This is a genomic window from Rhabdaerophilum sp. (assembly GCF_046092605.1).
GTDB lineage: Bacteria > Pseudomonadota > Alphaproteobacteria > Rhizobiales > Beijerinckiaceae > Rhabdaerophilum.
On the sequence record NZ_JBJTDY010000045.1, the window covers coordinates 1 to 42,177 of the forward strand.

Consider the following 42,177-nt stretch of genomic DNA (forward strand, 5'->3'; position numbering starts at 1 on the left):
CCCGCCCCGCTGATCGAGCGGCAGATCTTCGAGGTCAGCCGGGAACTGAACCGCACCGACGGGATGACCATCTTCCTCGTAGAGAATGCCCTGAAGATCCATCACTCAGTTTCCTTTTCGCATTCGCGGGCGGTCAGGATCGGCGTGGATCCCCGGATCGAGCCCGGGGACAAGCTGTTGCTGCTCATGCTCTTTTCTCTTCTTCGCATTCGCGGGCGCAAAACCGGGGACCACTTTTGCTGCTCATGCTCAATGATGCCCCCCTTCCAGATAGGCCGCCTTCACCTGCGGGTTGGCGAGCAGCTCCTTGCCCGTGCCGCTCATGGTGATGAGGCCGTTGACCATCACATAGGCCCGGTGGGCGAGTTTGAGCGCGTGGTAGGCATTCTGCTCGACGAGGAAGATGGTCATCCCGTCGGTGCGGTTCACTTCCCGGATGACCTCGAAGATCTGCCGCACGATCAGCGGGGCGAGGCCCAGCGAGGGTTCATCCAGCAGCAGCAGCTTCGGCCGCGCCATCAGCGCGCGGGCAATGGCGAGCATCTGCTGCTCGCCGCCGGAGAGCGTGCCGCCACGCTGCTGAAGCCGTTCCCTGAGGCGGGGGAAGATGGTGCAGACCTTCTCCAGATCCTGATCGAAATAGGCCAGGTTGTTCACCGTCGCGCCCATCTGCAGGTTTTCGAGCACGGTCATCCGCGGGAAGATGCGACGCCCCTCGGGCGATTGCGCAATGCCGAGCCGCGCGATCTCATGCGTCGGCATGCGGGTGATGTCGCGGCCCTCGTAGATCACCTGGCCCTCGCGGGCCTGCGGCTTGCCGAAGATGGTCATCATCAGCGTCGACTTGCCGGCGCCGTTGGCGCCGATCAGCGTGACGATCTCGCCCTGCTTCACGTCGATGTCGACGCCCTTCAGCGCGATGATGTTGCCATAATAGGTCTTCACGCCACGCACGGCGAGCAGCGATTCCGCCGGGGCTGCGGCGGCGGCCGGACTGGTCGTTGTCATGCGCCCACCTCCGCTTCCACCGCTTCCACCTCGTCATCGGGCACGCCGAGATAGGCGGCGATGACCTTGGGATCGGCCTTCACATCGGCCGGCGGACCATCGGCGATCTTGGTGCCATAGTCGAGAACCACCACGTGGTCGGAAATCTGCATCACCACGCTCATATCGTGTTCGATGAGCAGCAACGACGTGCCGTGATCCGCACGGATCGATTGCAGCAGCGCGTTCAGCTCGAGGCTTTCCTTCGGGTTCAGCCCCGCGGCCGGCTCGTCGAGACAAAGCAGAACCGGGTCCGTGCACATCGCCCGCGCGATCTCGAGCCGGCGCTGGTCGCCGTAAGGCAGGTCGCCGGCGGGATCCTCCGCGCGTTCAATGAGCCTGGTTTTCTCCAGCCAGTACTTCGCCTTCTCGATCGCACCCTTTTCCGAGCGGCGGAAGCCCGACAGCCCGAGAAGGCCACCGATCGTCCAGTTCGAGGCGACCATCAGCGGGTTGTGCTGCGCGACCATCAGGTTTTCCAGCACTGTCATCCCCGAAAAGAGCCGGATGTTCTGGAAGGTGCGCGCAACACGCGCCTTCGCCGAGATTTCGAAATCCGCCATGCGCTCGAGCAGGTAGAGCGCTCCGCCCGGCCCCTCGAAGGTGGGGGAGGAACTGTCCGTCAGCGTCTCCACATGGCCCTCGAAGGGGATGGTCCCTTGCCGGAGCGCGATGCGGCCCACGGTCGGTTTGTAGAAGCCCGTGATGCAGTTGAAAACGGTCGTCTTGCCGGCGCCGTTCGGGCCGATCAGCGCGGTGATGTCGCCGCGCCCCGCGGAGAAGGAGAGATTGTTGACGGCGACAAGGCCGCCGAACCGCATCGTCAGGTTCTCGACCTTGAGAACCGGGTCCTGGATCCAGCGTGCCATATCAGTTCATGTCCTTTCGGATGATCTTGTCCGAAAACCGGAAGCCACTTTTCGCCTTCGCGGACCGATGGTTCGGGATCATCCGTGCCCCTCTTTCACATGATCGGAGGACACGGCCTTCTTCTCTTTCAGGAACACGGAAGGCTCGCGCACGGAAATCAAGCCACGGGGCTTCCAGAGCATCATCAGCACCATGCAGAAGCCGAAGACGAGCATGCGATACTGCGCCGGGTCGAAGTTGGGCCCGAAGATCACCTTCAGCGCATCAAGCTCGCGCAGGAGTTCCACGCCGCCCACGAGCATGATCGCGGCGATCACGACACCGAGAAGGCTGCCCATCCCGCCGAGCACGACGATCGCAAGGATCTGCGCGCTCTCGTGGAAGACGAAGCTTTCCGGCGAGATGAAGCCCTGGCGTGCCGCGAAGAAGGCGCCCGCGAAGCCGCCGAACATCGCTCCGATCGCGAAGGCCGTCAGCTTGGTGTTGACCGTGTTGATGCCGAGCGAGCGGCAGGCGATCTCGTCTTCGCGCAGGGCTTCCCAGGCGCGGCCCACCGGCAGTTTCCGGAGCCGCGAGGAGACGGCCGCCGTGATCAGCGCCAGCACCAGGATGACGTAAAACAGGAAGATCGTGCGGTAGATCGGCGAGAATTCCAGCCCGAACCGGGCCGCGAAGCCACTCTCGGAGGCATTGAAGGGTATCCCGAAGAAACTGGGCCGCGGGATGGAGGAGATGCCCGCATAGCCGCCCGAGAATTCCACCCAGTTGATGAGCACGAGGCGGATGATCTCGCCGAAGGCGAGCGTCACGATGGCAAGGTAGTCGCCACGCAGACGCAGAACCGGAAAGCCCAGCAGCACGCCCCAGAAAGCCGCGAGGATGCCGGCGACCGGCAGGCAGATCCAGAAGGCCCAGAGCGGCCAGAAGGTCGGGCCGATCAGGTCGGCCATGAACGCCTTCACTGGCTCGCTGGTTGCGAAGAGGGCGTAGGAATAGGCTCCCACCGCATAGAAGGCGACGTAGCCGAGATCGAGCAGCCCCGCGAGGCCCACCACGATGTTCAGGCCCCAGCCCAGCATGATGTAGATCAGGATCTGGATGCCGAAATTGTCGATCCACTTGATCGCGCCCGAGGGGCCGGCCGTCGCCAGCACCATCAGCGGATAGGCGAAGAGGAAGCCCACGAAAACCGGCAGGCCGTACTTCTCGAGCTTCAGGGCGAGATCGCCCTTCGCCTTCTTCGGCTTGGCCGGGCCAAGCGCATCGCGCCGGGCAAGATAGACCCCGATGGCCAGCCTCCCGACGAAAACGGCCGCGCAGACCAGCGCCAGCATGCCGGGGCGCAAGACCAGGACCATCTGGTTGTTGAGCGATTGGTCGGTCTTCACGCCGATCAGCAGGGCGAAGAGCCCGAAGGCGACAAGGCTCGCGAGAACCGCGTCGCGCAGGATCTGGCCGTAATCGATCTTCGGTACAGAGCCGGGAGGAGAATACGCGTTCGACATCTTACACCTTCTCGACTTCCGGCTTGCCGAGCAGGCCCTGCGGCATGAAGATCAGCACGATCGCGAGGATCGAGAAGGCCGCCACATCCTTGTAGTCGATCGAGAAATAGGCTGACCACAGCGTCTCGATCAGGCCGATCAAGAGGCCGCCGAGCACCGCGCCAGGCAAGGAGCCGATGCCGCCGAGGACCGCTGCCGTGAAGGCCTTCACGCCCGGCACGAAACCGTCGGAGAACACCACAACGCCGTAATAGTTGAGGAAAAGCGTGCCCGCGACCGCCGCCAAAGCCGCCCCCATCACGAAAGTGATCGAGATGGTGCGGTTGACATTGATGCCGAGCAGTTCGGCCATCTTCTGGTCCTGCTCGCAGGCGCGCTGGGCGCGGCCCAGCGGCGTCTTCTGGACAATATACCAGAAGACCGAGAGCAGCACGACCGTGGTCACCATGATCAGTATCTGCTTGTAGGAGATCGCCACCGCAAACCCGTCCTTCTGCATCAGGACGATGGAATCACGCATCACCGGCGGGATGGGCTTGTTGCGCGGTCCCTGAGCAACCTGCACGAAATTCATCAGCAGGATCGACATGCCGATCGCCGAGATCAGCGGCGCAAGGCGGAAGGAACCGCGCAGCTTGCGGTAGGCGACCCGCTCGATGGTCCAGCCATAAAGGGCTGTGACCGCCATCGAAACCAGCAGGGCGAGCACGAGCGCCAAGAATACCATGCCGCCGGCCAGCCCCAGAACGGTGGTCACGGCCATGAAGACAATCAGCGCCACGAAGGCGGAGATCATGAACACATCACCGTGGGAGAAGTTGACCATGCCGATGATGCCGAAAACCATCGTATATCCGATGGCGATGAGGCCATAGACCGCACCCAGCGACAGCCCGTTGATGACTTGCTGCAGAAAGACTTCCATTCCCCTCACGCCTCTCCCGGATGCACGCCCCGTCTTTGGTGCGGAGACCCGTCAAGCGGATTTCGTGCCAACCCTGCCGGCCGCTCCCGAGACCGGCAGAGAACTCGACGCTACCAGTGGATGATATCCGCTGCAATCCGAGCCACCCAAGAAGTGGAGCAAGCCGGGCATGGCATCAATCCCGCAAACGGGCTTTGCGGCAGAGGATTCCGCCAAAGATTGCCACTTTGGCGGCGAGTTTCACAAACCGGGGAGTGGGCGCTCAGTCTTGCTGGCGATCCGCCAGGACAAAACCATGGCGGAAGGGATCGTGGTCATCGACGAAGATCGTGTTCAATCCGGTCATCACCGCCCAGCCCTCGATGGAGGGAATGATGGCCGGAAAGCCGCCAACCGTCGTCTCGCCCTCGACCCGCGCCTTGAACAGCGAGCCGATGATGCTCTCATGTACGAAGGTCTCGCCGGGCTGGATGCGCCCCTTCGCCGCCCATTGCGCCAGGCGCGCGGAGGTGCCGGTGCCGCAGGGGCTGCGGTCGATGGCCTTGTCGCCGTAGAACACCGCATTGCGCGCGGTTGCCCCCGGCACGGTCGGCGCCCCGGTCCAGAGCACATGCCGGCAGCCGCGGATGGCGGGATTTTCCGGGTGCACGCATTCGATGGTGCGGTTCACGGCTTCGCGCACCCGCGGGCTCAGCCGCAGGATATCCGAGGGGTTGAGGTCGGCCATGTCGCGGAAGGCGGGCTGGGAATCGACGATGGCGTAGAAATTCCCGCCATAGGAGAGATCGACCACCAGCTTGCCGAAACCCGCCACATCCAGTTCCACATCGGACTTGTAGAGGAAGGAGGGGATGTTGATGAGCTTCACGCTCGTCACGCGCCCGCCTTCCTCGGTGTAATGCGCCTCGACAACGCCAGCCGGCGTATCAAGCCGCAGGATGCCCGGGGTTTTCGGCTTCACCTGGCCCTGTTCCAGCGCGAAGGTCACGGTGCCGATGGTGCCGTGCCCGCACATCGGCAGGCAGCCCGAGGTCTCGATGAAGAGGATCGCGATGTCGCAATCCGGCCGCGTCGCGGGGTAGAGGATCGAGCCGGACATCATGTCATGCCCGCGTGGCTCGAACATCAGGGCGGTGCGGATCCAGTCGTGGCGGGCGAGGAAATCGTCGCGCCTGTCGCTCATGGTCGCGCCGTTCAGCACCGGGCCTCCGCCCACGACCATGCGCACGGGATTGCCGCAGGTATGGCCATCCACGCAGAAAAAGGTATGCCTTGCCATCGTCTTGTCCGTTCGTGTTCTCTTATGGAAACCGGATCTCGCCATCCGCGAGAACGGTGACCCGCCCGGCGGGCAACTGCGCCTGCCGGGCCTCGTCGAGGCGGAAGGCGGGCGGCGGCTTCCAGCCCATCTCGCGCCCGACCACGCAGCCGATGAGCAGGATCGCATCCGGCGCGGCGAGCAACAACGCGGCGGGCGCAATGTCGAGGCGGATCAGTTCCAGCAGCACGGCGGAGGAGGAGGATGAGCCGATCGTGCCAGGCAGCGCCAGCACCGTTCCTGCGATGCTCTGCCCGCATTGCGGATGCCGAACCTGGATGATGCGCCCCGTCGACGGGTCAACCCCGCCCCAGAAGGAGAGGGGAGCCGTCAGCGCCAGCACGGGGCCCTCGACCGTGCCCTTGTGATCGGGAAAGAGCGGTTCGGCGCGCATCATGACCAGGCCCCCGTCTCGTTGGCCAGATGGCCGGAAACGGCCGCTTCGACACATTCCGCGAGGCTCGCATAGCGCACCGCATAGCCCGTGTTTCCGGGCGCGTAATGCGCGAATTTCCCGGAATTGGTGGCGAGCACGCCCGCGATCTCGGCGAGCATGGGGGTCACCACGATGCAGGTATCGGCCACCAGCGTCACTCCGGCATCGATCAGCGCCTGGCGCTCGGGCCGGGCGAGGCCAAGCAGAGCATGCCGCCCCGTGCAGGCATAGAAGGGCCGCGCGACCTTGCGCCCGGATAGCCGCTGGATTACCTCGCGCAACTCCTCCGCCGAGCAATGCGGCGAGCCGATCGCCACGGCATCGATCGCGCTGGATCGCGTGGTGGAAAGTCCGCCGCGTGCCTTCGCGAGCCGTTCGGGCGTGACAGGGATCACGGGCAGGCCCTGCGCGCCGCCGGTCACGGTTTCCATGTCCGGCGCTTCCGGCGTCACGCCGAGAATGTGGAAGAGCCCCACCGCGCCGGCGGAGGCCGCGGCCGCGCCGAACGCCTTCAGGCGATCCTCGGTGGCAAAGCCGGCAAGGCCGGTCACGACACCCACGGCCGTCCCCGCCTCTTGCCCGTAAAGCGTGCCGATCACCGGCCAGAGCACGTCGGAACCGCGCAAAGCGGCGCTGAGGCCGGAGCAATCGAGCACGAAGATCGCGCGGCGGTTCTCCGGCTTGTGCAGCCCGTAGAAGGGCGCGCACCCGGAAATGGCGCAGGCGATGTCGAGGAAATCGCCGTAGCGGTTGGTGCGTGCGCCGAGCACGGAATTGCAGAAAGCCACCGCGTTCGATTCCCCCCAGGCGACATCACTCCCCAGGGCCGGCCGATGCCCCGCCTGATAGGGCGCGCAGGTCCAGGAAGCTTCGCAACCCATGGCCTCATAGGCCATCATCAGCCGATGCGCCATGTCATGCTGGTGTGGAGGCAGCCGGGTCTTCGCCCCGCAGGCGAGGTCAAGCCCTCCCACATTGAGCGTGGCGGGAACGGCGACCTTCGCCCCCAGTTCCACGAGCCTCTCTGCGAAGAGCGTGCCGGAATCGCCGTGGTAGAGCGCGCCATCGATATGGGCGGAGGCGACCGGAATGAGCCTTTCGGCCCCCATGAGTCGGGCGGTTTCCGCCACGATGCCGAGGGCCAGCGCCTGCGCCTCGCCGGATTGGCCAGCAAGAATGGTGCGTTCTTCCGAAGTGAGGGTCAGGGTCATCGTCTGCCGGTTCTGGTTCTTGTCTCGTGCAATTCATCGCGTGCAATTCATCGCGTGCAAGGGATCATGGGCAAGGGATCATGGGCAAGGGATCATAGGCAGGATCTGGGAAGTCGCTTCACGCGGCACGATAGCTCCCCCTGCTTGTAGCACGTGCCGGATTGCGCGAATTCCCGGCGGGCTGGCAAGCGCCTTACCGCTGCAAGGCCCTTGCAGTTTCCGGAGAAAGGTTCACATGAGGGGGCTCATCGAGAAAGCGATATCTGCGTGAATTCCCATCCCCATCCTCATCCCGATCCGCCCGTTGCCGGGCGTGGTCCTGAAGCGTTTCGGGAGGCGATGAGCCGCGTCGCCGGCGCGGTGCATGTCGTGGCGACCGATGGTCCGGCGGGTCGCGCGGGCTTGACGGCGACGGCGGTGACCTCGGTGTCCGACAGTCCGCCGAGCCTGATCGTCTGCTTGAATGCCGCGAGCCGCACGGCGGGCATCCTTGAGGCGAACGGGGCCTTCTCGGTCAACACGCTCGCGGCCGGCCATGTCGCTGTGGCGCGGCATTTTTCCCGCTCCGGCCTCTCGATGGATGAACGTTTCGCCCATGGCGAATGGCGGCAGGGGCCGGGCGGCGCGCCGCTGCTGGTCGGGGCTCTCGCGCGCTTCGCCCTCAAGGTGCAGGACCTGCGGCAGGTCGGCAGCCATTTCGTGGTGGTGGGGGAGGTGCTCGCGGCGGAGGCGGGAGCAGATGCCGAGCCGCTGGTCTATCACCGCCGCGGTTATCGCGTGCTGCATGATACGGAGCACACCTGACGGACGGTTGCCGCCACCTCGCCGAAGGCGTGATTTCGCGGAAATCCCCCGCGGAAACGATGCGCCTCGCCGGAAGCGAAGGCGCGGGGGATATTCGGAAGAGCCGCCGCGGGTGCCGAAGGGTCTTGTCACGGCAGGTCAAGGCTCGTGTCCCGATCCGGAAGGACAGGGCCGGGATGGCGAGCCATGGGAAACCCTCCGCCGAGCCGGGGCGGGAAAGCCGGTCAGCACCCGAGGAATTCAGCCACGGCCGCGTTATACGCGTCGGGAATTTCGCAATTCGAGATATGCGCTGCAGGAATTACAACCTTCTTCGCGCCCGGAATGTTCCGCGCCATGAGGTCGCCCATCGCGGGCGTCGTGGCGGGGTCCTCGCCGCCGATCAGCACGAGCACCTCGTTGGTGATGCCCCTGATGCTCTCGCGCTGGTCCATGTCGCGGATCGCCGCCGCGCAGCCGGCATAGCCCGAGGGGGAGGCCTTGCGCACCATGTCGGTCACGCGGGTCACTTCCGCCGGGTTCGCCTCGTTGAAGCTTTTCGTGAACCAGCGGAGCTTCATCGCTTCGGCGATGGGGTCCATGCCCTTCGAATGCGCCATACGGATGCGCGCGTTCCAGTCGGTCGCGGGCGGGCCCATCCAGGCGGCGGTATTGCCAAGCACGGCCTTGCCGATGCGCTCGCGATGGTGCGTCAGCAGCCACTGGCCCACCATGCCGCCCATGGAACAGCCGACCCAATGGGCCTTGTGGATATGCAGCGCATCCAGAATGCGCAGGGCATCCTGCGCGAGTTGCGCCAGCGAATAGGGGCCGGGCGTCGCGCCGGTCTCGCCATGGCCGCGCACATCATACCGGATCACCCGGTGCGTCCTGGCGAAGAGGGCGGCCTGCGCGTCCCACATCTCCAGCGCCGCGCCGAGCGAATTCGAGAACAGGATCGGATCGGCCCCTTTCGGCCCCTCGCAGGTCACGCGGAAGATGATGTCGTCGAAAGCGAGACGGATCGTTTCGGATGGCATGGCGCTTCAACCCGGTTGGCGGCAATGGGCCGCATTTTTCCGGCAATCAACTTTCGTTGGCAAGCGCCGGATGCGGCTTGACCATGGAGTTGGAATAAGTTCACATGATCAAAATCGGGATGGAATTTGCGCGCCAACAGCGAAGCAGCCCGGAGGAAAGGTCCAAAACTGCAACAGTTTTGTCCCATCGGCGGAAAGAGGAGAGGTCATGCCCAGAGTCAGTATGAATGTGAACGGCAGGGCGGTGAGCGGGGAGGTGGATGCCCGCACGTTGCTCGTGGCGTTCCTGCGCGACCATCAGCGTCTCACGGGCACGCATGTCGGCTGCGATACCAGCCAGTGCGGCGCCTGCGTGGTGCATGTGAACGGCAAGGCCATGAAGTCCTGCACGTTGCTGGCCTTGTCCTGCGACGGCGCGGATGTCGTGACCATCGAGGGCCTTGCGAGCGGTGCGGACCTCCACCCGATGCAGGCGGCCTTCCGCGAGCATCATGGCCTGCAATGCGGCTTCTGCACCCCCGGCATGATCATGGCCGCGATCGACATGGTGAACCGCCTCGGCCCGAACCTTTCGGAAGAGACCATCCGCCATGAGCTCGAAGGCAATATCTGCCGCTGCACGGGCTACCACAATATCGTGAAGGCCATTCAGGCCGGCGCCGCCGCCATGGGCGGCATGAAGGTCGCCGCCGAATAAGGCTGACATCTCGGGGTCGGGCGCGGCCCGGCCGGATATGACGGGTTTGATACATCAAGCCGCGAAACCGGGCCAGGCCCGGCCGAAGGCGGCGAGCTCGGGAGGAGCATCATGTCTGCCACTGGAATTGGCGCACGCGTTCCGCGCAAGGAAGATTTCCGATTCATCACCGGCAAGGGCAACTACACGGACGATATCAACCGTCCGGGGCAGGCCCATGCCTATTTCCTGCGGTCGCCGCATGCCCATGCGAATATCAGGAAGATCGACACGAAGAAGGCCGCTTCCATGCCCGGCGTGCTGGCGATCCTCACCGGCGATGACATCGCGAAGGACAAGATCGGCGGCCTGATCTGCGGCTGGATGATCCACAACAAGGATGGTTCGCCGATGAAGGCGGGCGCGCATCCGGCCCTGGCACAGGGCAAGGTGCGCTATGTGGGCGACCATGTGGCCGTGGTCGTCGCCGAAACCCTCGAACAGGCCAGAGATGCGGCGGAAGCGATCCAGGTCGATTACGAGAAGCTCGCCCCGGTCGTCGATCTTGCGAGCGCCACGAAGAAGGGCCAGCCGGCGATCCATGATGTCGCGCCGGACAACCAGGTCTTCGACTGGCATCTCGGCGACAAGGCGGCGGTGGATGCGGCTTTCAAGAAGGCCAAGCACGTCACCCGGCTTGACCTTGCGAATAACCGCCTCGTGCCGAACGCCATGGAGCCTCGCGCGGCGATTGGCGATTACGATCCCGGCAACGAGGCCTTCACGCTCTACACCACCTCGCAGAACCCCCATGTGGCCCGCCTCGTGCTCTCGGCTTTCATCGGCATCGCGCCGGAGCACAAGCTCCGCGTCATCGCGCCGGATGTCGGCGGCGGCTTCGGTTCGAAGATCTTCATCTACGCGGAGGAGACCGTCTGCGTCTGGGCCGCGAAGAAGGTGGGCCGCCCGGTGAAATGGGTGGCGGACCGCACGGAGGAGTTCCTCTGCGTGGCCCATGGCCGCGACCATCTCACCCATGCCGAGATGGCCATCGGCGAGGATGGCAAGATCCTCGGCCTGCGCGTGAAGACCCGCGCCAATCTCGGCGCTTATCTTTCGACCTTTGCCTCCTCGGTGCCGACTTATCTTTACGCCCCGCTGCTTTCCGGCCAGTATGATATCCCGGCGATCTATGCGGAGGTCGAGGCTGTCTACACCAACACCGCGCCGGTCGATGCCTATCGCGGCGCCGGTCGGCCGGAGGCGACCTTCGTCATCGAGCGCATGGTGGAAGTTGCGGCGCGCGAACTGGGGGAGGACCCGGCGAATTTCCGCCGCAAGAACTTCATCCGGAAGTTCCCGCACCAGACCCCGGTCATCATGTGCTATGATGCGGGCGATTATAACGCTTCGCTCGCCAAGGCCCTGGCGATGCATGACGTCAAGGGCTTTGCGAAGCGCAAGCGCGACAGCGCGAAGCGGGGCATGCTGCGCGGCATCGGCTATTCCGCCTATATCGAGGCCTGCGGCATCGCGCCTTCAGCGGCGGTAGGCTCGCTCGGCGCGGGCGTCGGCCTGTGGGAATCGGCGGAAGTCCGCGTGAACCCGATCGGCACCGTGGAAATCCTCACTGGATCGCACAGCCACGGGCAGGGCCACGAGACCACCTTTGCGCAGCTTGTCTCGGATCGTCTGGGCATTCCGATCGACAACGTGTCCATCGTCCATGGCGACACCGACAAGGTGCAGATGGGCATGGGCACCTATGGCTCCCGCTCCGGCGCGGTGGGCATGAGCGCGATCGCCAGGGCGCTCGACAAGATCGAGGCCAAGGCGAAGAAGGTCGCATCCTTCGTGCTCGAGGCCAGCGAGGCCGATATCGAGTTCAAGGATGGCAAGTTCTCGGTGAAGGGCACGGATAAATCGATCGATTTCGGCTCCGTGGCGCTTCAGGCCTACATCGCCCACAAGTTCACGGGCCAGCAGCTGGAGCCGGGGCTGAAGGAGGGGGCGTTCTACGATCCCACCAACTTCACCTTCCCCTCTGGCGTGCATATCTGCGAGGTCGAGATCGACCCGCAGACCGGCGTGACTTCGATCGAGAAATGGACTGCCGTCGACGATTTCGGCAACATCATCAATCCGATGATTGTCGAGGGCCAGGTGCATGGCGGCATCGCGCAGGGCGTGGGCCAGGCTTTGCTCGAAGGCGCGATCTACGATCAGAACGGCCAGCTCCTCACCGCGAGCTACATGGATTATGCCATGCCGCGCGCGGCGGATCTGCCGAGCTTCGCGATCGGCACGACGCTGACGCCCTGCCCCTCGAACCCGCTGGGCATCAAGGGTTGCGGCGAGGCCGGAGCGATCGCGGCCCCGGCGGCGGTGATGAACGCCATCACCGATGCTCTGGGGCACGAGAACATCGCGATGCCGGCCACGCCTCAGGCGGTTTGGAAGGCGGCGCAGGCGACCCTCGCCAAGGCAGCGGAATAACGGGCGAAAAGGAATCAGGACCATGTACGCTTTCGATTTTCACCGTCCCACCAGCCTGCGGCAGGCCGCGAACCTCATCGCGAAGAACGGCGATGCGAAGCTTCTCGCGGGGGGGCACACGCTCATCCCCACGCTGAAGCAGCGCCTCGCCAGCCCTTCGGCGCTCATTGATCTCACGGGGATTCCCGAACTCTCGGGCATCACTGAGAAGGGCCGCACGCTGGTGATCGGCGCCACGACCTCGCATGCGGAAGTCGCGGGCTCGGCGCTCGTGCAGGCCCGCCTGCCGGGCCTTGCGGCCCTCGCGGGCGGCATCGGCGATCCGCATGTGCGCCACAAGGGCACGATCGGCGGCTCGATCGCCAACAACGATCCTGCGGCGGATTATCCCGCCGCGATGCTCGCTCTCGGGGCCACCATCGTGACCAACAAGCGGCGGATGGCCGCTGACGCGTTCTTCACCGGCATGTTCTCGACCGCACTCGACGAGGGCGAGATCATCACGAAGGTCATCGTGCCGACAGGCGGGAAATTCGCTTACGCGAAGTTCCGAAACCCGGCCTCGCTCTATGCGATGGTCGGTGTCGCGGTGGGCAAGAAGGGTGGTGTGGTCCGCGTCGCGGTCACGGGTGCCGGCTCGGATGGCGTGTTCCGCTGGGAAGCGGCGGAGGCGGCGCTGAAGGCGCGCTTCAACTCCAGGGCCCTCGATGGCGTGAAGACGCCGGCGGCGAAGGACCTCAACTCCGATATCCACGCTTCGGCGGAATATCGCAGCCACCTGATCGGGGTGATGGCGAAGCGCGCGGTGGATGCCGCCAACGCGAAGTGAAACAGAAATGGGGAGGGCGCGGCCTGAACCGCGCCCTGCCGCCTCAGCCCATCAAAGGGTAGAAGAACCGCTCTTCGCTGATCTTGCCGTCGCGCACGCTGTAGAGCGCCCATTCCTTGCTCTGCAGGCGCTGACCGGTTGCCTTGATCGTGAAATCCATGTCGAATTCCACGAGGAACTGGTTGCCGTTGACGAACGGGCCTTCGGTGGTGACCTCGTGCATCTCATGATTGGCGTAAAACCATTCTCCCTTGGCCTGGACTTCTGCTGCGCCCTTGCAGACGGCCATGGGGCTTTCCTTCGCCTCAAGGCTGACGATGTTCTCGGCATTGAACTTCCGGGCGGCGCCTTCATGGTCGCCGGCCTTGAGAAGAGCGGTGAAGGCTTCGGCGGTTTCTTTCGTGTTCATCGTGGGTGTCCTGGTCAGATGGCGTGAAACTGTGCTGGTCAAACGAACAGCCCTGTCGCCCTACCGTTTCCATGCTGACATGATGTGTCAGTATCCCTTCCTGCCGAAAGCATTTTGATGATCGCTCTTCCCGCCTCCATCGCCGAGACGAAAGCCCTGCTCGCAAGGCAGAACTACGTGGGCGACACGGCGCTCGCGACGGTGATTTTCCTTGCGCTGCGCATGGGCCGTCCGCTCTTCCTTGAGGGCGAGGCCGGCGTGGGCAAGACCGAGATCGCGAAGGTGCTCTCGGCGGGGCTCGGCCGCAAGCTCATCCGCCTGCAATGCTACGAGGGGCTCGATGCGGCTTCCGCGCTGTATGAATGGAACTATGCCGGGCAGATGATGGCGATCCGCCTCGGCGAAGCGGCTGGCGAGACGGATCGCGATCGCCTCGCGGCGGATGTATTCTCGAACCGCTTCCTGCTGCGCCGCCCGCTGCTGCAGGCTTTGGAGCCCGATCCCGCGGGGCCGCCCGTGCTGCTGATCGACGAACTCGACCGCACGGATGCCGCCTTCGAGGCTTTTCTCCTGGAAATCCTCTCGGATTTTCAGGCGACCATCCCCGAGATCGGCACGGTGAAGGCGGAAAAGCCGCCCATCGTCATCCTCACCTCCAACCGCACGCGCGAGGTGCATGATGCGCTCAAGCGTCGCTGCCTCTACCATTGGGTCGATTACCCCGATGCCAGCCGCGAACTCGCCATCCTCGCGGCGAAGGTGCCGGGCGTGCCGGCGCGGCTCTCGAAGCAGATCATCGCCTTCGTGCAGGCGATCCGGCGGGAGGAGCTTTTCAAGGCGCCCGGCGTCGCCGAGACGCTCGACTGGGCGACCGCTCTGGTGGAGCTTGATGCCGTCGCACTCGATCCCGAAATCGTTTCCGATACGCTCGGCGCGCTGCTGAAAGTGCAGGACGATATCCTGCGCATGCAGACGGGGCTCGCCAAGCAGATCCTCGATGAGATCAAGGCCGTGAAATGACCGAAAGACTTTCAAACAGAAAGGCTGGTAATATTTGGGCCGGTTGGTTGTTGGCAAGCTTGGCAGAGTCGTGGCCACTTAGTAAAAATATTGAATATCATGAGATAATTTCTGAAACAGGCGTTTCCATTGAAAACAAAAAAGCGAATATTCTGCAGTTTTGAACCTGATTGAATGGTTATATAGGGAGGGATATATTTTTTACCATGAAATGCATTATAGTTCAGGGGAGATTACAAGGATAACAATTACAAAAAAATGTATGGAAATTTTATCAATTAATATTGAATCTCTTGATGGAAAAAATCTCGGCGATGCGATGATCGATGCTGCAAAAGATATTGGAAGAGATGCAACAAAAGACGTAGCAAAAGGACAGTTGGCTAACTTTTTTGGCCAATTAATTGGTGGAATTATAAAGAACGCTTCAGGTGGTTAAATATGCAGTTGGATCGCTCCTGTGGAACCTGCACGCTCTGCTGCAAGCTGTTTCCCGTGCCGCCGCTCGAAAAGCCGGCGGGGAAGTGGTGCCCGCATGTGGTGCAGGGAAGGGGCTGCGGCATCCACGAGACGCGGCCTCAGCTATGCCGCGCCTTCGATTGCCAATGGCTCGAAAACCCCGATCTCGGGCCGGAATGGAAGCCGGAAATCTCGAAATTCGTGCTTTCCATCTATCCTGGCACGAATTCCCTCGCGGTGACGGTCGATCCCGGCTTTCCCGGCAACTGGCGGCAGGAGCCTTACTTGCGCAACCTGCGCCGCTGGGCCGAGGCCGCGCTCCGGCAGGGTGATCAGGTGATCGTGTTCACCGGCGGCAAGGCGACCGCCATCCTGCCGGATCGCGAGGAGGATCTCGGCGAGATTGGCCCGGGCGATTCCATCGTCTCGCTGAAGAGCCCGCGCGGTTACGCGGTCGAGGTGCGTCGTGGCGCCCGCGCCTGAAACCGCGATCGGCGGGAACCTTGCAAAAAACATTGTGTTTTTTGCCAGAACATTGCGCGCGGCCGGCATGAAGGTGGGGCCGGGCGCGGCGCTGGATGCCGTCTCCGCCGTCGAGGCCATCGGTCTGGGGCATCGCGAGGAATTCCGCGCCGCGCTCGAAAGCGTTTTCGTGAAGCGCCGGCCCGATGCCGAGCTTTTCGATCAGGCCTTCCGGCTGTTCTGGCGCAGGCGGGCGCTGGTCGAGAAGATGATGTCGGTTCTGATGCCCATCGCGCCGACCAACCCGGAGGACAAGCGCAGGAACACTTTGCGCCGCCTCGCGGATGCGATGTATGAGAGCCGCGAGCCGCCGGCGGATGCCAAGCCCAGGGAAGAGCTCGACCTCGATTCCCGCCTCACCGTTTCCGACATCGAAATGTTCCGCCAGCGTGATTTCGAGGGGATGACCACGGCCGAAATCGCCGAGGCGAAGCGCCAGATCGCGCGGCTCACGCTGCCGCTTCACACCGTGAAAACGCGGCGCTTCATCGCGCATCCGCGCGGGGCTTCGCTCGATATGCGGGCGAGCCTGCGCGCCTCGATGCGCGGCGGCGGGGCGGGGCTCTCGCTGGAGCGCCGGCAGCGCCGCGAGGAGATGCCGCCGCTCGTGGCGATTTGCGACATTTCCGGCTCCATGAGCCAGTATTCGCGGATTTTCCTGCATTTCCTGCACGCTCTGGCCGAAAGTGGCCGGCGCGTGCATGCCTTCACTTTCGCGACCGAACTCACCAACATCACCCGTGCCCTGCGCACCACGCGTGATCCGGAGCTGGCGCTCGCCGGTGCCTCGAAGATGGTGCGCGACTGGGATGGCGGCACGCGGATCGGGCAGGCCTTGCACGAATTCAATCGCCTTCACGCGCGCCGGGTGATGGCCGGTGGTCCGATCGTTCTGCTCATCACCGATGGCCTCGAACGCGAGGGCACGGACGAACTCGCGCGTGAAATGGGCCGCCTGCATCGTCTGTCGCGCCGGCTCATCTGGCTCAACCCGCTTTTGCGGTTTGATGGCTTCGAGGCGAAAGCGGCGGGCATCCGCGCCATGCTGCCGGCGGTTGACGAGTTCCGCACGCTCCATAATCTCGCCGCGATGGGCGATCTCTGTGAGGCGCTCTCCGCCTCGCGCAGCGCAGACGCGGACCCGCGACGTTTTCTGAAGAGAGGTGCGGCATGACCCTCAAGGATCTGACCCTGAACGATTCCGAATTGCTGGCGCGTGCCGAGGCTTGGGCCAAGGCGGGGCGGGGGGTTGCCATCGCCACGGTCATCGAGACCTGGGGCTCCGCGCCGCGGCCCGTGGGCTCGCATCTTGTCATTGATTCAGAGGGGAATTTTGAAGGCTCCGTCTCCGGCGGCTGCGTCGAGGGCGCGGTGGTGGCGGAAGCGCTGGAGGTGATCGAGAGCGGCGAGCCGCGCAATCTCGAATTCGGCGTGGCCGACGAGACCGCCTGGCGGGTTGGCCTCTCCTGCGGCGGCAAGATCGCCGTGCGGGTGGAGCCGATAACATGAACCTCGACGATCTCGTTGAACTCAACCGGCGGATTGCCAATCGCGAGCCAGTGGCCGTTGTTACTGCGCTTGAAGTTGGTCTTGAGCCGGGCGATCGAGTGGTGATCGTCTCGCCGGATGAGGTCAGCACGCAGTACTATGCGGAGCCGCTGCGGGAGGCGTTCCGAACCGGCAAGAGCGGCTTGGTCGAGGTTGAGGGGCACCGGTTCTTCCTCAACATCCACCTGCCGCCCGTGAAGTTGATCGTGACGGGCGCGGTGCACATTTCGCAGGCGCTGGCCGAAATGGCGCGTCTCACGGGGCTCGATTGCACGATCATCGATCCGCGCACGGCCTTCGCGACGCCCGAGCGCTTCCCCAACGTGACGCTTCTCGCGGAATGGCCGGATCAGGCTTTAATGCGCGTGAAGCCGGATCGGTTCACGGCCTTTGTCGCGCTCACGCATGATCCGAAGATCGACGATCCGGGTTTGATCGCGGCGCTTCGCGCGGGCTGCTTCTATATCGGCGCGCTCGGCAGCCGGAAGACCCATGCGAAACGTGTGGAACGACTGCAATCGCAAGGCTTTACGGCGGAGGAGATTGCGCGCATCCATGCGCCGATCGGCCTCGATATCGGGGCTGTCAGCCCGCCGGAAATCGCGGTCTCCATTCTGGCCGAGATCATCTCGACCATGCGCGCGAAGCGCCGGGCCGCCTGATGTTTTTCGGCACGGTCCCCGTTGCTGAAGCTGCGGGCGGCGTGCTCGCCCACAGGGTCAGAGCTGCGGAAAAGGTGCTTGCGAAGGGCCATGCGCTGAGTGCGGAGGATTGCGCGAGCCTCGCCATGGCGGGCGTGGCCGAGGTCACCATCGCGCGGCTCTCGCCCGGCGACATGCCGGAAGACGAGGCCGCGCGGCGGCTCGCGCGCCAAGCAGCCGGGCCAGGAATCCGATGTGCCGAGGCCTTCACGGGCCGCGTGAACCTTTTCGCCGAAGCCGATGGCGTGCTGGTGCTCGACGAGGCCGCCATCCACGCTTTCAACGCGCTCGATGAAGGCATGACTTTGGCGACCCTGTCGCCGTTCCGGCGCGTGAAGGCCAACGAGATGGTCGGAACGGTCAAGATCATCCCCTTCGCGTTGCCTGGCACAGTGGTGAAGGCCGGGTGCCAGACGCTTTCCGCACCGCCCATCCGCGTGGCGGCGTTCCGGCCGAAGCGGGTGGGTCTGATCCTGCTCGCCACGTCGGAGATGAAGCCGTCAGTGCTGAACAAGACGGCCCGCGTCACAGCCGAACGGGTAGCTTCCCTGGGCGGCGCAATCGCCTTCGAGCGGCGCCTTCCGCATCGGAAGGAGGCTCTGGCCGAGGCGTTGCAAGCGCTTGATCCGAAAGCACTGGACATCCTCATCGTCTTTGGTGCCGCCGCGATCTCCGACCGGCGCGACGTCATCCCCGCCGCGATTGAGGCGATCGGCGGGCGCGTGATCCATTTGGGCATGCCCGTCGATCCCGGCAACCTGCTGCTCCTCGCGGAATGGGCGGGCAAGCCCGTGCTCGGTGCGCCGGGCTGTGCGCGCTCGCCGGCGGAGAACGGTTTCGATTGGGTTCTGGAGCGGCTTTTCGCCGATCTGCCGGTGACGGCGCGGGATATCCGCGCCATGGGCGTCGGCGGGCTCCTCATGGAGATCATCTCGCGGCCGCAACCGCGCGCGGGAGAGGAGATGTGAGGCTCGGCGCGATCATTCTTGCGGCCGGTCAATCCTCCCGTTTCGAGGATGGGCACAAGCTTCTCACGGTTTTCAGGGGCAGGCCGATTCTCGGGCATGTGCTTGAATTGGCGCGGGATTGCCCGTTTGCGGATCGCCTGGTTGTCACGGGGTCCGAGCGCGGAAGGGTTGAAGCGCTCGCGCATGCGGCGGGTATCCGCACTGCGCATAACCCGGATTTCGCAGATGGCCTTTCGACCTCGCTGAAGGCGGGAATCGCAGCGCTTCCACCAGGGATCGACGGCGCGTTCATCCTGCTGGGTGACATGCCGCTGATTACCCGCGACACGCTTCAGGCTCTCGAGAAAGCCGCGCAAGCCGCACCGGAAATGGCTGCTTTCGTGCCGGTTTTCGGCCGGGATTGGGCGCATCCGGTGCTTCTGATGCGCAAGGTCTTCCCGGAACTCGCGAGCCTCTCCGGCGATCAGGGCGCGCGAAAACTCCTGCAGGCGCGGGGTGATGTCGCGCTCGTGCCGGTCGATGATCCCGGCAGCCTTGCCGATATCGATACCCGCGCCGATCTCGCGCGCGTCGCTGGTCCGAATGCGCCTCCCCGCACGTAAGGGAGGGGCGGGCGAAATGGCCCGGTGATGGGCGGTATCTTTATGACCAGAACAGCGATCATCCATGGCGGCGCGGGCGGTATTGGCGCAGCAACAGCGAAGCAGCTTTCCGCGCAAGGCTTTCGCCTTCATCTCGTGGGACGCGATGCGGACAAGCTCGCGGGCGTCGCGGGACCGCTGGGCGCGACCTTCACGGCCGGCGACGTGACGGATGCCAGCCTTTTCGCCCGCGTGATGGCCGAGAGCGGATTTTCGAGCCTCGATGCCCTGGTCTATGCGGTTGGCACCATCAACCTGAAACCCTTGCAGCGCCTCACGGAAGCGGATTTCTTCCGGGATTTCCAGGTGAACGCGCTGGGCGCCGCTCTTGCGGTGCAGGCGGCCTTGCCGGCGCTGAAGGCGGCCGAAGCCACGAGTTCCGTCGTGCTGTTTTCCACGGTCGCCGTGGCGCAGGGCTTCACGGCGCATGCCTCGGTTTCCATGGCGAAGGGCGCGGTGGAGGGCCTCGTGAAGGCCTTGGGCGCGGAGCTTGCCCCCAAGGTGCGCGTGAATGCCATCGCGCCCTCGCTGACGAAGACGCCGCTTGCCAAGGCGCTGACCGGCAACGAGGCCATGGCGAAGGCCATCGGCGAGATGCATGCGCTGCAGCGTCTGGGCGAGGCGGAGGATGTCGCCGGCCTCGCCGCCTTCCTCGCAGGCGGCCAGTCCAGCTGGATCACGGGGCAGGTCTTCGCGGTCGATGGCGGCCGCTCGACGCTGCGCACGAAGGGCTGAATGGTGAGGAGGCTCTCTTGCCGCGCGGCGTGAAGAAGCAGAACCTGCCCGAAAAGCCCTGTCTCGCCTGCGGCCGCCCGTTCACCTGGCGGAAAAAGTGGGAAAAGCTGTGGCATGAGGTGAAATTCTGCTCCGACCGCTGCCGCATGGACGCAAGAAAGCGGAAAGCCTCATGAAGACCCTGCGCCTCGTGCTCGGCGACCAGCTTACCCGGTCGATCTCGAGCCTTGCCGATCTCGAACCGGCGCGTGATGTGGTGCTGATGGTCGAGGTCGCCGCCGAAGCGACTTACGTTCGCCATCACAAGCAGAAGATCGCGCTGATCTTCTCGGCCATGCGGCATTTTGCGGAAGGCTTGCGCGGCGAGGGGATCACGGTCGATTACGTGGCGCTGGAGGATCAGGGCAATACCGGCTCCTTCGAGGGCGAGTTGCGCCGGGCGCTTCTGCGCCACGAGCCGGATCGGGTCATCGTCACCGAGCCCGGCGAATGGCGTGTGTGGCAGATGATGCTCGAATGGCGCGAAACCATGCCGGTGCCCGTGGAGATCCGCGCGGATGATCGCTTCGTCGCCTCGCGTGACGAATTCGCGGCTTGGGCGAAAGGCCGGAAAACCTACCGGATGGAGTTCTTCTATCGCGAGATGCGGCGCAAGACCGGGCTTCTGATGAAAGGTGATGTTCCCGTGGGCGGGCAATGGAATTTCGACGCGGAGAACAGAAAGAGCCTGCCCGCAGGCTACCATCCGCCCCAGCGTTTGCGCTTCGAGCCCGATGCCGTCACGCGCGAGGTTCTGGCGTTGGTAGAGCGGCATTTCCCCGATCATTTCGGCGATCTCGCGCCGTTCGGCTGGCCGGTGACGCGGGCCGATGCGCTCAAGGCGCTGGATCATTTCATCGCGGTGGCACTCGAAGGCTTCGGCGATTTCCAGGATGCGATGAAGCGGGGCGAGGATTTCCTGCACCATGCTTTGCTCTCGCCCGCGCTGAATATCGGGCTCCTCACGCCCATGGAGCTCTGCCGCGCGGCGGAGCGGGCCTATCTCGAAGGGCGTGCGCCGCTCAATGCCGTCGAGGGTTTCATCCGGCAGGTGATCGGCTGGCGGGAATTTGTGCGCGGCCTCTACTGGAACGAGATGCCGGGCTATGCGGAAACCAACGCGCTTTCCGCGAGGCGCGCCCTGCCGGATTTCTACTGGACCGGCGAAACCGATCTCGCCTGCCTGAAGGAATGCATCACGGCGACCCGGCGCAATGCCTATGCGCATCACATCCAGCGGCTGATGGTCACGGGGAATTTTGCCCTGCTCGCCGGGGTGGCGCCGCGCGAAATCGAGCAATGGTATCTGCTGGTCTATGCCGATGCCTTCGAATGGGTGGAACTGCCCAATGTGCACGGCATGGTGATGTTCGCCGATGGCGGGTTGCTCGCTTCGAAGCCCTATGCCGCCTCGGGGGCCTATATCGACCGGATGTCGGATTACTGCGCGGGCTGCCGTTACGATCCGGCAGTGAAATCCGGCCCCGGCGCCTGCCCGTTCAACCCACTCTACTGGAACTTCCTGATCGAGAACGAAGACAAGCTCGGCAACAATCCGCGCATGGCCATGCCCTATCGCAATCTCCGGCGCTTCTCGGCCGAGAGGCGCGCGGAGATCACGCGGGAAGCCGCGGCTTTTCTCGATGAAGTCGCACCGCGACAGGGCTAGAGCATCCGCCCGCCAAGTGGATACCGGTTGGCGGAAAAAGCGGATGCGAAAACAAGAAGATAGAGCGCCAGATCTGATTCAATCAGATCGGTTTGCGCTCTAGAGCATCCCACCGCCAAGTGGATACCGGTTGGCTGAAAATGCTCTAGTAGTAGTAAAGCGCGGTGATCTCGGCATAAGCCGAGGAGCGCTCCCTCCGGCGCCATTCGTAGCCCGCCGAGCCGTTGAGCCCGAAACTCCCGAAACTCAGCCCGTTGGCATGGAGGCCCATGCGCATCTTGAGCCAGGAATCGCGACCGATCACGCCGCCCACGCTGCGTTGCCTGCCGGCAGAGAAGGAAACCTCCGGCCCGATCGCGGTATTGCGCCACCCGGTCGAAAATCCGTGGCGCAGGCGCAGGAACCCGCTGGCTTCCGCGGCATCCACCAGCAATGTGCCGCTGGTGAAGCCATCGCGCAGGGTGGGGTGATTGTTCCAGCTCTGCCAGAACTCGATCATGGCGGCTGCTCCGAGGCGTCCCTTGTAGCGCGTCACCGCGCGCTCCCGCGGCGAGTGGAGGCTGAGGCTGGGCCCGGCATAGGCCGAGATCGACAGCGCGCCGATCTGCCATTCATGGCCGAGAAAGATGCGCCCGCCCGCGAAGCGGTTGAACCGGCCGATGACCAGCGGGTCCCGCTCGCGGAACTTCGTGCCGAGGCTGTAGAGAAGGCGGAAACCCGGCTTGTCGAGGCCCGAGAAGGGCGCGAGCTTGGCGCCACTGGAAAGATAGAAGGCCCAATCGGAGGCGCTGGTGCTGATGAAGGCCACGCCAAGGTGCCTGGCCTTGGGGGGCGCATCGAAGAAACCCAGCTCTTCCGCTTGTGAATCCAAAGGGATGCCGGTTTTCACCAGCAGCGCCAGAAGACCTGCCATCCGAACTCGATCTTGCCCCATCCCGGCTCTAGGACGCATCAGCCCGAGGCAATCGTCAAGCCTGTTCCGGCACCCCGCCCGCAATTTCCCGAATTCGCCGCCGCGCCTGCCGGTGGAATGCGGGGCTTGCAACGCCTGAAACCCCCGCTACAAGCAAATTGGCCGGGCATGTCAGGGGGCAGGGGCGGTTCTTGCGTATCCACGAAATTCTAGCCAACCTGCTGCAGCCGAGGGGTGATGCCAGCCATCTGGGCGAGCAACCCAGTGTCGAGGATATCATTTCCGCGCTGGGTCCGCGCAGCTTTGGCATCGTGCTGGTGCTGTTCGGCCTGCCCAATCTGCTGCCGGTTCCCGGCTTGCCCATCCTCTGCGGTTTCATCATCGGCATCATCGCCTTCCAGATGGTCATCGGAAAGGATCATCTGCTGCTGCCCCCCTGGGTGGGGCGGCGGCGGCTGAAGCGGGGCGATCTTGCGCGCGTGGTCGGACGGGCCACGCCCACGCTTCGCACCGTGGAAAGCGCGATGCGCCCAAGGTGGCTGGCGCTGACATCGCCGGCCCTCTCGCGGGTGATCGGCGTGCTCCTGCTCATCCTCGCGACGGCCTTGATGGCGCCGATCCCCTTCTTCGGAGGCATCGCACCGGGTTTTGCCGTCATCCTGCTGGGCCTTGGCCTTGCGGAACGCGATGGCCTCTTCATCGTGTTCGGCACGGTGACGAGCGTCTTCGCGGTTCTGCTGACCATCACCGTGACGATCGCGATCCTGAAATCGCTGACCTTCCTGATCGTCTGAGGTTCAGGCGGCGCTGATCTGGTGCAGGGGCAGGCGGCTGATATCACCGTCGTTGCGCAGCAATTCATCGAGCTGCTCGGCGGGAACGGGCTTCGAGAACAGGTAGCCCTGCAGCAGGTGGCAGCCCACGGCCTGCAGGAAACGGCGCTGTTCCTCCGTCTCGACGCCCTCGGCCGTGACTTCGAGGCCGAGCGCGCGCCCCAGATGCACGACCGAATGCACAAGGATCGCGCTTTCGCCTGTCGCTTCCATCTGATCGAGGAAGGACTTGTCGATCTTGATCTTGTCGAAGGCGAAGCGCCGCAGATAGATCAGTGAGGAGTAACCCGTCCCGAAATCATCGAGCGCGAGCTTCACGCCGAGCGCGCGCAATTCCATCATCGCGGCCTGGGCCTGGTCGGCATCCTCGACGAGCACGCCTTCGGTCAGTTCCAGTTCGAGCTGATGCGATTGAACCGCGCATTCCTTCAGGACATTGGCGACCGAGGACACGAAGTCCTTCTGCCGGAACTGCACGGCCGAGACATTCACGCCCACGCGCAATCGCGGCCAGCGCGCGGCATCGCGCATGGCGCGCCGCATCACCCATTCGCCCAGCGGCACGATGAGCCCGCGCTCTTCCGCCGCCGCAACGAACATGGCCGGCGAGATCATCCCATGTACCGGGTGACGCCAGCGCACGAGCGCCTCGACCGAGGCAATTCGGCCGGTATCGGCATGCACTTGCGGCTGGTAGACGAGGGTGAGTTCGTCGCGCTCGATGGCGCCGCGCAGCTCGTCATCCACGAGTTTGCGCATGCGCTCATGTTCGTTCATCCGGTGTTCGTAGAGGTTGAACCGGTTCCGCCCCTCGTTCTTCGCTCGATAGAGGGCGGTATCGGCCGCGCGCAGCAGGGTCGCGCTGTCGGTGCCGTCGCTCGGGCCGATCGCGATGCCGATGGTGACGCCGATGCGGATGTCGATCCCGTTCATCATGAAAGGTCGGTTCGTGGCATCCACGATGGCCTGCGCGAGGCGCGTCGCATCGAGATGCGAGCGCACGCTCGGAAGCAGGATGGCGAATTCGTCGCCACCGAGGCGGGCCAGCACGTCGGTCTGGCGCAGGAGCGGGCGCACGCGCGCGCCGAATTCCACGAGAACGCCATCGCCGGCCGCGTGCCCATAGGTGTCGTTCACGTCCTTGAACTTGTCGAGATCGAGCAGCAGCACCGCGAGCGAATGACCGCGATGCGGCAGGTCGCCGATGTTCTCGTTCAGCGCATCGATGAAGACCGTGCGGTTCGGCAGGCCCGACAGCGCGTCGTGGCGCGCCTCGTGGCTGGCCTGCGCCTCGCGGTGCAGCAATTCCTCGGTGCTATGGCGGATGCGCCGGAAGAGCAGCACGCCGACCGTCGCCACCACGCAGGTGCCGATCAAGCCGAAAAGCGCGAGTTCGCGCAGGATATCGGCGGCTTCACGTGCCGGGTCCCAGATGACGGTCATCACCGCGCGGCTGTCCTGACCGGCGATCGACAGGCTCGTTTCCAGCGTGGAACGCCCGGGAATGACGCGGAGGTTGGGCAGGGCGAGCATGGTCGCGAGGCGGCGCAGTGTCAGCGCGTTGATCGGCCGGGTGGCGACCAGCACGAGATTGCGCCCCACGGGAAGGGTGGCGAAGGTCATCAGCCCGGTGCCGTCCTGCACCACGCGTGCTTCGCGGCCGATGCCGAGCGTGGTGCCTTCCATGCCGCGCATGCGGGAATTGTCGACCAGGGCCTGCACCGCGCGCGCGCGTTGAGCCGCCACTTCCGGCTCGCCGGCTTCCGCCAGCGTCACCCCATCCATGCGGCTCACGAGAATGGCGTAATCGAGGTTCTGCCGGAGCAGCAGGTTCTGCAGGATGCGGTCGCGCTCCGCACGGGTCTGGTTTCCGGAGACGAGATCACCCAGGCCTTCATCGCGTGAGAGTAGGCCGAGCAATGCTTCGGCCTCGTAGTGAAAGCTTTGCGTGAGCTGATGTTTTTCGCGTTCCAGCTCGACGCTCAACTGCCGCGTCGCGGCGGAATGGGCCACAAAAGCGATGCTTCCCACCACGCACAGCACGAGCAGTGCGATCGGGATGAACAAGATCGACACGAGATGCCTGTTTCCAGCCTGTGACTTCTTCGAAACCATCCCGTGGACCAACGCAACGCCACTGTTACAAATGCACACTGATTCCTTTATCGGAAAGAAGGTTTACGGCGCGTTATCCTGCGCGTCATTTGCAGCCGGAACGTTCGAAAATCGCGGATCGGCTACAGGAGGCCCATGGCGCGGAAGCTCGCATGGCCTTTCCGACCGATGATAAGGTGGTCGTGAACCGTCAGGCCCAGCGCTTCGGCATGCTCGATGATCTCGCGCGTCATCTCGATATCCGCGCGTGATGGCGTCGTGTCGCCGGAGGGGTGGTTGTGGACGAGGATGATCGCGGAGGCATTGAGCTGCAGGGCGCGGCGCATGATCTCGCGCGGATAGACCGGCGTGTGGTCGACCGTGCCCTTCTGCATCATCTCGTCGCGGATGAGGCCGTTCTTCTTGTCGAGGAAGAGCACGCGAAGCTGTTCGATCTCGGCGAAGCCCATCGTGGTGCGGCAGTAATCGAGCACCGCCTCCCAGGAGGAAAGCACCTGCCGGCCGCGAATGGCGCCCTGGCTGATGCGCCGCGCGGCGGCCTCCAGCAGTGTCAGGTCATGCACGATGGCCGGGCCGACGCCTTTCACCTCGGCGAGGTGTTCGGGCGCGGCGCCGATCACTTCCGCGAAGCTTCCGAACCGGGCAATGAGCGCCTTCGCGACCCCCTTCACATCCGCGCGCGGAATGGAGCGGAACAGCACAAGCTCCAGCAATTCGTAATCCGGGAGTTGGTCCGGCCCTTCGGCAAAGCGCGCGCGGAGGCGTTCGCGATGGCCATGGTAATGCGGAGCCTCGGCAGCGTTCGCCGGCAGATCACTCTGCAAGCTCGCTTCCCCCGGGGCTTTCCTGCGTTGGCCTTTGCCTTTCGGGCGTGAGGGAGGGGATGCACGGTCTGTCATGCGCGGTCAGGGCAGGGTGGCGGGCCTCGGAGGCGCCGGCTGGGCCGGGAAATCCAGCCCCTTCGGCGAGCGCGTGAAGATCTCGACGCCCGTCTCGGTCACTCCGATGGTGTGCTCGAACTGGGCGGAGAGCGAGCGATCACGCGTCACGGCCGTCCAGCCATCTGCGAGGATCTTCACATGCGGGCGCCCGAGATTGATCATCGGCTCGATGGTGAAGAACATGCCGGGTTTCAGCACTGCGCCTTCGCCGGCCCGGCCGTAATGCAGGATGTTGGGCTCGTCATGGAAAAGCTGGCCGAGGCCATGGCCACAGAAATCCCGCACCACCGAGCAGCGCTCGGCTTCCGCAAAGACCTGGATCGCCTCGCCGATATGTCCGAGCGTCGCGCCGGGCTTCACGACCGCCATGCCCCGCTCGAGGCTTTCATGCGTGACCTCGAGAAGGCGCATGGCGCGCCGCGGAATTTCGCCCACGGCATACATGCGGCTTGCATCCCCATGCCAGCCATCGACGATGAATGTCACGTCGATATTGACAATGTCGCCCTCGCGCAGGGGCTTGTCCGAGGGGATGCCGTGGCACACCACATGGTTGATGCTGGTGCAGCAGGAACGCGGATAGCCATGGTAATAGAGCGTGGCCGGGAACGCCTTGTGATCTATGGCGAATTCGAACACCGCGCGGTCGATCGCGTCGGTTGTCACGCCGGGCTGAACCATCGGCACCAGCATGTCGAGCGCCTCGGCCGTAAGGCGCCCGGCCTTGCGCATGGCCGCGAAGGCTTCCGGCCCGTGCAGACGGATCGAGCCCGGCTGGCGGCGAACGAGGGTGGTGGAATTATTCATGAAAGAAATATGGCTCCGCAGATCTTGAGCGGCAAGGGAATGCCACAAGGTTTAGAGCATTTTCCGATCCAGTGGATACCGGTTGGTCGAAGAAAATGCGTGAAATAATCAGGAATGAGAGCGGACGGCCTCTTTCAATCAGATCGGACTCCGCTCTCGTCGGTTCGCTGCACGGCTCCAGGAGCGATTTTGCGGGATGCCGGACGAGCAGATCCCGCGTGCATTTTCCGCGATCCGGGATTATGGGCAGCCCATGATCGAACTTTCCACCAATGCGCCCGGCTGGGGCGCGCATGCGCCGCGCGGCGCCGTTGCCCGCCTCATCGGGCTCACCCGATCCATGCCCGCCGGCTGGCTGGGCAAGCGCCTCGGCTTTGCCTTCCGCAAGCTTGCGATCCTGCTGCTGGGCGGCAGGCCGGTGGATGCGGAGAGCCTCGGCGCCCGCTTCCGCCTCGCGCCCTACAACAATGTCTGCGAAAAGCGCATTCTCTTCGCGCCGCAGGATTTCGATGCGGCCGAGCGTGAATATCTCGCCGGGCTGATTGGTGCGCGTTTCACCTTCCTCGATATCGGCGCGAATATTGGCGGCTATGCCCTTGCGCTTGCGGCCAGGGCGGGGCGCGACGCGCGCATCCTCGCCTTCGAGCCGCAGCCAGACGTGTTCGATCGGCTCATCTTCAACATCAGCATCAACCCCTTCGGCACGGTGAAGGCCATGGCTTTGGCCGTGGCGGATCGCGACGGCGAACTCACGCTCTTTCTCGATCCCGCCAACCAGGGCGAGGCGAGCGTGAAGATCGTCAATCAGGATCGCGCCGGCCGCGTCCGCGTTCCCGCCCGCGCATTGCTCGGGATCGTGGAGGATGAGGGCCTTGACCATATCGATGCGATGAAGCTCGATGTGGAAGGCGCCGAGGACATCATCCTCCAGCGCTTCCTCACCGATGCGCCCGCAAACCTCTGGCCCCGCGCCATCGTGCTGGAAAAGGGCGAAAGCCGCTGGAGCATCGATCTCCTCGGCTTCCTTGCCTCCAAAGGCTATCGCCGCGTGATGGAAACGCGCAACAACCACGTGCTGGAACATGCGCCATGAGCCAGGTGACCGCCGCCATTCTGGTGATCGGCGACGAGATTCTCTCGGGGCGCACCAAGGACAAGAATATCGGCTACATCGCCGAATATCTCACCAATTCCGGCATCGACCTGCGCGAAGTGCGCGTGGTGCCGGATGTGGAGGAGGAGATCGTCGGCGCGATCAACGCCTTGCGTTTGCGCTACACCTACCTCTTCACGACCGGTGGCATCGGCCCGACTCATGATGACATCACCGCAGATTGCGTGGCCAGGGCTTTCGGCGTCTCGATCGCGGTCGATGAGCGCGCGGTCAACGTCATGCTCGATCGCTACAAGCGCGAGGAGCTGAATGAAGCCCGCCTGCGCATGGCGCGCATTCCGGCCGGCGCGGAGCTGATCGACAACCCGATCTCGAAAGCGCCGGGCTTCATGATCGGCAATGTCATCGTGATGGCCGGCGTGCCGAACATCATGCAGGCCATGCTCGATGACGTTGCGCCGCGCCTCAGGACGGGTTCGCGCGTGCTCGCACGCACGGTGGATGCCGCCGGTCTCGGCGAGGGGATCTATGCCGGGGGCCTTGCTGCGATCGCGGTCGCGCATCCGGCGGTGTCGATCGGCTCCTATCCGGCATTCCAGGCCGGCGGTTTCCGCAACCAGATCGTGCTGCGGAGCCGTGATGAAGCCGCGCTTGAAGCTGCAGAAAAGGCTGTGATTGGCTTCATCGCGGGGCTTTCGTCGGATCGGGCACCGGTTTAGGAACAAGCCTCGCCGCAGGGGAGAAAGATCATGAATGCCGCGCCCGCGCCCCAAGCCATTCCCGAAAAGGCCTTCCCGGTCTCCTGGGACCAGTTCCACCGGGATGCCCGAATGCTGGCCTGGCGACTCGCGGGCTCTGGGCCTTTCAGCTCCATCGTCTGCATCACCCGCGGTGGTCTCGTTCCGGCGGCAATCATTGCGCGCGAACTCGAACTCAGGATGATCGAGACGGTCTGCATCGCCTCCTACCACAATTACACCGATCAGGGCGGCTTGCAGGTGCTCAAGGGCATCGACCACGTTATCACCGGCACGGATGGCGGCAGGGGCGTGCTGGTGCTCGACGATCTCGTCGATACCGGAAAGACCGTGAAGATCGTGCGGGACATGCTGCCGAACGCGCATTTCGCGACCGTCTACGCGAAGCCCCTGGGCCGCCCGCTGGTCGATACCTTCATCACCGAAGTGAGCCAGGACAGCTGGATCTATTTCCCGTGGGATATGGGCTTCGCCTTCCAGCCGCCGATCATGAAGGGTGCCGCCGGCTGATGGATTTTCCCTCGATTCATGGCGTCAATCTCCGGTAAGGAACAGGAACATCCGGGGAAGCCTTGCCCGATGCCAGGAAAGCGAGCGGATCGTGCGCCCGCCAAGTGGATACCGGTTGGCGAAAAAAGCGGATGCGAAAACAACAAGAGTGAGCGCCAGATCTCTTTCTGTCAGATCGGTTTGCGCTCTGGAGCATCCGCCCGCCAAGTGGATACCGGTTGGCGGAAAAAGCGGATGCGACAACAGGACGAGTGAGCGCCAGATCTCTTTCTGACGGATCGGTTTGCGCTCTGGACTGGGATCACGCCGGTTCGACGATCACGCTGACATGCGCGGCCACCACGCGCCAGCCCTCTGGCGTGCGCAGCCAGACCTGGCTCTGCCGGCCCACCTTGCCCGCCATGCTGTCGCGGCGGAACAGCGTCCATGCCGTCGCCATGTCGCGGCCATAGGTGGTGATCAGCGTGCGTTCGAGCCTGCGTTCGAGGCCCACGGGCGAGCGTGCGGCTCGGAAGGCCGCGATCTCCGCATAGCCATAGAGGTTCTCTGCCCCGCCATAGCGCACGGTTTTTTCGCTGTTCAGGAACAGCCGGTCGAGCGTCTTGACGTCGTTCGTAACCAGGGCACGCTCATATTCGGCGAAGGCGGCTTCCACCTCGGCCTTCACCTCGGGAATGTCGATCTCCAGCATCAGGTGATCTCCGGCACGATCGAAATTGCGACGCCCTGCTTTTCCAGCGCGTGGGCGACGCGCAGGGCGAGATCCTCGCGGCCTGGCGCCGCGATCACCTGCACCCCCAGGGGCAGGCCGTTCGGCGCAGGCATCGGCGCGGTGACAACCGGCAGGCCGGCGAAGGAAATCGGCTGCGTGAAGAGCCCGAGATTGGCGCGCACGGGCAGTTCCTGGCCATCGAGAACGAAGGTCTTCTGCTCCACCAGCGGCGCGGTGCAGGGGGTCGCGGGCGCGAGAAACACATCATGCTGCTCGAAGAGCTTCGCGACCAGCGCGCAGTAATGCCGCCGGAACTTGTGTGCCTGCACCAGCATGTTTCCCGGCAGCAGGTTTCCGGCCACGAGCCGGTCGCGCACCTCGGGGTCGAAATCGCCGATTCGCGTTTTCAGACGCTCGCGATGGAGCGCACCGCCTTCCACCATGGTGATGACGAAGGCGGCCGCGCGGGCCCGCGCCGCTTCCGGCCATTCGACCGTGTCGGCCGCGCCGAGCGCCGCGGCCGCCTCATCCACGGCGGCGAAGGCTTCCGCTTGACCCATCGCGCGGAAATAACCGCCTGCAATGGCGATCCGCAGGCCGGAAGGGTCGCGATCGAGTTCGGGCAGCACGGGCTTCGGCGCATCCTTCCAGCAAGCGGGATCGGCTGCATCCGGCCCCGCCATCGCGTCGAAGGCGAGCGCGAGATCGCGCGTGGAGCGCGCCATCGGCCCGAGATGATCGAGGCTCGCGACGAAGGGGAAGGTATGGGCGCGGGAAAGCGCGCCGAAAGTCGGTTTCAGCCCGAAAAGCCCGCACAGCGCGGAGGGCACGCGGATCGAGCCATTGGTATCCGAACCGAGGGTCAGCGCCGCGAGGCCGCCCGCCGCCGCGGCACCGGAACCACCGGAGGAGCCGCCGGTCATCCGGGCGGTGTCGTGCGGGTTGCGGGAGGGGCCGTCATGCACGTTCCGGCCCGTAAAATCATAGGCATATTCGCCCATGTTCAGGGCGCCGAGCAGCACGGCATCCGCCGCTTCGAGCCGCGTGACCAGGGTCGCATCCTGCTTCGCGGGCGGGTGATCGCGATTGATCTTCGAGCCGGCGCGGGTCGCAAGGCCCGCAACATCGAACAGGTTCTTGACGGCGAAGGGCACACCCGCGAGCGGGCCAGGAGCTTTGCCACTGGCCCGCTTGGCATCCACGGCCTGAGCGGTTTTCCTTGCGCGTTCGGCCATGACATCGGTATAGGCCCCGAGCTTGCCGTTCAGCGCCGCGATGCGCGCGAGATGCGCCTCCGTAACGGCAAGCGCCGAAACCTCGCCCGCCTTCACGGCCGCCGCGATCGCGTGGGCTGGCGCCTTCGTCCAGTCGCGCTCAGCCATGCTCCTGCTCCCGCGCGGCGAAAATCGCGGCCGGTTCGATATCATCCGGCAGCGGGTAATCCATGAACGACGCAGCCAGCCGGAAGGCGAGCGCGACATTGCGCGTAACTTCCGCAAGGTCCGCCTGCTCAAGCGGCAGGCCCATCGCATCGGCCAACAGGCGAGAATAGGCCTCGGGATCGGGGAGAGGGTTCTGTGCCATGGCGGGTCCGGTTCAGCGTGCGAGCGAGTCAATATAGGCGCGCCAGCCGCCAAGAGGGGAGATGTCAGTGGAGCCGATCAGGCCTTCGGGTTCAACCAGAAAACCCTTTGGCGTTGTGCCATCCGAGAGTTTCAGCGTGCCGATGCCGAGAGGGCTCGGAATACCCGCGATGAAGCGCCCGAAACCGGCCGGCGGCAGCGCCCAGACCTCTGTCGCGATGGCGTGACCCGTGCCCGCTGCCACGCGCAAGAGGCCGGGGCGTTTGGGCGGTCCGCCTGCCAGCGCGTGCAGCCGGTAATCCGGCGCCGTGGAGACGGCGCGGCGAAACACGCCGCCATTCGAGGTCAGTTCATGGTTCAGCGGCATGCCCGAGAGATGCGCGCCTACGACGACGATCTCAATGAGCCCGTCGCGGCCGGGATCATCGAAACCGGTCTCGGCAGGAAGCGGCGCGCCCGTCGCGCCCATCGTCACGCCGCTCGCCTGGTGGAAGGCGCGGGCCATCGCCGCGAGCCGGCCATCCGCGCCCGATGGTGCGATGAAGGTGAGGCCCGCCGCGCGGCCATCCGGGCGGAACGGCCCCGGCGCGGCGCAGGCCGCAAGATCGAGCAGGTTCACGAAATTGGTGTAGGTGCCGCAGCGGCTGTTCGGGCCGATCGGATCGGCAGCGAGATCGGCGACGGTCGGCGAAACGGGTGTTGTCGGCACAGCGAGCATGCCCGCCTGCCGCCAGATCGGCGCGATGGCCAGTTTCAACTCCGCGAGGCGATATTGCGCCCGGAAGAGCGTGCTCGCATCGAACTTTTCCGCGCCGGAGATGATGCCGCGCGTCACCGGATGCAGGCTCGCGGCGTTCGTCTTCAGGAAAGCGGCGATGGCGGCGTGGCGCTCCGCCACCCACGGACCCTCATAGAGAAGTGCCGCAGTTTCGAAGAACGCCGTGAAATCCACCGGCACGAGCTTCGCGCCGAGGCTTTCAAGCTGCGCAAGGCCGGCGTGATACGCCTTTTCCTGCAGGCCATCGCCAAAAAAGCGCAGATCCTCCGCGCGCGGCACGCCGATCACCGGATGCGGTTCGCTCGCCTGCTGCGGCACCAGCGGCACGGCGCGGCTGAACGGATCGGCCGAGTCCGGCCCGGCCATCGCGGTGAAGGCCGCCCAGGCATCCTCGACCGTGAGCGCGAAGACCGAGACGCAATCGAGCGTGCGGCAGGCGGGCACCACGCCCCGGCCGGGCAAGGCGCCCACACTCGGCTTGAGTCCCACGATGTTGTTCAATGCGGCGGGCACGCGGCCGGATCCGGCCGTATCCGTGCCAAGCGCAAACGTGACAAGTCCACGCGCCACCGCCACCGCCGAACCGGAGGAGGAGCCGCCGGGCACGAGCGCGGGGTCGATCGCATTCAGCGGAATGGGGTAAGGCGAGCGCACGCCCACAAGGCCGGTCGCGAACTGGTCGAGATTGGTTTTTCCGATGAGGATCGCGCCTTTAGCCTTCGCGCGGGCTACGACGGTTGCATCTTCCGCCGGCCAATAGGCGAAATCCGGGCAGGCGGCCGTGGTGGGCATGCCGGCCGCGTCGATATTGTCCTTCGCGGCGAAAGGCAGGCCCCAGAGCGGAGTGCCCACGGGATCGAAGGGGGGCAGCTTTTCCGCCGCCGCGATCGCCTCCGCTTCCGGCACGAGCGTGATGAAGATGCCGGGATCATGTGCGGCCGCGATGCGCCGATAGGATTCTCGGATGATGTCGGCGGGCTTGCCCCCGGCCTTGTAATAGGCGTGCAGGCTCTCGCGGGTGAAGGGGAGAGCGCTGTTCATCATTCATTTCCGGGCAGGGTGAAGGGGAAGGCGGCCGCGAGGCCGGAACAATTGACTGCGCATTGTAGCGCGGAACAAAATTAAAAAGGCAAATGCAATGCCAGAATCCGAACCATCGGGATTGTGTGAGGAACATAAGCAGAAACAGCGATTTGAGTGAATTTGGCTTCAGACCGACGTTCTACCTCCCTTCTTGGCAAGGCGCATGATGGCTGCAAAGCCCCACAACCTGCATAAATTATAGGCAACATAATGTTGCGTTTGGAGCGCTTGCGATTCTCGTTTATCGAAGAAAAAAGGTCTTTCGCCGGCTGCGAGAACCATGCGCGGGCATGGCGCGGAAAAGGGTTGAGGCGAGAGGCATGGGAGTGGAGCGGCTCACACGCTCGGGGCGGAACAGGTTCCATGACGCGCATCATTTCGGCCATCGCCGTGTTTTCCGGTTCGAATTCCGGTGGCCACGAGGATTATGCCCAGGGCGCTGTAGGGCTCGGAACGGAACTCGCGCGCCGCGGTATCCGGCTTGTCTATGGTGGCACGAACAAGGGGCTGATGGGCGTGCTGGCCGATGCCGTGCTGGCCGGTGGAGGCGAGGCGCATGGCGTGATCACCGAGCGTCTGGCCGCCAGGGGTCACGGCCATCCCGGCCTGACCGTGGGCGAAACGGCGACCGACATGCGCGCGAGAAAGCGCCGCATGGCCGATCTCGCCGATGCCTTCATCGCGCTTCCCGGCGGCATCGGCACGCTTGAGGAATTCATGGAGGTCTGGACGCTGAACCAGCTCGGCGAGTTCATGAAACCGGCCGGATTGCTGAACATTCGCGGCTTTTATGATCCCCTCATGGGCATGATCGACCACATGATCGCCGAGAGCTTCCTGCCGCCGCAGCATCGCGATGGCATCGTGCTGGATGCCTCGCCCGCCGCGCTCATCGACGGGCTCATCACCTTTCAGCCGGTCACGGTGGCGAAGTGGCTGGAACCGGCGCCGTGACGAGGCGCGAGCCCAGCTGGTCGGCGAATTTCGCCGCGGCCACCGGCAGCGCGCGGCCGCGCAGCTGGCCGATGGCGAGGCGCGCGGGCTGCACGTCACGCGGGTCGATCGGCTTCGCCACGAGGCCATAGCGCTCCCGATCCTGCGGCGGCGCGCCGATCTCGATCTGGAAGGTGATGGCCAATTCCGTGCGCACGAAATTGCGCAGGAATTCGAAGGAATTTGACTCCACGGCCGGTTCCAGGCGGAAGGAAGCGCGCGCGGTCGCTTCATCCAGCAATTGCCGGCCGGAATAGGAGCGATCGGGCAGGGCGAGCGGAAAATCCGCGCAATCCCGCAGGCGCAGCGTTGCCCTGCCCGCGAGCGGGTGGCTCGCCTGCATGATCGCCATCACCCGTTGCTCGGCCGAACCGATGATCTGGAATTCCGGCAGGGGCTGGGGCCGGAACACCAGCGCGAGATCGACCTCGAATTCGGTCAAGGCGCGCAGGGCATCGCGGTGGTCGAGCACGCGGATCGAGAAATTCACGAGCGGAAACTCGCGACGATAGGCGGCGACCATGTTGGGCATGAGGTCATAGGCCAACGCCTGAGAGCACGCGATGGAAATGGTGCCTCGCCGGAAGCCTGACAAATCCTCGACCTGCGAGCGCACGCGGCTGAGTTCCGCGAGTTGAGCCCGGAAATGACGGATGATCAGCTCTCCCGCCGCATTCAGGCGCACGCCGCGCGGCAGGCGCTCGAAGATCGGCGTTCCCAGCTCCTCCTCGAAATCCTGGATGCGGCGGTTGAGGGCGGAAGCGGTGAGATTGAGCTTCTCCGCCGCGCTGCGGATGGAGCCGGATCGCGCGACGACATCGACATAGCGCAGAAAACGCACATGGCGCATGGCTTCTCCCTAGAGCGGACCCCGATCGGATTGAATCGGGTCGGATGCTTTATCTCTTTTATTCACGCATTTTCTGCGACCAACCGGTAGCCAATGGATCGGAAAATACTCCAGCGGTGAGTTTTTCGAACAGCTCTGAGCAGAAATGAGCAGAAGACAGCAACAGTCAACTCCGCCTAGCGTCCCGGCCCATCCAAGGATCATTTTTTCCGGAGGTATGCTGATGTCTCTCCCGCTTTCCCGTCGCGCTTTCGGCCTCGGTGCCGGCGCGCTCCTCGCCGCTTCGGGTCTCACGCTGCCGGTGCGGGCGCAGGGCGTCGTGAAGGCCAAGATGATCCTGAACTGGCGCTATCAGGGCCCGCAGAGCTGGGTCTTCCAGGCGCAGGATATGGGCTTCCTCAAGGAGGAGGGCGTCGAGCTCGAGATCGACCAGGGCGAGGGCTCGGCGGCGGCCATCACCAAGGTCGCGACCGGCGCCTATGATGTCGGCTTCGGCGACATGAACGCGCTGATCGATCTTGTCTCGAAAAAGCCGGATGAAGCCCCGCTGGCGGTCTATGCGATGTTCAACAATCCGCCCTTCACCATCGCGGTTCGCCGCGACGGCCCGATCAGGACCCCGAAGGATCTCGAAGGCAAGACGATTGGCGGCCCGGCGAACGATGCCGCGCTGAAGCTTTTTCCGGCCTATGCGAAGCTCGCCGGCATCGATCCCGCCAAGGTAACCATCACCAACATGGCGCCGAACCTGCGCGAGCAGATGCTCCAGCGCGGGCAGGTGGATGCGGTGTTCGGCTTCGTGAACACGATTTCCTTCTCCGCGCGCCTCGCCGGCATCGATCCGGACAAGGATTTCCGCTTCATCAATTACGTCGATGCGGGGATGGACCTCTATTCGAACACCCTCGTCGTGAGCCGCCGATTCGCGAAGGAGAACCCGAAGGCCGTTTCGGGCATCGTCCGCGCCTTCAATCGCGGTCTTGCGGAAACCCTGAAGGATTTCGACAAGGCGGTGGATGCAGTGGCCCGGCGCGAGCCGCTCATCAAGAAGGACATCGAGAAGGCTCGCCTCATCGCGACCCTGAAGGCCGAGATGAGCCACCCGGATACCGCGAAGATCGGCATCGGGGACGTGGACGAGGCCCGCTTCAGGCGCGGAATCGCCATCGTGGCGGAGGCGAACCAGCTGCCGCGCCTGCCGGCGGTGGATGAGGTGTTCAGCCGCGCCTTCCTGCCTCCGGCGGGCGAGCGCATCAAGGCTCTCGGCGTCTGACAAAACCGAACAGAGAAAAGAGAATTCATCGTGAAACTCGGTCTTGAAAACAAGGTCGCGGTCATCACCGGCCCGGCCAAGGGGATGGGTGCGGCCGTCACGCGCGCCTTCGGCGCGGAAGGCTGCCACCTCGCGCTCGTGGGCCGCGATACGCTCGCCATCGAGCCGATCGCGGCAAAAATGCAGGCGCTCGGCCGCAAGGTGATCGTGGTGTCCACCGATCTCACCGATGCCGGGGCCTGCGAGGCCATGGCCGAAACGGTTCTGAACGCCTTCGGCCAGATCGACATCCTCGTGAATGTCGCCGGCGGCTCTGGCCCCATGGGCAAGACCGGCTGGGAGACCAGCCCCGAGGAATTCGACGAGATCATCACCCTCAACATGAATGGCTGTTTCCACACGATGCGCGCGATCGTCCCCGCGATGATCGCGCGGAAATACGGCAAGATCGTCAATGTCGGCGGCACCTTCGGCATGCGGGGCAGGGCGGGTCGTATGGCCTATTCCGCCTCGAAATGGGGTCTGCGCGGCATCACCAAGAGTTTCGCGCTGGAGGTAGGCGAGCACAACATCAACGTGAATTGCGTGGCACCCGGCATGGTCGATGGCCCGCGATTTCGGGAAAAAGTATGCCCCACCATGGCGGAAAGGCTGGGCATCACGGTCGAGGAGGCCGCCCGGCGCCACGCGGCGGATTACGCGCTGAAGCGCATCTCCACCGATGATGACATCGCGCATGCCTGCCTGTTCCTGGCCTCGGATGTCTCCCGCCAGATCACCGGCATCGATCTGCCGGTCGATGGCGGCTGGGCAGCCCTCTGAGGGGGATGGCGATGGCGCTCCATGATCTCCTCATCACCGGTGGCACGGTTGTTTCGCATGAGGGCTCCCATCGCGCGGATATCGCGATTTCCGGCGAAACGATCGCTGCGATCGGCGCGCCGGGCATACTGGGCCCCGCTAAAGAGGCGCTTGACGCCTCGGGCCTGCACATCCTGCCCGGCGCGATCGATGTGCATGTGCATTACCGCGATCCCGGCATGGCTTACAAGGAAGACTGGGACACGGGTACGGCCGCCGCCGCGATGGGCGGAGTGACGACCGTGTTCGAGATGCCGAATACGTTTCCGCCCACCGCGACGCCCGAGGCACTCGCCGACAAGTTCCGGCGCGCCAGCACCGCGCGGGTGGATTTCGGCCTCTACGGCCTGCTGGCCGAGGACAATATCGATCAACTCGAAGGGCTGATCGCGGGCGGGGCGGCGGCGTTCAAATGCTTCATGGGCAATACGACCGGCAACCTGCCATCGCCCTCGACCGGCGCGATGCTCGAAGGCTTCGAGATCATCGCGAAGCATGGGCATCGCATTTCGCTCCATGCCGAAACCGCCTCCGTCATGGCCTGGCGGCAGGCCAAGCTGATGGCTGCTGGCAGGAAGGCGCCGCTTGATCACCTTGCCGCGCGCCCCGCGATCGTGGCCATCGAGGCGGTGCAGCGCGCGGCCTCGCTCGCCGAATGGACCGGCGCGCGGGTGCATGTGCTGCATATTTCCTCGGCAGACGAGCTTCGTCCGCTGCGCGAGGCGCAGGCGAGGGGCGTGGATATCACGGGTGAGACCTGCCCCTGCTACCTCATGCTCGATACGGATGACTATGCTCGCCTTGGCCCGATCATCAAGGTGAACCCGCCGGTGCGCGAACCGCACCATAAGGCGGAACTCTGGAAGGCGCTGAATGACGGCACGATCGGCCAGATCGCGACCGATCACGCGCCGCATACGCCGGAGGAAAAGCGCAACCCGGATATCTGGGAAGCGGGGGCGGGCTTCCCCGGTGTCGAGACGCTCATGCCCCTGATGCTCCATGCCGTTGCCGAGGGTTGCCTGTCTCTTGAGCAGCTTGTGCGGATTGCAGCCTATAACCCTGCGAAGAATTTCGGGCTGCTTCCACTCAAGGGGCAGATCGCCATCGGCAGCCATGCGGATCTCGCAATCATCGACCTCTCCGCCGAGACCGTGATCGACGAGGCGAAGCTGCATTCGACGCGCGCCCGCGTCACGCCCTTTCATGGCAAGCGCGTGAAGGGCCTGCCGCTTCACACGCTGCTGCGTGGCCAGTTCGTGATGAAGAACAGGAGCCTGGTGGAGAATTCACTTGGCCGCGGCCGTTCCGTTCACACGCTTCAGAAGATGCCACCCGCAAAGCCCCAACGGGTGGAGCAGAGCCTTGCGAGCCTTCTGGGCTTGCAAGGCTCGGATGGCACAACCCTTGCTCAGCGGAAGGCATGATCATGATGGCCGCAAAGCCCGCCGAGTTTGTGCCCGCCCCGCCGCAATCCGATGCACCGGAGCGCGCCCGGCCGCTCATTTCCCTTGAAGGCGCGGGCATCATCTATGGCTGCGGCGCCAATGCCGTGGAGGCCCTGACGCCCACCGATCTCGATATCGAGAAGGGGGATTTCGTCGCTCTCGTCGGTCCCTCGGGCTGTGGCAAATCGACGATCCTCAAGCTGGTCGCCAACCTCATCAGGGCGAGCAGCGGGCATGTCTTCGTGGGGGGACGCGAGGTCGGGGCCGAGCGTGTCGGCATCGGGATGGCTTTCCAGAACCCGACCATGCTGCCCTGGCTCCGCATCCGCGATAATATCATGCTGCCGTTGAAGATCGTCGAGCCGTTCCGCTCCGAATTCCGGGCGAAGCGGAAGACCGAGTTCCGTGATCGCGCCGAGGCGCTTCTGGAAGTCGTGGGCCTCAAGGGTTTCGGCGACAAGTTTCCCTGGCAGCTCTCGGGCGGCATGCTCCAGCGCGCCAATCTTTGCCGTGCGCTGATCCATGATCCCGCGCTTCTCCTGCTCGACGAGCCCTTCGGCGCGCTCGACCAGTTCACCCGCGAGGAGCTCTGGGCGATCCTCCAGCAGCTCTGGATGGACAGGAAACCGACCGTCATCCTTGTCACGCATGATCTGCGCGAGGCGGCCTATCTTGCGACCCGCGTCTGCGTGATGAGCGCGCGCCCCGGCCGCATCGTTGCCGATGATGTCGTGCCTTTCGCCCGCCCCCGCACCCTCGACATGACCTTCGAGCCCGAATTCGTGGCGCTGACCCAGCGCCTGCGCGGTTTGATCGTCGATGCCCGCACCGGAAAGGTCTGAGCCATGGAAGCCCTCTCCGAACGCACGCGCCAGAAGCTGAAAAGCGGCCTGCTTATCCTCTCCTTCTTCGTTCTGTGGGAGGTGGCCTGCCTCGTCTTCAAGGTTTCGGAAATCGTGTTGCCGCGCCCCACGGTCATCATGGGCGCGCTCTGGCAGTTCTTCCCGGGCATTCGCCCGCATCTCGTCCAGACGCTTTACACCACGCTCGTCGGCTTCGCGCTCGGCGTCGGCATCGGCGTGCTGATCGGCGCGGTGATCGGCGTGAGCCGCGTGGCCTATGATACGGCCTATCCTCTGCTCGTGGGCTTCTCCTCCATCCCGAAAGTGGCGGTGGTGCCGATCTTCGTCCTGTGGTTCGGCGCTGGCACCACGCCCGCCATCCTCACTTCCATGGTGATCTGCGTCTTCCCCATCGTCGTCAATGTCGCGACAGGCCTCGCCACCACCGAGCCCGAACTCGAGGATGTGCTGAAGGCCCTGGGGGCGAAGAAATTCGACATTCTCTGGAATGTCAGCCTGCCGCGCGCGATGCCCTATTTTTTCGCCTCGCTGAAGGTTGCGATCACGCTCGCCTTCGTCGGGACGGTGCTGAGCGAAACGGTCGCCTCGAACCGCGGCATCGGCAACCTGATGATGATTGCTTCCTCGAACTTCAACGTGCCGCTGGTCTTCGCCGGGCTGTTCCTGCTCGCGGGGCTGGGTGTCACGCTTTACGTCATCTTCTCGCTCATCGAGCGCCGGGTCGCCGGCTGGGCGATGCGCAAGCAGGACTTTGCCATGGGCTGAAGAGCGCATGACAAGGGGAAGTCGGGGGACTTTTCCATACGACCGAACCGGGCCGATCCTGGCCCATGCAGGGAGAGTTCAAGCATGTTCAACCGCCGTCATGTCACTTCCGCCCTTGCAGGCATCGCGCTCGCGGCCACGGCCGGCAGCGCGTTCGCTGAGGCACCGACCAAGATCCGCTTCACGCTCGACTGGAAATACCAGGCGATGCATTCCTGGTATTACCTCGCGATCGACAAGGGCTATTTTGCCGCCGAGAAGCTCGACGTGACCGTCGATCAGGGCGAGGGCTCCGCCGCCACCATCAACCGCATCATGAGCGGCGCCTATGATGCCGGCTTCGGCGACATGAACGCCATCATCCAGAATGCCTCGACCAAGCCGGCCGACGCCCCCGTGATGGTCTACATGATCTACAACCAGCCGCCTTTCGGCATCGTTTTCAAAGCCAACAGCCCGATCAAGACCCCGAAGGATCTCGAGGGCAAGAAGCTCGGCGGGCCGGCCGGTTCGGCCACCACGCGCCTCTTCCCGGTCTTCGCGAAGGTCAACGGCGTGGATACCGGCAAGATCGAGATCCTCAACATGGCGCCCAACCTGCAGGAGCAGATGCTGGTGCAGGACCAGGTGCAGGGTTCGCTGATCTTCACCGCCACGAGCTACATGAACTTCGTGGGCATGAAGCTCGATCCGGACAAGGATTTCCGCTGGATGACCTTCGGGGATTACGGCGTCGACGTGTATTCGAACGGCGTGATGGTCTCCCAGAAATTGCTGAAGGAGAAGCCGGAAGCCGTGCGCGGCCTTGTCAAGGCCGTGAACAGGGCGCTGATGGATGCCGTCGCCAACCCCGATGCCGCCATCGACGCGCTGATGAAACGGGAGCCGCTGCTGAACCGCGACGTGGAAAAGCGCCGCATGATCTTCGCCTTCAAGGAACTGATGCTCACGAAGGAAGCAGCGGAAATCGGTTTCGGCGACGTGAAGGACGACCGCATGACCCGCGCCATCTCCATGGTGGGCGAGGCCTATGGCCTGACGGCGCTTCCGGCGGCGAGCGCGGTGTTCAACCGCTCCTTCCTGCCGCCCAAGGCCGAGCGCGCCGTGAAGGTCTTCACGAACTGAGGCCT

45 protein-coding genes are annotated in these 42,177 nt (G+C 64.4%); 27 read left to right on the forward strand and 18 right to left on the reverse strand.

Going from position 1 to position 42,177, the window contains the following annotated elements; all coding sequences use genetic code 11:
* Nucleotides 1-249: 249 nt before the first annotated feature.
* The 7 genes from ACKODO_RS03965 to ACKODO_RS03995 all read right to left on the reverse strand — a co-directional run bounded on the left by ACKODO_RS03965 (nt 250) and on the right by ACKODO_RS03995 (nt 7,312).
* Nucleotides 250-1,008, reverse strand: coding sequence for an ABC transporter ATP-binding protein (locus tag ACKODO_RS03965; protein ID WP_408982152.1), 759 nt, complete (start codon nt 1,006-1,008; stop codon nt 250-252).
* Nucleotides 1,005-1,916, reverse strand: coding sequence for an ABC transporter ATP-binding protein (locus ACKODO_RS03970; protein WP_408982153.1), 912 nt, complete (start codon nt 1,914-1,916; stop codon nt 1,005-1,007). Before ACKODO_RS03970 ends, ACKODO_RS03965 begins: the two co-directional genes overlap by 4 nt.
* A 78-nt stretch (nt 1,917-1,994) precedes the next feature.
* Nucleotides 1,995-3,422: a high-affinity branched-chain amino acid ABC transporter permease LivM gene (gene livM / locus ACKODO_RS03975; RefSeq protein WP_408982154.1), complete on the reverse strand. Its 1,428-nt coding sequence runs from the start codon at nt 3,420-3,422 to the stop codon at nt 1,995-1,997.
* Nucleotide 3,423: 1 nt separating this feature from the next.
* Nucleotides 3,424-4,347: a branched-chain amino acid ABC transporter permease gene (locus ACKODO_RS03980; protein ID WP_408982155.1), complete on the reverse strand. Its 924-nt coding sequence runs from the start codon at nt 4,345-4,347 to the stop codon at nt 3,424-3,426.
* Nucleotides 4,348-4,609: 262 nt separating this feature from the next.
* Nucleotides 4,610-5,626, reverse strand: coding sequence for a 4-hydroxyproline epimerase (locus ACKODO_RS03985; protein WP_408982156.1), 1,017 nt, complete (start codon nt 5,624-5,626; stop codon nt 4,610-4,612).
* Nucleotides 5,627-5,648: 22 nt separating this feature from the next.
* Entirely contained in the window at nt 5,649-6,062 is a 414-nt protein-coding gene (locus ACKODO_RS03990; RefSeq protein ID WP_408982157.1) for an aconitase X swivel domain-containing protein, read from the reverse strand.
* The gene (locus ACKODO_RS03995) at nt 6,059-7,312 is read right to left on the reverse strand and encodes an aconitase X (protein ID WP_408982158.1); all 1,254 of its coding nucleotides are present in this window, start codon (nt 7,310-7,312) and stop codon (nt 6,059-6,061) included. Before ACKODO_RS03995 ends, ACKODO_RS03990 begins: the two co-directional genes overlap by 4 nt.
* A 339-nt stretch (nt 7,313-7,651) precedes the next feature.
* On the opposite strand from ACKODO_RS03995, the gene ACKODO_RS04000 reads away from it, so the two are divergent.
* A complete protein-coding gene (locus ACKODO_RS04000; protein ID WP_408982159.1) occupies nt 7,652-8,116 on the forward strand; it encodes a flavin reductase family protein in 465 nt (154 codons plus the stop codon).
* Nucleotides 8,117-8,340: 224 nt separating this feature from the next.
* Here ACKODO_RS04000 and ACKODO_RS04005 read toward each other — a convergent pair whose 3' ends face one another.
* Nucleotides 8,341-9,135, reverse strand: a complete 795-nt coding sequence (locus tag ACKODO_RS04005) for an alpha/beta fold hydrolase (RefSeq protein WP_408982160.1) — start codon at nt 9,133-9,135, stop codon at nt 8,341-8,343.
* Nucleotides 9,136-9,343: 208 nt separating this feature from the next.
* On the opposite strand from ACKODO_RS04005, the gene ACKODO_RS04010 reads away from it, so the two are divergent.
* From ACKODO_RS04010 to ACKODO_RS04020, 3 genes are all read left to right on the forward strand, one after another.
* Nucleotides 9,344-9,832, forward strand: coding sequence for a (2Fe-2S)-binding protein (locus ACKODO_RS04010; RefSeq protein ID WP_408982161.1), 489 nt, complete (start codon nt 9,344-9,346; stop codon nt 9,830-9,832).
* Between the two features lie 111 nt (nt 9,833-9,943).
* Entirely contained in the window at nt 9,944-12,307 is a 2,364-nt protein-coding gene (locus ACKODO_RS04015; RefSeq protein ID WP_408982162.1) for a xanthine dehydrogenase family protein molybdopterin-binding subunit, read from the forward strand.
* 22 nt (nt 12,308-12,329) lie between these two features.
* Complete coding sequence (locus tag ACKODO_RS04020) at nt 12,330-13,136, forward strand: FAD binding domain-containing protein (RefSeq protein WP_408982163.1); 807 nt, start codon at nt 12,330-12,332, stop codon at nt 13,134-13,136.
* Between the two features lie 43 nt (nt 13,137-13,179).
* On the opposite strand, the gene ACKODO_RS04025 is transcribed toward ACKODO_RS04020, so the two are convergent.
* The gene (locus ACKODO_RS04025; protein WP_408982164.1) at nt 13,180-13,545 is read right to left on the reverse strand and encodes a SnoaL-like domain-containing protein; all 366 of its coding nucleotides are present in this window, start codon (nt 13,543-13,545) and stop codon (nt 13,180-13,182) included.
* Between the two features lie 117 nt (nt 13,546-13,662).
* On the opposite strand from ACKODO_RS04025, the gene ACKODO_RS04030 reads away from it, so the two are divergent.
* The 12 genes from ACKODO_RS04030 to ACKODO_RS04085 all read left to right on the forward strand — a co-directional run bounded on the left by ACKODO_RS04030 (nt 13,663) and on the right by ACKODO_RS04085 (nt 21,847).
* Nucleotides 13,663-14,565: an AAA family ATPase gene (locus tag ACKODO_RS04030; RefSeq protein ID WP_408982165.1), complete on the forward strand. Its 903-nt coding sequence runs from the start codon at nt 13,663-13,665 to the stop codon at nt 14,563-14,565.
* Nucleotides 14,562-14,729, forward strand: a complete 168-nt coding sequence (locus ACKODO_RS04035) for a hypothetical protein (RefSeq protein WP_408982166.1) — start codon at nt 14,562-14,564, stop codon at nt 14,727-14,729. The genes ACKODO_RS04030 and ACKODO_RS04035 overlap by 4 nt, the downstream gene beginning before the upstream one ends.
* On the forward strand, nt 14,726-15,004 hold the full coding sequence (locus ACKODO_RS04040) for a hypothetical protein (RefSeq protein WP_408982167.1): 279 nt from the start codon (nt 14,726-14,728) through the stop codon (nt 15,002-15,004). Before ACKODO_RS04035 ends, ACKODO_RS04040 begins: the two co-directional genes overlap by 4 nt.
* A gap of 2 nt (nt 15,005-15,006) precedes the next feature.
* The gene (locus ACKODO_RS04045) at nt 15,007-15,507 is read left to right on the forward strand and encodes a hypothetical protein (RefSeq protein ID WP_408982168.1); all 501 of its coding nucleotides are present in this window, start codon (nt 15,007-15,009) and stop codon (nt 15,505-15,507) included.
* A 67-nt stretch (nt 15,508-15,574) separates the two neighbouring features.
* Nucleotides 15,575-16,720: a vWA domain-containing protein gene (locus tag ACKODO_RS04050; RefSeq protein ID WP_408982169.1), complete on the forward strand. Its 1,146-nt coding sequence runs from the start codon at nt 15,575-15,577 to the stop codon at nt 16,718-16,720.
* Nucleotides 16,717-17,055: an XdhC family protein gene (locus ACKODO_RS04055; RefSeq protein WP_408982170.1), complete on the forward strand. Its 339-nt coding sequence runs from the start codon at nt 16,717-16,719 to the stop codon at nt 17,053-17,055. Before ACKODO_RS04050 ends, ACKODO_RS04055 begins: the two co-directional genes overlap by 4 nt.
* Nucleotides 17,052-17,756, forward strand: a complete 705-nt coding sequence (locus tag ACKODO_RS04060; protein ID WP_408982171.1) for an XdhC family protein — start codon at nt 17,052-17,054, stop codon at nt 17,754-17,756. Before ACKODO_RS04055 ends, ACKODO_RS04060 begins: the two co-directional genes overlap by 4 nt.
* The gene (locus ACKODO_RS04065) at nt 17,756-18,763 is read left to right on the forward strand and encodes a molybdopterin-binding protein (RefSeq protein ID WP_408982172.1); all 1,008 of its coding nucleotides are present in this window, start codon (nt 17,756-17,758) and stop codon (nt 18,761-18,763) included. Before ACKODO_RS04060 ends, ACKODO_RS04065 begins: the two co-directional genes overlap by 1 nt.
* Nucleotides 18,760-19,365 carry an NTP transferase domain-containing protein gene (locus ACKODO_RS04070; protein WP_408982173.1) on the forward strand — a complete coding sequence of 202 codons (606 nt, stop codon included), beginning with the start codon at nt 18,760-18,762 and terminating at the stop codon, nt 19,363-19,365. Before ACKODO_RS04065 ends, ACKODO_RS04070 begins: the two co-directional genes overlap by 4 nt.
* A gap of 42 nt (nt 19,366-19,407) precedes the next feature.
* On the forward strand, nt 19,408-20,139 hold the full coding sequence (locus ACKODO_RS04075; RefSeq protein ID WP_408982174.1) for an SDR family NAD(P)-dependent oxidoreductase: 732 nt from the start codon (nt 19,408-19,410) through the stop codon (nt 20,137-20,139).
* A 17-nt stretch (nt 20,140-20,156) separates the two neighbouring features.
* Nucleotides 20,157-20,315, forward strand: coding sequence for a DUF2256 domain-containing protein (locus ACKODO_RS04080; protein WP_408982175.1), 159 nt, complete (start codon nt 20,157-20,159; stop codon nt 20,313-20,315).
* The gene (locus ACKODO_RS04085) at nt 20,312-21,847 is read left to right on the forward strand and encodes a cryptochrome/photolyase family protein (protein WP_408982176.1); all 1,536 of its coding nucleotides are present in this window, start codon (nt 20,312-20,314) and stop codon (nt 21,845-21,847) included. Before ACKODO_RS04080 ends, ACKODO_RS04085 begins: the two co-directional genes overlap by 4 nt.
* Nucleotides 21,848-21,992: 145 nt before the next feature.
* Here ACKODO_RS04085 and bcsS read toward each other — a convergent pair whose 3' ends face one another.
* Nucleotides 21,993-22,760: a cellulose biosynthesis protein BcsS gene (gene bcsS, locus ACKODO_RS04090; RefSeq protein ID WP_408982177.1), complete on the reverse strand. Its 768-nt coding sequence runs from the start codon at nt 22,758-22,760 to the stop codon at nt 21,993-21,995.
* A 191-nt stretch (nt 22,761-22,951) separates the two neighbouring features.
* On the opposite strand from bcsS, the gene ACKODO_RS04095 reads away from it, so the two are divergent.
* Complete coding sequence (locus ACKODO_RS04095) at nt 22,952-23,554, forward strand: exopolysaccharide biosynthesis protein (RefSeq protein WP_408982178.1); 603 nt, start codon at nt 22,952-22,954, stop codon at nt 23,552-23,554.
* A gap of 3 nt (nt 23,555-23,557) precedes the next feature.
* Here the strand turns inward: ACKODO_RS04095 and ACKODO_RS04100 are convergent, their stop codons facing one another.
* The 3 genes from ACKODO_RS04100 to map form a co-directional block, all read right to left on the reverse strand.
* The gene (locus ACKODO_RS04100) at nt 23,558-25,669 is read right to left on the reverse strand and encodes a putative bifunctional diguanylate cyclase/phosphodiesterase (RefSeq protein ID WP_408982179.1); all 2,112 of its coding nucleotides are present in this window, start codon (nt 25,667-25,669) and stop codon (nt 23,558-23,560) included.
* A 161-nt stretch (nt 25,670-25,830) separates the two neighbouring features.
* Nucleotides 25,831-26,532, reverse strand: coding sequence for a RadC family protein (radC, locus tag ACKODO_RS04105; protein WP_408982180.1), 702 nt, complete (start codon nt 26,530-26,532; stop codon nt 25,831-25,833).
* Nucleotides 26,533-26,613: 81 nt separating this feature from the next.
* Nucleotides 26,614-27,456, reverse strand: coding sequence for a type I methionyl aminopeptidase (gene map / locus ACKODO_RS04110; RefSeq protein WP_408982181.1), 843 nt, complete (start codon nt 27,454-27,456; stop codon nt 26,614-26,616).
* A 253-nt stretch (nt 27,457-27,709) separates the two neighbouring features.
* Between map and ACKODO_RS04115 the strand changes: the two genes are divergently transcribed.
* From ACKODO_RS04115 to gpt, 3 genes are read left to right on the forward strand one after another with little or no spacing between them, the layout of a single operon-like run.
* Nucleotides 27,710-28,549 carry an FkbM family methyltransferase gene (locus ACKODO_RS04115; protein ID WP_408982182.1) on the forward strand — a complete coding sequence of 280 codons (840 nt, stop codon included), beginning with the start codon at nt 27,710-27,712 and terminating at the stop codon, nt 28,547-28,549.
* On the forward strand, nt 28,546-29,289 hold the full coding sequence (locus ACKODO_RS04120; protein WP_408982183.1) for a competence/damage-inducible protein A: 744 nt from the start codon (nt 28,546-28,548) through the stop codon (nt 29,287-29,289). The genes ACKODO_RS04115 and ACKODO_RS04120 overlap by 4 nt, the downstream gene beginning before the upstream one ends.
* Nucleotides 29,290-29,319: 30 nt before the next feature.
* Nucleotides 29,320-29,838, forward strand: coding sequence for a xanthine phosphoribosyltransferase (gene gpt, locus ACKODO_RS04125; protein ID WP_408982184.1), 519 nt, complete (start codon nt 29,320-29,322; stop codon nt 29,836-29,838).
* Between the two features lie 301 nt (nt 29,839-30,139).
* Here gpt and hpxZ read toward each other — a convergent pair whose 3' ends face one another.
* The 4 genes from hpxZ to atzF are packed head-to-tail and all read right to left on the reverse strand — an operon-like array spanning nt 30,140 to nt 33,955.
* Nucleotides 30,140-30,526, reverse strand: coding sequence for an oxalurate catabolism protein HpxZ (gene hpxZ / locus ACKODO_RS04130; RefSeq protein ID WP_408982195.1), 387 nt, complete (start codon nt 30,524-30,526; stop codon nt 30,140-30,142).
* A 2-nt stretch (nt 30,527-30,528) separates the two neighbouring features.
* On the reverse strand, nt 30,529-31,932 hold the full coding sequence (locus ACKODO_RS04135; protein WP_408982185.1) for an AtzE family amidohydrolase: 1,404 nt from the start codon (nt 31,930-31,932) through the stop codon (nt 30,529-30,531).
* A complete protein-coding gene (locus tag ACKODO_RS04140) occupies nt 31,925-32,134 on the reverse strand; it encodes a DUF4089 domain-containing protein (RefSeq protein ID WP_408982186.1) in 210 nt (69 codons plus the stop codon). The genes ACKODO_RS04135 and ACKODO_RS04140 overlap by 8 nt, the downstream gene beginning before the upstream one ends.
* A gap of 12 nt (nt 32,135-32,146) precedes the next feature.
* Nucleotides 32,147-33,955: an allophanate hydrolase gene (atzF, locus tag ACKODO_RS04145; RefSeq protein ID WP_408982187.1), complete on the reverse strand. Its 1,809-nt coding sequence runs from the start codon at nt 33,953-33,955 to the stop codon at nt 32,147-32,149.
* Between the two features lie 402 nt (nt 33,956-34,357).
* Here atzF and ACKODO_RS04150 point away from each other — a divergent pair, with 402 nt between their 5' ends.
* The gene (locus tag ACKODO_RS04150) at nt 34,358-34,948 is read left to right on the forward strand and encodes a TIGR00730 family Rossman fold protein (RefSeq protein ID WP_408982188.1); all 591 of its coding nucleotides are present in this window, start codon (nt 34,358-34,360) and stop codon (nt 34,946-34,948) included.
* Here ACKODO_RS04150 and ACKODO_RS04155 read toward each other — a convergent pair.
* Nucleotides 34,914-35,837, reverse strand: a complete 924-nt coding sequence (locus tag ACKODO_RS04155) for a LysR family transcriptional regulator (protein WP_408982189.1) — start codon at nt 35,835-35,837, stop codon at nt 34,914-34,916. The two genes, ACKODO_RS04150 and ACKODO_RS04155, sit on opposite strands and share 35 nt — an antisense overlap.
* Before the next feature lie 223 nt (nt 35,838-36,060).
* Between ACKODO_RS04155 and ACKODO_RS04160 the strand changes: the two genes are divergently transcribed.
* The 6 genes from ACKODO_RS04160 (at nt 36,061) to ACKODO_RS04185 (ending at nt 42,172) form a co-directional block, all read left to right on the forward strand.
* Nucleotides 36,061-37,110: an ABC transporter substrate-binding protein gene (locus ACKODO_RS04160; protein WP_408982190.1), complete on the forward strand. Its 1,050-nt coding sequence runs from the start codon at nt 36,061-36,063 to the stop codon at nt 37,108-37,110.
* 30 nt (nt 37,111-37,140) lie between these two features.
* Nucleotides 37,141-37,932 (forward strand): SDR family NAD(P)-dependent oxidoreductase, encoded by a 792-nt coding sequence (locus tag ACKODO_RS04165; protein WP_408982191.1) that lies wholly within the window; start codon nt 37,141-37,143, stop codon nt 37,930-37,932.
* Between the two features lie 11 nt (nt 37,933-37,943).
* Nucleotides 37,944-39,398: an allantoinase AllB gene (gene allB / locus ACKODO_RS04170; protein WP_408982192.1), complete on the forward strand. Its 1,455-nt coding sequence runs from the start codon at nt 37,944-37,946 to the stop codon at nt 39,396-39,398.
* 5 nt (nt 39,399-39,403) lie between these two features.
* Nucleotides 39,404-40,261: an ABC transporter ATP-binding protein gene (locus tag ACKODO_RS04175; RefSeq protein ID WP_408982196.1), complete on the forward strand. Its 858-nt coding sequence runs from the start codon at nt 39,404-39,406 to the stop codon at nt 40,259-40,261.
* A gap of 3 nt (nt 40,262-40,264) precedes the next feature.
* Entirely contained in the window at nt 40,265-41,047 is a 783-nt protein-coding gene (locus ACKODO_RS04180; RefSeq protein ID WP_408982193.1) for an ABC transporter permease, read from the forward strand.
* A gap of 84 nt (nt 41,048-41,131) precedes the next feature.
* Nucleotides 41,132-42,172, forward strand: coding sequence for an ABC transporter substrate-binding protein (locus tag ACKODO_RS04185; protein WP_408982194.1), 1,041 nt, complete (start codon nt 41,132-41,134; stop codon nt 42,170-42,172).
* Nucleotides 42,173-42,177: the final 5 nt, after the last annotated feature.

Bases quoted from the DNA above. Each gene is read 5' to 3' on its own strand.
- ACKODO_RS03965 (WP_408982152.1), bottom strand. From the start codon at position 1,008: ATGACAACGACCAGTCCGGCCGCCGCCGCAGCCCCGGCGGAATCGCTG.
- ACKODO_RS03970 (WP_408982153.1), bottom strand. From the start codon at position 1,916: ATGGCACGCTGGATCCAGGACCCGGTTCTCAAGGTCGAGAACCTGACG.
- livM (WP_408982154.1), bottom strand. From the start codon at position 3,422: ATGTCGAACGCGTATTCTCCTCCCGGCTCTGTACCGAAGATCGATTAC.
- ACKODO_RS03980 (WP_408982155.1), bottom strand. From the start codon at position 4,347: ATGGAAGTCTTTCTGCAGCAAGTCATCAACGGGCTGTCGCTGGGTGCG.
- ACKODO_RS03985 (WP_408982156.1), bottom strand. From the start codon at position 5,626: ATGGCAAGGCATACCTTTTTCTGCGTGGATGGCCATACCTGCGGCAAT.
- ACKODO_RS03990 (WP_408982157.1), bottom strand. From the start codon at position 6,062: ATGATGCGCGCCGAACCGCTCTTTCCCGATCACAAGGGCACGGTCGAG.
- ACKODO_RS03995 (WP_408982158.1), bottom strand. From the start codon at position 7,312: ATGACCCTGACCCTCACTTCGGAAGAACGCACCATTCTTGCTGGCCAA.
- ACKODO_RS04000 (WP_408982159.1), top strand. From the start codon at position 7,652: ATGAGCCGCGTCGCCGGCGCGGTGCATGTCGTGGCGACCGATGGTCCG.
- ACKODO_RS04005 (WP_408982160.1), bottom strand. From the start codon at position 9,135: ATGCCATCCGAAACGATCCGTCTCGCTTTCGACGACATCATCTTCCGC.
- ACKODO_RS04010 (WP_408982161.1), top strand. From the start codon at position 9,344: ATGCCCAGAGTCAGTATGAATGTGAACGGCAGGGCGGTGAGCGGGGAG.
- ACKODO_RS04015 (WP_408982162.1), top strand. From the start codon at position 9,944: ATGTCTGCCACTGGAATTGGCGCACGCGTTCCGCGCAAGGAAGATTTC.
- ACKODO_RS04020 (WP_408982163.1), top strand. From the start codon at position 12,330: ATGTACGCTTTCGATTTTCACCGTCCCACCAGCCTGCGGCAGGCCGCG.
- ACKODO_RS04025 (WP_408982164.1), bottom strand. From the start codon at position 13,545: ATGAACACGAAAGAAACCGCCGAAGCCTTCACCGCTCTTCTCAAGGCC.
- ACKODO_RS04030 (WP_408982165.1), top strand. From the start codon at position 13,663: ATGATCGCTCTTCCCGCCTCCATCGCCGAGACGAAAGCCCTGCTCGCA.
- ACKODO_RS04035 (WP_408982166.1), top strand. From the start codon at position 14,562: ATGACCGAAAGACTTTCAAACAGAAAGGCTGGTAATATTTGGGCCGGT.
- ACKODO_RS04045 (WP_408982168.1), top strand. From the start codon at position 15,007: ATGCAGTTGGATCGCTCCTGTGGAACCTGCACGCTCTGCTGCAAGCTG.
- ACKODO_RS04050 (WP_408982169.1), top strand. From the start codon at position 15,575: ATGAAGGTGGGGCCGGGCGCGGCGCTGGATGCCGTCTCCGCCGTCGAG.
- ACKODO_RS04055 (WP_408982170.1), top strand. From the start codon at position 16,717: ATGACCCTCAAGGATCTGACCCTGAACGATTCCGAATTGCTGGCGCGT.
- ACKODO_RS04060 (WP_408982171.1), top strand. From the start codon at position 17,052: ATGAACCTCGACGATCTCGTTGAACTCAACCGGCGGATTGCCAATCGC.
- ACKODO_RS04065 (WP_408982172.1), top strand. From the start codon at position 17,756: ATGTTTTTCGGCACGGTCCCCGTTGCTGAAGCTGCGGGCGGCGTGCTC.
- ACKODO_RS04075 (WP_408982174.1), top strand. From the start codon at position 19,408: ATGACCAGAACAGCGATCATCCATGGCGGCGCGGGCGGTATTGGCGCA.
- ACKODO_RS04085 (WP_408982176.1), top strand. From the start codon at position 20,312: ATGAAGACCCTGCGCCTCGTGCTCGGCGACCAGCTTACCCGGTCGATC.
- bcsS (WP_408982177.1), bottom strand. From the start codon at position 22,760: ATGGCAGGTCTTCTGGCGCTGCTGGTGAAAACCGGCATCCCTTTGGAT.
- map (WP_408982181.1), bottom strand. From the start codon at position 27,456: ATGAATAATTCCACCACCCTCGTTCGCCGCCAGCCGGGCTCGATCCGT.
- ACKODO_RS04115 (WP_408982182.1), top strand. From the start codon at position 27,710: ATGATCGAACTTTCCACCAATGCGCCCGGCTGGGGCGCGCATGCGCCG.
- ACKODO_RS04120 (WP_408982183.1), top strand. From the start codon at position 28,546: ATGAGCCAGGTGACCGCCGCCATTCTGGTGATCGGCGACGAGATTCTC.
- gpt (WP_408982184.1), top strand. From the start codon at position 29,320: ATGAATGCCGCGCCCGCGCCCCAAGCCATTCCCGAAAAGGCCTTCCCG.
- ACKODO_RS04135 (WP_408982185.1), bottom strand. From the start codon at position 31,932: ATGGCTGAGCGCGACTGGACGAAGGCGCCAGCCCACGCGATCGCGGCG.
- ACKODO_RS04140 (WP_408982186.1), bottom strand. From the start codon at position 32,134: ATGGCACAGAACCCTCTCCCCGATCCCGAGGCCTATTCTCGCCTGTTG.
- atzF (WP_408982187.1), bottom strand. From the start codon at position 33,955: ATGATGAACAGCGCTCTCCCCTTCACCCGCGAGAGCCTGCACGCCTAT.
- ACKODO_RS04150 (WP_408982188.1), top strand. From the start codon at position 34,358: ATGACGCGCATCATTTCGGCCATCGCCGTGTTTTCCGGTTCGAATTCC.
- ACKODO_RS04155 (WP_408982189.1), bottom strand. From the start codon at position 35,837: ATGCGCCATGTGCGTTTTCTGCGCTATGTCGATGTCGTCGCGCGATCC.
- ACKODO_RS04160 (WP_408982190.1), top strand. From the start codon at position 36,061: ATGTCTCTCCCGCTTTCCCGTCGCGCTTTCGGCCTCGGTGCCGGCGCG.
- allB (WP_408982192.1), top strand. From the start codon at position 37,944: ATGGCGCTCCATGATCTCCTCATCACCGGTGGCACGGTTGTTTCGCAT.
- ACKODO_RS04175 (WP_408982196.1), top strand. From the start codon at position 39,404: ATGGCCGCAAAGCCCGCCGAGTTTGTGCCCGCCCCGCCGCAATCCGAT.
- ACKODO_RS04180 (WP_408982193.1), top strand. From the start codon at position 40,265: ATGGAAGCCCTCTCCGAACGCACGCGCCAGAAGCTGAAAAGCGGCCTG.
- ACKODO_RS04185 (WP_408982194.1), top strand. From the start codon at position 41,132: ATGTTCAACCGCCGTCATGTCACTTCCGCCCTTGCAGGCATCGCGCTC.